The organism is Ancylobacter sp. TW_SC_1, from assembly GCF_056836805.1.
On record NZ_CM166365.1, the window covers coordinates 1173983 to 1229465 of the forward strand.

At 70.0% G+C, this 55483-nt stretch carries 50 protein-coding genes (2 of these 50 cut by a window edge); 23 read left to right on the plus strand and 27 right to left on the minus strand.

All coding sequences use genetic code 11. The features are described 5' to 3' along the window. The 6 genes in view from AC1PZ7_RS05480 to AC1PZ7_RS05505 are tightly spaced (at most 8 nt apart) and all read left to right on the plus strand, a layout consistent with a single transcriptional unit that may run on beyond the window. Positions 1 to 1220: the 3' portion of an isochorismate synthase gene (locus tag AC1PZ7_RS05480; RefSeq protein ID WP_482358497.1), read on the plus strand. Its footprint begins 13 nt before the window's first position; only the last 1220 of its 1233 coding nucleotides appear in the window; its start codon lies off the left edge, out of view; the stop codon is at positions 1218 to 1220. Then, a complete protein-coding gene (locus tag AC1PZ7_RS05485) occupies positions 1217 to 2839 on the plus strand; it encodes a (2,3-dihydroxybenzoyl)adenylate synthase (RefSeq protein WP_482358498.1) in 1623 nt (540 codons plus the stop codon). The genes AC1PZ7_RS05480 and AC1PZ7_RS05485 overlap by 4 nt, the downstream gene beginning before the upstream one ends. A gap of 8 nt (positions 2840 to 2847) precedes the next feature. Continuing rightward, positions 2848 to 3489: an isochorismatase family protein gene (locus AC1PZ7_RS05490; protein WP_482359573.1), complete on the plus strand. Its 642-nt coding sequence runs from the start codon at positions 2848 to 2850 to the stop codon at positions 3487 to 3489. Then, positions 3489 to 3776 (plus strand): phosphopantetheine-binding protein, encoded by a 288-nt coding sequence (locus AC1PZ7_RS05495; RefSeq protein WP_482358499.1) that lies wholly within the window; start codon positions 3489 to 3491, stop codon positions 3774 to 3776. The genes AC1PZ7_RS05490 and AC1PZ7_RS05495 overlap by 1 nt, the downstream gene beginning before the upstream one ends. A gap of 4 nt (positions 3777 to 3780) precedes the next feature. Next, positions 3781 to 7716 (plus strand): amino acid adenylation domain-containing protein, encoded by a 3936-nt coding sequence (locus tag AC1PZ7_RS05500; protein WP_482358500.1) that lies wholly within the window; start codon positions 3781 to 3783, stop codon positions 7714 to 7716. Beyond that, the gene (locus AC1PZ7_RS05505) at positions 7698 to 8474 is read left to right on the plus strand and encodes a 2,3-dihydro-2,3-dihydroxybenzoate dehydrogenase (RefSeq protein WP_482358501.1); all 777 of its coding nucleotides are present in this window, start codon (positions 7698 to 7700) and stop codon (positions 8472 to 8474) included. Before AC1PZ7_RS05500 ends, AC1PZ7_RS05505 begins: the two co-directional genes overlap by 19 nt. 190 nt (positions 8475 to 8664) lie before the next feature. On the opposite strand, the gene AC1PZ7_RS05510 is transcribed toward AC1PZ7_RS05505, so the two are convergent. After that, the gene (locus tag AC1PZ7_RS05510) at positions 8665 to 9447 is read right to left on the minus strand and encodes an ABC transporter ATP-binding protein (protein WP_482358502.1); all 783 of its coding nucleotides are present in this window, start codon (positions 9445 to 9447) and stop codon (positions 8665 to 8667) included. After that, the gene (locus AC1PZ7_RS05515; protein ID WP_482358503.1) at positions 9447 to 10526 is read right to left on the minus strand and encodes a FecCD family ABC transporter permease; all 1080 of its coding nucleotides are present in this window, start codon (positions 10524 to 10526) and stop codon (positions 9447 to 9449) included. Before AC1PZ7_RS05515 ends, AC1PZ7_RS05510 begins: the two co-directional genes overlap by 1 nt. A 176-nt stretch (positions 10527 to 10702) precedes the next feature. Between AC1PZ7_RS05515 and AC1PZ7_RS05520 the strand changes: the two genes are divergently transcribed. Together AC1PZ7_RS05520 and AC1PZ7_RS05525 are read left to right on the plus strand one after the other, a co-directional pair. Continuing rightward, positions 10703 to 11530, plus strand: coding sequence for an alpha/beta hydrolase (locus tag AC1PZ7_RS05520; RefSeq protein ID WP_482358504.1), 828 nt, complete (start codon positions 10703 to 10705; stop codon positions 11528 to 11530). Between the two features lie 134 nt (positions 11531 to 11664). Then, a complete protein-coding gene (locus AC1PZ7_RS05525) occupies positions 11665 to 12201 on the plus strand; it encodes a disulfide bond formation protein B (RefSeq protein ID WP_482358505.1) in 537 nt (178 codons plus the stop codon). A 15-nt stretch (positions 12202 to 12216) separates the two neighbouring features. On the opposite strand, the gene AC1PZ7_RS05530 is transcribed toward AC1PZ7_RS05525, so the two are convergent. The 4 genes from AC1PZ7_RS05530 to AC1PZ7_RS05545 all read right to left on the minus strand — a co-directional run bounded on the left by AC1PZ7_RS05530 (position 12217) and on the right by AC1PZ7_RS05545 (position 17163). Then, complete coding sequence (locus AC1PZ7_RS05530; RefSeq protein ID WP_482358506.1) at positions 12217 to 12774, minus strand: HNH endonuclease; 558 nt, start codon at positions 12772 to 12774, stop codon at positions 12217 to 12219. A gap of 152 nt (positions 12775 to 12926) precedes the next feature. After that, positions 12927 to 13586: an alpha/beta hydrolase gene (locus tag AC1PZ7_RS05535; RefSeq protein WP_482358507.1), complete on the minus strand. Its 660-nt coding sequence runs from the start codon at positions 13584 to 13586 to the stop codon at positions 12927 to 12929. Next, positions 13586 to 15529 (minus strand): peptidoglycan DD-metalloendopeptidase family protein, encoded by a 1944-nt coding sequence (locus AC1PZ7_RS05540; protein WP_482358508.1) that lies wholly within the window; start codon positions 15527 to 15529, stop codon positions 13586 to 13588. The genes AC1PZ7_RS05535 and AC1PZ7_RS05540 overlap by 1 nt, the downstream gene beginning before the upstream one ends. A 290-nt stretch (positions 15530 to 15819) precedes the next feature. Further along, positions 15820 to 17163 carry a CE1 family esterase gene (locus tag AC1PZ7_RS05545; RefSeq protein ID WP_482358509.1) on the minus strand — a complete coding sequence of 448 codons (1344 nt, stop codon included), beginning with the start codon at positions 17161 to 17163 and terminating at the stop codon, positions 15820 to 15822. A 311-nt stretch (positions 17164 to 17474) separates the two neighbouring features. Between AC1PZ7_RS05545 and sdhC the strand changes: the two genes are divergently transcribed. The 6 genes from sdhC to AC1PZ7_RS05575 all read left to right on the plus strand — a co-directional run bounded on the left by sdhC (position 17475) and on the right by AC1PZ7_RS05575 (position 23129). After that, positions 17475 to 17867, plus strand: a complete 393-nt coding sequence (gene sdhC, locus AC1PZ7_RS05550) for a succinate dehydrogenase, cytochrome b556 subunit (RefSeq protein ID WP_482358510.1) — start codon at positions 17475 to 17477, stop codon at positions 17865 to 17867. A 3-nt stretch (positions 17868 to 17870) separates the two neighbouring features. Next, positions 17871 to 18269 carry a succinate dehydrogenase, hydrophobic membrane anchor protein gene (sdhD, locus tag AC1PZ7_RS05555; protein ID WP_482358511.1) on the plus strand — a complete coding sequence of 133 codons (399 nt, stop codon included), beginning with the start codon at positions 17871 to 17873 and terminating at the stop codon, positions 18267 to 18269. Positions 18270 to 18276: 7 nt separating this feature from the next. Next, the gene (gene sdhA, locus AC1PZ7_RS05560; protein ID WP_482358512.1) at positions 18277 to 20106 is read left to right on the plus strand and encodes a succinate dehydrogenase flavoprotein subunit; all 1830 of its coding nucleotides are present in this window, start codon (positions 18277 to 18279) and stop codon (positions 20104 to 20106) included. Between the two features lie 21 nt (positions 20107 to 20127). Continuing rightward, positions 20128 to 20910 (plus strand): succinate dehydrogenase iron-sulfur subunit, encoded by a 783-nt coding sequence (locus AC1PZ7_RS05565; RefSeq protein ID WP_482358513.1) that lies wholly within the window; start codon positions 20128 to 20130, stop codon positions 20908 to 20910. A gap of 19 nt (positions 20911 to 20929) precedes the next feature. Further along, positions 20930 to 21793: a tRNA glutamyl-Q(34) synthetase GluQRS gene (gluQRS, locus tag AC1PZ7_RS05570; RefSeq protein WP_482358514.1), complete on the plus strand. Its 864-nt coding sequence runs from the start codon at positions 20930 to 20932 to the stop codon at positions 21791 to 21793. 91 nt (positions 21794 to 21884) lie between these two features. Continuing rightward, positions 21885 to 23129, plus strand: a complete 1245-nt coding sequence (locus AC1PZ7_RS05575) for a glycerophosphodiester phosphodiesterase family protein (RefSeq protein WP_482358515.1) — start codon at positions 21885 to 21887, stop codon at positions 23127 to 23129. Between the two features lie 120 nt (positions 23130 to 23249). Here AC1PZ7_RS05575 and AC1PZ7_RS05580 read toward each other — a convergent pair whose 3' ends face one another. The 5 genes from AC1PZ7_RS05580 to AC1PZ7_RS05600 all read right to left on the minus strand — a co-directional run bounded on the left by AC1PZ7_RS05580 (position 23250) and on the right by AC1PZ7_RS05600 (position 27781). After that, complete coding sequence (locus AC1PZ7_RS05580; protein ID WP_482358516.1) at positions 23250 to 24194, minus strand: AEC family transporter; 945 nt, start codon at positions 24192 to 24194, stop codon at positions 23250 to 23252. Between the two features lie 3 nt (positions 24195 to 24197). Further along, positions 24198 to 24491 (minus strand): hypothetical protein, encoded by a 294-nt coding sequence (locus tag AC1PZ7_RS05585; protein ID WP_482358517.1) that lies wholly within the window; start codon positions 24489 to 24491, stop codon positions 24198 to 24200. Between the two features lie 212 nt (positions 24492 to 24703). Then, positions 24704 to 25303 carry a disulfide bond formation protein B gene (locus AC1PZ7_RS05590; RefSeq protein ID WP_482358518.1) on the minus strand — a complete coding sequence of 200 codons (600 nt, stop codon included), beginning with the start codon at positions 25301 to 25303 and terminating at the stop codon, positions 24704 to 24706. Between the two features lie 10 nt (positions 25304 to 25313). After that, complete coding sequence (locus tag AC1PZ7_RS05595) at positions 25314 to 25469, minus strand: DUF5993 family protein (protein WP_482358519.1); 156 nt, start codon at positions 25467 to 25469, stop codon at positions 25314 to 25316. Positions 25470 to 25570: 101 nt separating this feature from the next. After that, on the minus strand, positions 25571 to 27781 hold the full coding sequence (locus AC1PZ7_RS05600; RefSeq protein ID WP_482358520.1) for a primosomal protein N': 2211 nt from the start codon (positions 27779 to 27781) through the stop codon (positions 25571 to 25573). A 188-nt stretch (positions 27782 to 27969) separates the two neighbouring features. Here AC1PZ7_RS05600 and AC1PZ7_RS05605 point away from each other — a divergent pair, with 188 nt between their 5' ends. From AC1PZ7_RS05605 to AC1PZ7_RS05615, 3 genes are all read left to right on the plus strand, one after another. Continuing rightward, entirely contained in the window at positions 27970 to 28956 is a 987-nt protein-coding gene (locus tag AC1PZ7_RS05605; protein ID WP_482358521.1) for a tyrosine recombinase XerC, read from the plus strand. A gap of 75 nt (positions 28957 to 29031) precedes the next feature. Further along, positions 29032 to 29448 (plus strand): VOC family protein, encoded by a 417-nt coding sequence (locus tag AC1PZ7_RS05610; protein ID WP_482359574.1) that lies wholly within the window; start codon positions 29032 to 29034, stop codon positions 29446 to 29448. A gap of 114 nt (positions 29449 to 29562) precedes the next feature. Beyond that, the gene (locus tag AC1PZ7_RS05615) at positions 29563 to 29685 is read left to right on the plus strand and encodes a hypothetical protein (RefSeq protein WP_482358522.1); all 123 of its coding nucleotides are present in this window, start codon (positions 29563 to 29565) and stop codon (positions 29683 to 29685) included. 97 nt (positions 29686 to 29782) lie between these two features. Here the strand turns inward: AC1PZ7_RS05615 and lpdA are convergent, their stop codons facing one another. From lpdA to zapE, 7 genes are all read right to left on the minus strand, one after another. Next, positions 29783 to 31183: a dihydrolipoyl dehydrogenase gene (gene lpdA / locus AC1PZ7_RS05620; RefSeq protein ID WP_482358523.1), complete on the minus strand. Its 1401-nt coding sequence runs from the start codon at positions 31181 to 31183 to the stop codon at positions 29783 to 29785. Between the two features lie 31 nt (positions 31184 to 31214). Then, complete coding sequence (locus AC1PZ7_RS05625; protein WP_482358524.1) at positions 31215 to 31856, minus strand: LysE family translocator; 642 nt, start codon at positions 31854 to 31856, stop codon at positions 31215 to 31217. Between the two features lie 29 nt (positions 31857 to 31885). Then, complete coding sequence (gene odhB, locus AC1PZ7_RS05630; RefSeq protein WP_482358525.1) at positions 31886 to 33118, minus strand: 2-oxoglutarate dehydrogenase complex dihydrolipoyllysine-residue succinyltransferase; 1233 nt, start codon at positions 33116 to 33118, stop codon at positions 31886 to 31888. 77 nt (positions 33119 to 33195) lie between these two features. Continuing rightward, positions 33196 to 36174 (minus strand): 2-oxoglutarate dehydrogenase E1 component, encoded by a 2979-nt coding sequence (locus AC1PZ7_RS05635; protein WP_482358526.1) that lies wholly within the window; start codon positions 36172 to 36174, stop codon positions 33196 to 33198. A gap of 340 nt (positions 36175 to 36514) precedes the next feature. After that, the gene (gene mdh, locus AC1PZ7_RS05640) at positions 36515 to 37480 is read right to left on the minus strand and encodes a malate dehydrogenase (RefSeq protein WP_482358527.1); all 966 of its coding nucleotides are present in this window, start codon (positions 37478 to 37480) and stop codon (positions 36515 to 36517) included. Between the two features lie 158 nt (positions 37481 to 37638). Then, positions 37639 to 38358 carry a DUF1003 domain-containing protein gene (locus AC1PZ7_RS05645; RefSeq protein ID WP_482358528.1) on the minus strand — a complete coding sequence of 240 codons (720 nt, stop codon included), beginning with the start codon at positions 38356 to 38358 and terminating at the stop codon, positions 37639 to 37641. Between the two features lie 73 nt (positions 38359 to 38431). After that, on the minus strand, positions 38432 to 39652 hold the full coding sequence (gene zapE, locus AC1PZ7_RS05650) for a cell division protein ZapE (RefSeq protein WP_482358529.1): 1221 nt from the start codon (positions 39650 to 39652) through the stop codon (positions 38432 to 38434). Between the two features lie 300 nt (positions 39653 to 39952). Between zapE and AC1PZ7_RS05655 the strand changes: the two genes are divergently transcribed. The 4 genes from AC1PZ7_RS05655 to AC1PZ7_RS05670 all read left to right on the plus strand — a co-directional run bounded on the left by AC1PZ7_RS05655 (position 39953) and on the right by AC1PZ7_RS05670 (position 45150). Next, positions 39953 to 40834: a trypsin-like serine peptidase gene (locus AC1PZ7_RS05655; RefSeq protein WP_482358530.1), complete on the plus strand. Its 882-nt coding sequence runs from the start codon at positions 39953 to 39955 to the stop codon at positions 40832 to 40834. A gap of 210 nt (positions 40835 to 41044) precedes the next feature. Next, positions 41045 to 41677, plus strand: a complete 633-nt coding sequence (locus tag AC1PZ7_RS05660) for a GNAT family N-acetyltransferase (RefSeq protein WP_482358531.1) — start codon at positions 41045 to 41047, stop codon at positions 41675 to 41677. A 194-nt stretch (positions 41678 to 41871) separates the two neighbouring features. After that, a complete protein-coding gene (locus AC1PZ7_RS05665) occupies positions 41872 to 44400 on the plus strand; it encodes a DUF3772 domain-containing protein (RefSeq protein WP_482358532.1) in 2529 nt (842 codons plus the stop codon). 72 nt (positions 44401 to 44472) lie between these two features. Beyond that, positions 44473 to 45150 carry a CAP domain-containing protein gene (locus AC1PZ7_RS05670; protein WP_482358533.1) on the plus strand — a complete coding sequence of 226 codons (678 nt, stop codon included), beginning with the start codon at positions 44473 to 44475 and terminating at the stop codon, positions 45148 to 45150. An 18-nt stretch (positions 45151 to 45168) separates the two neighbouring features. On the opposite strand, the gene AC1PZ7_RS05675 is transcribed toward AC1PZ7_RS05670, so the two are convergent. Both AC1PZ7_RS05675 and AC1PZ7_RS05680 read right to left on the minus strand, forming a co-directional pair. Continuing rightward, the gene (locus AC1PZ7_RS05675; RefSeq protein WP_482358534.1) at positions 45169 to 46311 is read right to left on the minus strand and encodes a CobW family GTP-binding protein; all 1143 of its coding nucleotides are present in this window, start codon (positions 46309 to 46311) and stop codon (positions 45169 to 45171) included. 67 nt (positions 46312 to 46378) lie between these two features. Continuing rightward, complete coding sequence (locus tag AC1PZ7_RS05680; RefSeq protein WP_482358535.1) at positions 46379 to 47713, minus strand: D-alanyl-D-alanine carboxypeptidase family protein; 1335 nt, start codon at positions 47711 to 47713, stop codon at positions 46379 to 46381. Positions 47714 to 47922: 209 nt separating this feature from the next. On the opposite strand from AC1PZ7_RS05680, the gene hisE reads away from it, so the two are divergent. Then, positions 47923 to 48357 carry a phosphoribosyl-ATP diphosphatase gene (gene hisE / locus AC1PZ7_RS05685; protein WP_482358536.1) on the plus strand — a complete coding sequence of 145 codons (435 nt, stop codon included), beginning with the start codon at positions 47923 to 47925 and terminating at the stop codon, positions 48355 to 48357. 58 nt (positions 48358 to 48415) lie between these two features. Beyond that, entirely contained in the window at positions 48416 to 48997 is a 582-nt protein-coding gene (locus AC1PZ7_RS05690) for a YqaA family protein (RefSeq protein WP_482358537.1), read from the plus strand. A gap of 164 nt (positions 48998 to 49161) precedes the next feature. Here AC1PZ7_RS05690 and cysW read toward each other — a convergent pair whose 3' ends face one another. The 7 genes from cysW to AC1PZ7_RS05725 form a co-directional block, all read right to left on the minus strand. Then, positions 49162 to 50043, minus strand: coding sequence for a sulfate ABC transporter permease subunit CysW (cysW, locus tag AC1PZ7_RS05695; RefSeq protein WP_482358538.1), 882 nt, complete (start codon positions 50041 to 50043; stop codon positions 49162 to 49164). Beyond that, entirely contained in the window at positions 50040 to 50876 is an 837-nt protein-coding gene (gene cysT / locus AC1PZ7_RS05700; RefSeq protein ID WP_482359575.1) for a sulfate ABC transporter permease subunit CysT, read from the minus strand. The genes cysW and cysT overlap by 4 nt, the downstream gene beginning before the upstream one ends. A gap of 152 nt (positions 50877 to 51028) precedes the next feature. Next, a complete protein-coding gene (locus AC1PZ7_RS05705; protein WP_482358539.1) occupies positions 51029 to 52048 on the minus strand; it encodes a sulfate ABC transporter substrate-binding protein in 1020 nt (339 codons plus the stop codon). Between the two features lie 384 nt (positions 52049 to 52432). Continuing rightward, a complete protein-coding gene (locus AC1PZ7_RS05710) occupies positions 52433 to 53179 on the minus strand; it encodes a phosphoadenylyl-sulfate reductase (protein ID WP_482358540.1) in 747 nt (248 codons plus the stop codon). Positions 53180 to 53190: 11 nt separating this feature from the next. Then, the gene (locus AC1PZ7_RS05715; RefSeq protein WP_482358541.1) at positions 53191 to 53688 is read right to left on the minus strand and encodes a DUF934 domain-containing protein; all 498 of its coding nucleotides are present in this window, start codon (positions 53686 to 53688) and stop codon (positions 53191 to 53193) included. Beyond that, positions 53675 to 55330: a nitrite/sulfite reductase gene (locus AC1PZ7_RS05720; RefSeq protein ID WP_482358542.1), complete on the minus strand. Its 1656-nt coding sequence runs from the start codon at positions 55328 to 55330 to the stop codon at positions 53675 to 53677. Before AC1PZ7_RS05720 ends, AC1PZ7_RS05715 begins: the two co-directional genes overlap by 14 nt. 30 nt (positions 55331 to 55360) lie before the next feature. Further along, positions 55361 to 55483, minus strand: the 3' portion of a protein-coding gene (locus tag AC1PZ7_RS05725) for a DUF2849 domain-containing protein (protein ID WP_482358543.1). Its footprint extends 186 nt past the window's final position; the window shows 123 of its 309 coding nt (coding positions 187–309); its start codon lies beyond the right edge, outside the window; its stop codon occupies positions 55361 to 55363.

Consider the following 55483-nt stretch of genomic DNA (forward strand, 5'->3'; position numbering starts at 1 on the left):
ACGGAGCGATGCGCATGCGCGATGGCGCGGAGAAGGCGGCCGCGAACGAGGCGGCCTTCGCTCCCGCCCTGCCGTTCGCGCTGGTGTCTAGCGAAGAGACCGTCGTCGGCCGCGGCTGCCTCGGCCTCGTCGGGGCGGGGCCGGCGCCGCTCGGCGAACGGGTCCGGGCGCTGCTTGCCGAGGAGGCCGCCGGCCCGCGCCTCGTCGTCGGGGCTCTCCCCTTCGACAGCGCCGCGCCGGCGCATCTCTACCGGCCGGCGGAGCTGTCGCGCAGTGCCGGGCGGTCGTGCTTCGCCGCCGCCTTCCCGCCGCCCGCGCTGGTGCGGCCGGAGGCCCCGGCGCCGCGCTGGCGGGTGACGGCGGAGCCGTCGCTCGCCGCCTACCGGGCGGCGGTGGCGCAGGCGCTGGCGCGGATGGAAGGGCATGAGGAAGGGCTGCGCAAGATCGTGCTCTCGCGCAGCTTGCGGCTTGTGGCCGACCGGGCGATCGACGCCAGCGCGTTGCTGCGGGCGCTGTCGGAGGATGAGAGCGTCACCGCCTTCTGCGTGCCGCTGGCGGCGGAGCGGGGCGCGCGGGCGCTGATCGGGGCGACGCCGGAGCTTCTGGTGGCGAAGCGCGGCGCGGCGATCACCTCGCGGCCGCTGGCCGGCTCGGCCCGCCGCTCGCGCGAAGCGGGCGCCGACCGCGCCGCCGCCGAGGGACTGCTCGCCTCGGACAAGGACCGGCGCGAGCATCGGGAAGTGGTCGTGGCGATCCTCGACCAGCTCGCGCCCTACTGCGCGGCGCTCACCGCGCCCGACGCGCCGCAGATCGCGGCGACCGCGAGCATGTGGCACCTCGGCACGCCGATTTCCGGCTGCCTGCGCGACGCGTCGATGTCGTCGCTCGATCTGGCCGGGCTGCTGCATCCCACGCCCGCCGTCTGTGGCACGCCGCGTGCCGCCGCCGCCCGTGGCATCGCGGAGCTGGAAGGCCATGAGCGCGGCTTCTATGCCGGCGCGGTCGGCTGGTGCGACGCTCTGGGCGACGGCGACTGGCACGTCGCCATTCGCTGCGCCGAGATCGTCGGTCGCGAGGCGCGGCTCTACGCCGGCGCCGGCATCGTGCCGGGCTCGGACCCGGCCGCCGAGGGCGAGGAAACCTCGGCCAAGTTCGCCGCCCTGCTGAGTGCCCTCGGCATTGACGAGGACGGCCGCGTCCTGCCGGAGGAACGAGTATGAAGCCGCTGTCGCAAGTCTGGCCGGCGGAGTTCGCCGCCCTCTACCGCGCCAGGGGCTACTGGCGCGGCGAGACGTTTTCGAGTTTCCTGCGCCAGCGCGCGGCCGAGATGCCCGACCACATCGCCGTGGTCGGCGGCGCGCATCGCTGGACGTTCGGCGAGCTGGAAGCGCGCGCCGAGCGTATCGCGCGCGGCCTGCTGGCGCTGGGTCTGGCGCCGGGCGACCGCGTCGTCGTGCAATTGCCCAACATTGCGGAATTCCTTTCCGTGGTGTTCGGCCTGTTCCGCGCCCGGCTGATCCCGGTCTATGCGCTGCCGGCGCATCGCCTCGTCGAGATCGTGCATTTCGCCCGCACCGCCGAGGCGCGCGGCTATATCGTCGCCGACCGGCATGACGGCTTCGACTATTGCGCGCTGGCGGAAGCCGTGCGCGGCGAGGTGCCGGATGTCGCGCATGTCGTGGTGGTGGGCGAGGGCGGGCCGTTCGTCGCCCTCGACGCGCTGCCGCAGAGCGAGGCGCCGCTGCCGGCGGATGCCGACCCCTCCGAGGTCGCCTTCCTGCAGATTTCCGGGGGATCGACGGGGCTCTCCAAGCTCATTCCGCGCACCCATGACGACTACATCTACTCGTTCCGCGCCAGCGCCGAGATCTGCGGCCTGACGCCGGAAAGCGTCTATCTCGCCGCGCTGCCGGTGGCGCATAATTTCCCGATGAGCTCGCCCGGCGTGTTCGGCGCGCTTTATGCCGGCGCGCGCGTGGTGCTCGCCCCCTCGCCGAGCCCGGAGGTGGCCTTCCCGCTGATCGCCCGCGAGGGCGTGACGATCACCGGGCTGGTGCCGCCGCTGGCTTTGCTCTGGCTGCAGGCGGCGGTAGGGAGCGCGCACGACCTCTCCTCGCTCGAGGTGCTGCAGGTCGGCGGCGCCAAGTTTCTCACCGAATCCGCGCGCCGGGTGAAGCCGGAGCTCGGCTGCACGCTGCAGCAGGTGTTCGGCATGGCCGAGGGGCTGGTGAACTATACGCGGCTCGACGACCCCGAGGAGATCATCGTCTCCACGCAGGGTCGCCCGATCAGCCCCGATGACGAGGTGCTGATCCTCGACGATGCGGGCCACCCGGTGCCGGAAGGCGAGGCCGGCAATCTGCTGACGCGCGGGCCCTACACGATCCGCGCCTATCACAATAATGACGGGGCCAATGCCCGCTCCTTCACGCCGGACGGCTTCTACCGCACCGGCGACGTGGTGAAGCGCACGCCGCAAGGCTACCTCGTCGTGCAGGGCCGCGCGGGCGACCACATCAACCGCGCCGGCGAGAAGATCTCGGCCGAGGAGATCGAGGACCATCTGCTCGGCCACCCGAGCGTGTTCGATGCCGCCGTCGTCTCGCTGCCCGACGATTTCCTCGGCGAGCGTTCCTGCGCCTTCGTCATCCCCCAGGGAGAAAGGCCGAAGGCGGCGGCGCTCAAGGCGTGGATGCGCACGCGCGGCCTTGCCGACTTCAAGGTGCCGGACCAGATCGTCTTCGTCGATGCCTTCGAGACCACGGCGGTGGGCAAGGTTTCGCGCAAGCAGCTGCGCGCCAGCCTGCGCCGGCGCTTCCTTGAAAAAGCGGGAGCCTGAGCGTGAGCATGACGGCCAAGGGCCTGCCGACGATTTCCCCCTATGGTCTTCCCCGCGCGGACGAACTGCCCGCGCCGCGCGCGCCGTGGACGCTTGAGCGGAACCGCGCGGCGCTGCTGATCCACGACATGCAGAACTATTTCCTGCGCGTCTTCACGCCCGATGCGTCGCCCCTCGCGCCGGTCATCGTCCATATCGCGGCGCTCGCCGCCGCCGCCCGCAAGGCCGGCGTGCCGGTGTTCTACACCGCGCAGGAGGGCGACCAGGACCGGCGCGACCGGGGGCTGCAGGCCGATCTGTGGGGGCCGGGCATGAGCGGGGCGCCCGAGCACCAGCCCATTGTCGAGGCGCTCACGCCGCAGGATGGCGACTTCATGCTGGTGAAGCACCGCTACAGCGCCTTCCAGCGCTCCAATCTGGAGACGCTGATGCGCGCGCGCGGGCGCGACCAGCTCGTCGTCTGCGGCGTCTATGCCCATATCGGCTGCACGCTGACCGCGGCGGACGCCTTCATGCGCGACATCGAGCCGTTCATGGCCGCCGACGCGGTGGCGGACTTCTCCCGCGCCCGGCACGACCTCGCTCTGTCCTATGTCGCCGATGTCTGCGGCGTGCCGCGCACCACCGCGCAAATCCTGGAGGTGCTGTGATGGCCATCGAGCCCGGCGACATCAAGCGCATCGTCACCCCCGCCGCGCCGGTGACGCGCGAGAGGATGCGCGCCGACATCGCCAGGATGCTGCACGAGGATCCCGAGGAGATCGCCGGCGGCGACAGCCTGATCGATCTCGGCCTCGATTCCATGCGGGCGATGAATCTCGTGCTGTTGTGGAGCGAGGGCGGGCTGGAACTCGAATTCTCCGAATTCGCCGAGAACCCGACGCTCGACGGCTGGTGGGCACTGGTCGACGCCCGGCAGCGCGCGCGGGGCAGCTGACATCATGAGCGACCAGCCCGGCGAGGGGCATCCGCCTGAGGCTTATCCGCTCGCGGCCACTCCGCTCACCGAGGCGCAGTCGGGGCTGTGGTACGCGCAGCGGCTCGACCCGGCCAATCCGCTGTTCAATACCGGCCAGTCTATCGACATGGCCGGCCCGCTCGACCGCGCCGCCTTCGAAGCCGCGCTGGCGCAGGCGGTGGCCGAGGCGGACGCGCTGTCATTGCGGATGGTCGATGCGGCGGGCGGCCCGGTGCAGTGCGTCGATCCGGCCAACCGGCCAGTGCTGGAGGTGATCGACCTCTCGCAGGCGGACGATCCGCTCGCGGCGGCGCGGGCCGACATCGCTCGCGACATGGCGACCCCGATCGACCCTACGCGCGACCCGCTCGCCGCCGAGCGGCTGTTCGTGCTGGGGCCGGAGCGGCATGTCTGGCAGCAGCGCATCCATCATCTCGCCATTGACGGCTATGGGATGATCCTGCTCACCCAGCGTGTGGCCGAGCTTTACAATGCCCGCCGGCGTGGCACCGAGCCCGGCGCGCCGCTGCCCGGCATCGCCGCCGCCTTCGCCGAGGACACGGCCTACCGCGCCTCCGACAGGCGGGAGAAGGACGGCGCTTATTGGCGCGAGCTCTTTGCCGACCGGCCCGACGTGGCGAGCCTCACCGCCGGCAATCCGGCGAGCGCGCCGCGCTTCCACCGCCGCGCGGCGGAGATCGACGCGGACGCCTTCGGCCGGCTGCGGGCCTTGGGCGAGCGCACCGGCATCCCGTGGCCGGATGTCGTGACCGCGCTGGTCGCCGCCTATGTCGGGCGTCACACCGGCACGCCCGAGGTCGTCGTCGGCGTGCCCTTCATGGCGCGGCTCGGCAGCGCGGCGGCGCGCGTGCCGTCCATGCTGATGAATGTGCTGCCGCTGCGGGTCGATGTGGCGGGGGAAGAGGGTCTTGATCACTATCTTGGTGCGGTCGCGAAAAGCCTCACCCGCGCTCGCCGGCATGGGCGCTATCGCTCGGAGCAGCTGCGCCGCGACCTCAAGCTGATTGGTGGCCAGCGCCGGCTGCACGGGCCGCTGATCAACCTGCTGCCCTTCGACGAGACGCCGCGATTCATGGGGCTGTCGAGCCGGCTCGAGGTGCTGTCGACCGGGCCGGTGGAGGACATCACCTTCACCTTCCGCCTGCACGGCGCCGACGGGCTTCGGCTGGAGGTCGACGCCAATCCGGACCTTTACGAGATCGCGGGCGTCGAGGCGCATGCCGCGCGGCTCAGGCATTTCATCGCGGCGGCGAGCGCCGCTGCGCGGCTCGACGACGTGCCGACCGCGACGCCCGAGGAGGCGCGCCGGCACATCGTCGAACTCAACGCCACCGACCACACGCTGCCCGACACGACGCTCGCGGCGCTGATCGAGGCGGCGATGGCGGCGACGCCGCACGCGCCGGCGCTGCGCTTTTCCGGCGAGACGATGGACTATTCGACGCTGGAGGCGCGCAGCCGGGCGCTGGCCGAGCAGCTTGTGGCGGCGGGAGAAGGCGGCCTCGTCGCGGTGGCGCTGCCGCGCTCCTTCGAACTGGTGGTGGCGCTGGTCGCCGTGCTGCGGGCCGGGCTCGCCTATCTGCCGCTCGACCTCTCGCAGCCTGACGGGCGCCTCGCCCGCATCCTTGCCTCGGCCGCGCCGCGCCTCGTGCTGGCGCGGGCGGAGGACGCCCACCGCTTCGCCGGCAAGGCGAAGGTGCTGGCGCCGGTCGACTGGGCGCGCGTGCCGTCGGGCCTCGCCCTGCCCGCGCCGCAGCCCGGTGACGCGGCCTATGTGATCTACACCTCCGGCTCGACGGGCGAGCCCAAGGGGGTGGTGATCGAGCACCGCGCCATCGTCAACCGGCTCGAATGGATGCGGGTGCATTACGGCTTCACGGCCGCCGACCGTATCCTGCAGAAGACGCCGGCGACCTTCGACGTCTCGGTGTGGGAGTTCTTCCTGCCGCTGATGGCGGGAGCCTGCCTCGTCGTCGCGCCGCCGGAGGCGCACCGTGACCCGGTGGCGCTGGCGGCGATCCTCCGCGCGGAGGCGATCAGCACGGCGCATTTCGTGCCCTCCATGCTCGCCGCCTTCCTCGCCGAGCCCGCCGCGAAAGGGCTGGCGCTCGCCCGCGTGTTCTGCTCGGGCGAGGAACTGCCGGCCGATCTGCGCGAGCGCTTCCACCGCACGCTGCGCGCCGAGCTGCACAATCTCTATGGGCCGACCGAGGCGGCGGTGGATGTGAGCTTCTGGCCCGCCGGCGCCGACGACCACACGCGCCCGGTGCCGATCGGCTTTCCCGTTTGGAACACCCGGCTCTATGTGCTGGACGAGCAGGGCCGGCCGCAGCCGCCCGACGTGCCGGGGCACCTTTTTCTCGGCGGCGTGCAGCTGGCGCGCGGCTATCTCGGCCGGCCGGACCTGACGGCCGAGCGCTTCCGGCCCGATCCGTTCCGTCCCGGCGAGCGGATCTATGCGACCGGCGACCTCGCGCTGTGGCGGCCGGACGGGGCGGTGGTGTTTCTCGGCCGTTCCGACCATCAGGTGAAGATACGCGGCCTGCGCATCGAGCTCGGCGAGATCGAGGCGGCGGTGATGTCGTCCGGCGTCGTCCGGCAGGCGGGCATCGTCGCGCGCGAGGACCGCGGCGCGACGCGTATCGTCGCCTATGTCGTGCCCGAGCCGGGCGCGGACCTGGCCGGGCTGAGGTCGCATGTGGCGGCGCATGTGCCGGACTACATGGTGCCGGCCGCCTTCGTCGCACTCGACGCGCTGCCGGTCAACGCCAATGGCAAGCTCGACCGCAAGGGGCTGCCGGCGCCGGACTTCGCCGGCTCGGGAAGCCGTTTGCCGACAACGGCGAGCGAGAGGAGGCTCGCCGCGCTGTTCGCCGAGCAGCTGCGGCTCGACGCGCCGGTGGCGGCGCAGGACGATTTCTTCGCGCTCGGCGGGGATTCGCTCAGCGCCGTCGCGCTGCTGCTGCGGGTGCGCGAGGAATGGGGCCGCGACCCCGGCCTCGGCGCGCTGTTCGCCCAGCCGAGCGTCGAGGGCTTCGCCCGGCTGATCGACGCCGAGGAGCGGCAGGAGGATGCCGGGCTGGGGCCGCTGATCACGCTTGTCGAGGGCGATCCCGCCTTGCCGCCGCTCTTCGTCGTGCATCCGGCCGGCGGCATCGCCTGGTGCTATGGCCGGCTGGCGCGGACGCTTTCGCCGCGACGCACGGTCTACGGCGTGCAGGCGCCGGCGCTCGCCCCCGGCGTCGCGACGCCGGGCAGCCTGCAGGCGCTCGCCGCCGACTATGTGACGCGGATCCGGGCGGTGCGCCCGCACGGCCTCTACCATCTGCTCGGCTGGTCGGTCGGCGGCATCATCGCCCAGGCGATGGCGGTGCGGCTCGCCGATGTCGGCGAAAGGGTGGGCATGCTGGCGATGCTGGATTCCTACCCCGCCGACGTCTGGCGCGGCGAGCCCGACCCCGGCGAGGACGGCGCGCTGAAGGCGCTGATCGCCATCGCCGGCCACGACCCCGACCGGCTGCCGGCGCTGGCGCTGAACCGGGCTTCGGTACTGGCCTTCCTGCGCGCGACCGACAGCCCGCTGGGCCGGCTGCCCGACGCCGCGCTCGACGGCGTGGTGCGGGTGGTGGCCGGCAACAACCGGCTGGTGCGCGGGCATTTCCACCGCCGCCATGAGGGGGCCATCACCCATTTCCGCGCCGCGCTGGACCATCGGGACCGCGACCTCTCGCCCGACCAGTGGCGGCCCTATGCCGGGCGCGTCGAGGTGGTGGAGGTGCCGGCGTTGCACGCCCATCTCACCGGGCCGGAGGCGACGGCGGTCGTCGCTCCGGCGCTGGCGCGCGTGCTCGATGACATCGAAAAGAAGGAAGACACGGCATGCGCGACAGCGGTCTGAGCGGCAAGGTCGCCCTGGTGACGGGAGCCGCGGGCGGCATCGGCGCGGCGGTGGTGCGCCAGCTCCACGCCGAGGGCGTGCGCGTGGTGGCGAGCGATCGGGACGAGGCCGGCGTGAGCGGGCTCGCCGCCAAGCTGGGCGCCGGCGTCGAGGCGGCGCGTCTCGACGTGCGCTCCACCGCGGCGGTGGAAGCCCTTGTCGCGCGTGTCGAGCGCGAGGTGGGTCCGATCGACCTGCTCGCCCATGTGGCGGGCGTGCTCTCCGCCGAACCGGTGGCGAGCCTGTCCGACGCGGAGTGGGAGCGGGTGTTCGACATCAACGCCGCCGGGGTGTTCCGCGTCTCGCGTGCCGTCGCGCGGGGAATGCAGGCGCGCAGGCGCGGCGCCATCGTCACGGTGAGCTCGAACGCGGCGGGCATTCCGCGCCACGCCATGGCGGCCTATGCCGCCTCCAAGGCGGCGGCGACCATGTTCACCCGCTGCCTCGGGCTGGAACTGGCGCCGCACGGCATACGCTGCAACATCGTCGCCCCCGGCTCGACGCTGACGCCGATGCAGACCGGCATGTGGGCGGACGAGAACGGGGCTGCGCGGGTGATCGCCGGCTCGCCGGAGACCTTCAAGGCCGGCATTCCGCTCGCCAAGCTGGCGAGCCCCGACGACGTCGCCGACGCGGTGCTGTTCCTGCTCTCAGACCGTGCCGGCCATGTCACCATGGCCGATCTCTATGTCGATGGCGGCGCGACGCTGCGGGGGTGAGGCGGTAGAGGATTTCGCCGAAGAGTCGTGCGCTGGGTCCCGGATCGGCGCTGCGCTACGCGCCGCTAGTCCGGGAAGCCGTTTTCCTTCGTGTCCCGGACAAGTGACGCCGCAGGCGGAACGCAGATCCGGGACCCAGCGCCCGACTCTTTGGCAACTTCATCTAACCGGGGCCTGCTCCCGGCCAATCTTAAACCGCGCGATCCACGATCACCTGCAGGAAGCCGTGCGAGCAGTGCTCGACGCGCGCCTGCACCTTGTAGACGCGGGCGAGGGTTTCGGGCGTGATCGCCTCGCCCGGCGTGCCGTCGGCGGCGACGGCGCCCTTCTCCAGCACGACGATGCGCCGGGCATAGCGGGCGGCCTGGGCGATGTCGTGCAGCACGATGACGACGATGATGGAGCGCTCGCGCGCCAGCTCCTCCACCAGCTGCATCACCCGCATCTGGTGATGGATGTCGAGCGCGCTGGTCGGCTCGTCGAGCAGCAGCACGGAAGGCTCGCGCACGATCGACTGGGCGAGGCTGGCGAGCTGGCGCTGGCCGCCGGAGAGTTCGTCGAGGCCGCGCATGGCGAGATCGGAAATGCCGAGCCGGGCGAGGGCATCGAGGGCGCGCGCCCGCGCCTCGGCGGCGGAGATGGCGCCGTCGCGCGACGACATGAGCGCCGAGAGCGTCGCCTCGAACACGGTGAGCGCGACACGCTGCGGCAGGGCCTGCGGCATGTAGGTCACAAAGCGGGCATGGCCGGCGACGGAAAGACCGGTCAGATCCACATCGTCGAGGCGGATCGCGCCCCTGGCCGGCACGAGCCCGGCGAGCGCCCGCAGCAGCGTCGTCTTGCCCGCCGCATTGGGGCCGATGAGGGCGGTGACGCCGCCGCCCGCGATCGCCGGCAGGCTGAGATCCTCGATGATGCGGCGCCGGCCATAGCCGACCGAGAGCTGTGCGATCTGAAGCCGCGGCGCCTCCATCACAGCCGCTCCCGCCGCGAGAAGATGAGGGCGACGAAGAAGGGCACGCCGATCAGCGCCGTGACGATGCCGACCGGCAGCAGCGCGCCGGGCACCAGCGTCTTCGAGGCGACCGAGGCGAGCGACATGATAACGGCGCCGGCCAGCAGGGAGGCGGGCAGGAAGAAGCGATGGTCCTCGCCGACCAGCAGGCGGGCGATGTGCGGCGCCGCCAGCCCGATGAAGCCGATGGTGCCGACGAAGGCGACCGAGGTCGCCGCCAGCAGGCTGACCCGCAGCAGCGAGAAGAAGCGCAGCCGCGCCACCGAGATGCCGAAGGAGCGCGCCCGGTCCTCGCCGAGCCGCAGCGCCGTCATCCGCCACGCGGCCTTGAGCGAAAAGGGCACGACGACGAGCGTGACCAGGCCGAGCACGCCGAGCTTGCCCCAGGTCGCGCGCGAGAGGCTGCCCATGCTCCAGAAAACGAGCTGCTGCAGCGCCTCCTGGCTGGCGACATACTGCATCAGCGCCACCAGCGCGTTGAAGGTGAAGACCAGCGCGATGCCGAACAGCACCAGCGTCTCCACCCCGGTGCCGCGCAGATTGGCCATCGCCTGCAGCAGCAGCACGGAACCGAAGGCGAAGAGGAAGGCGAAGGCCGGCAGGTTCCAGTCGCCCGGCAGGAAGGGTAGGCTTGCCCCCAGCACCAGCGCCAGCGCCGCGCCAAAGGAGGCGGCGGAGGAGACGCCAAGGGTGAACGGGCTGGCCAGCGGGTTGTTGAGGATGGTCTGCATCTCCGCCCCGGCCAGCGCCAGCGCCGCGCCGACCAGCACCGCCATCAGCGCATAGGGCAGGCGCACCTCCCAGATGATGACGCGGGCGGGGGCGTCGAGCGCGGCGGGGGCGAGGATGCCGGAGACGACGTCGGCGAGCGGCAGGTTCGAGGGGCCGGTGGCGATGTCGAACAGCAGAGCCAGCAGCATCAGCGCGCCGAGCCCGGCGACGATGGCGACGCGCCGGCGCACCAGCCGCGCATAGGCCGCGAGGTCCGCCGCGTGGGTGTCGGTTCGGGCATCGGTGCGGGCGGGGGGCGTGCTCATCGGGTCTCCGGCGGCCGTTCGGCGGCACTCGGACGGTTCTGCATGAGCGGTGCAGGAGGGTCAAGTTCCTGTTGGGTCAGGGAAATTTCTGGAATGGTTCCATTCTGGGCCGGCGCGCTTGCGTGAACCGCGCCTTGCGCTAGAGCATGGGCCTCCCTTCACCGCGACATCCGCCGATGAACCCCGTCACGCTGCCCGACGCCGAATGGTTCGACCTCGCCCCGCCGGGCGGCGGCCGGCCGTGGCGCATCTTCCTGTCGCGACCGCCGGGCGAGGCGCCGGCGGCGGGCTTTCCTTCCGTCTTCATGCTCGACGCCGATGCCGGCTTCGCCAGCTTCGCCGAGGTGATGCGGCGCGGCGCGGCGCGGCCGCAGGCGACCGGCATCGCGCCGACGCTCATCGTCGGCATCGGTTATGGCGCGGGCGAGGACCACCGGGCGCGGCGGCGCTTCGACTATACCGCCGGACCGGGCGCGGAAGGCGCGGGGCGGAGCGATGAGGCGACCGGCGGGCGCGACGCCTTCCTCGCCTTCATCGAGGGCACGCTCAAGCCGCGCCTTGCCCGCGAGCTGCCGGTCGACGCGCGCCGGCAGGCGCTGTTCGGCCATTCGCTGGCCGGCTGGTTCGTGCTCGACGTGATGGCGCGCGCCAGCGGCGCGTTCCGCTCCTATGTCGCGGTCAGCCCCTCGATCTGGTGGGACGAGGCGCGGCTGCTGGAGGGGCTGGCGCTTCCGCGCGCCGCGGCGCCGCGGCTCGCCATCATGGTCGGCGAATGGGAACAGGCGCTGTCGCCCTGGCAGGCGGCGCGGCCGGAGGCGGGCGAGATGGCGGCGCGCCGGACGCGCCGGGCGATGGTCGACCGCGCGCGGGCCTTCGCCGGGCGCGCGGCGCGCGAGCTGGGGCCTGACGCCGAGGTGCGCTTCGAGCTGATGGCCGGCGAGGACCACGCCTCGATCCTGCCGGCGGCGATGGCGCGGGGGCTGCGTTTCGCGCTGGCGGAGTAGGGCGCGCGATCGGAGGGCGATCCGGGGGCGATCCGCCGCCGATGGCCGACAAGTGAGCCGCTGGCCGACAAGTGACTTGCGCCGCCGCAGCTGGCGGCTAGTTGTAGCGTGAACCTACCAGACCGGGGCTCCAGATGACCGCCACTTCGCCCGCCGCGCGCCGCGCGCCGCCTTCCTCGCCCGCCCTGCGCAACCGGCAGGTCACGGCGGCGCTGATCGTCGCCGTCATCGGCGCCGGGACGCTGGCGGGCGCGTGGTACTTCCAGCTCGTCGTCGGCCTCGCCCCGTGCCCGCTCTGCCTGGAGCAGCGCATTCCCTATTATGTCGGCGTGCCGGTCGCGCTGATCGCCGCGCTCTGCGCCGTCGTCGGCAAGGCGGGACTGGCGCGGGTGGCGCTCGGCCTGTCCGGCATGCTGATGGCGCTCGCCACCTTCCTCGCGGTCTATCATGCGGGCGTGGAATGGGGCTTCTGGGTCGGGCCGGAGACCTGCTCCGGCGCCGGGCCGGCGCTGGGCGGCGGCAATCTTCTCGGCCAGTTGCAGAGCGCGCGGGTGGTGCGCTGCGACGAGGCGCCGTGGCGGCTGCTCGGCCTGTCGCTCGCCGGCTACAACGCCTTCATCGCGGCGTCCCTCCTGGTGGTCGCCATGTGGGGCGCCATGGCGAAGGATTGACGCCCGGCACGACGCTCACGGATCCAGCTCGGTGTCCCAGTAGAGATAGTCGACCCAGCTGTCGTGCAGGTAGTTCGGCGGGAAATGCCGGCCGTTCTGGTGCAGGTCGAACACCGTCGGCTGGAACGGCTTCTGGCGCGGCAGCATGTGGGCGGTTTCCGGCATCAGGCTGCCCTTGCGCAGATTGCAGGGCGAGCAGGCGGCAACCACGTTCTCCCACGTCGTCTGCCCGCCGCGCGAGCGCGGGATGACGTGGTCGAAGGTCAGCTCCTCGCGGGAGTCGCAGTACTGACAGGTGAAGCGGTCGCGCAGGAACACGTTGAAGCGGGTGAAGGCCGGCTGGCGCGACGGGCGGATGAAGGTCTTGAGCGAGACCACGCTCGGCAGGCGCATCTGGAACGTGGCGCTGGAGACCTGCCGTTCGTAATATTCGACGATGTTCACCCGGTCGAGGAACACCGCCTTGATCGCGTCCTGCCACGACCAGACCGACAACGGGTAATAGCTCAACGGCCGGTAATCGGCGTTGAGCACGAGGGCAGGCCAGGCACCCGGAGACAAAGTCGCCGTCAACGCTCGCTCCCTATCAGGAGCGTCAGCACGGTGTCGAGTCGGCGCCGCGTGACGCACGGCGATACTCTATATGTAGCGTGTCAATCTTGTGAAGCGCCTGCATGCATTCAGCCGTGGCGCGGCATGGAGGCCACACCCGGATCGCGGCGCCGTCAGGCGAGCACCTCGGAGAGGAAATTTCCGGCGAGGGCCAGGCCGGTCTGGTCGATGCCGTGGGCGAGGCCGTTGGACAGATGGGCACGCACCTCGACGCCGCGCGCCTGCAGGCTTTCCACCGCGCGCGGCAGCGCTACCGGCGGGATCACCTGGTCGAGGTCGCCATGGATCAGCAGCACCGGCGGGCGGGCGGTGATGGAAGCGTCGAACTCTGCCATGGCGCGCTCGGGCGGCAGCACGTGGAGGCCGGAGAAGCCGACGATGCCGGCGGGCGCCACCTTGCGGCGCAGCCCGGTGTGCAGCGCCATCATCGTGCCCTGGCTGAAGCCGACCAGCGCGAGGCGCGAGCCGGGCAGGCCGAGGCTCTCCAGTTCGGCGTCGAGAAAGGCGTCGAGCGCGCCATGGGCGCTCTGCACGCCGCTCCAGCGTTCGCGGTCGTCGCGCTCGACATAGCCGAACCATTGCCGGCCGACCGGCGCGATGGCCAGCGGCTCGGGCGCATGCGGCGAGACGAAGGCGGTGTCGGGCAGCAGCGGCGCCCAGTAGGTGCCGAGGTCGATGAGGTCGCGCCCGTCCGCGCCATAGCCGTGCAGCAGCACGACCAGCGAGGTCGCTGGCCGGCCGGAGCGCGGTTTCAGGCGCGGCCCGTCGAGCATCAGTTGGTGCCGCCGTCGCGGGCGCCGGCGCCGGAGGCGATCTTGGCCGCCGGGCCGTGGCTGAGCAGTGCGTCGATGTTCTCGCGCTCGTCCTCGTAGCTGGCGAGGATGCGGCCGTCGAGCGCGCGCCCGCGCGGCAGGCGGATGCGCATCGGGTCGACGAAGCGGCCGTTCACCAGCACCTCATAGTGCAGATGCGCGCCGGTGGAGAGGCCGGTCGAGCCGATATAGCCGATGAGCTGGCCCTGGCGCACGCGCATGCCCTCGCGGATGCCCTTGGCGAAGCCGGACTGGTGCGAATAGGTCGTCACATAGCCGTTGGAGTGCTGGATCTCGATGCGGCGGCCATAGCCGGAGGTCCAGGCGGCCTTCTTGATGACGCCGTTGCCGGCGGCATAGATCGGCGTGCCGGTGCGGTCGGCCCAGTCGACGCCGGAGTGCAGGCGGCTGTAGCCGAGGATGGGATGGCGGCGCATGCCGAAGCCGGAGCGCAGCTGGCCACCGGAAATGGGCTTGCGCACGAGGAACTTCTTCGCGCTCTTGCCGGCTTCGTCATAGAAGTCGATCAGGCCGTCATCAGGGGTCTGGTAGCGGTAGTAGCGCCGCTCCTCGCCGCCGACCACGAGGCCGGCGAACAGTACGCCGCCGGCGCCGCCCGCCTCGTCGGGCTCGTAGACCACCTCGAAGGAATCACCCGCGCGCACCCGGCGCTGGAAGTCCACGTCGAAGGAATAGACCCGGATCATGCTCTCGATGACGGGACGCGGCACCTCGTGGCGCAGGGCGGTTTCCCAGATGCTGTCATAGAGCGTGATGCCGCGCCCGCCGCCTTCCTCGTCGCCCTCGTCCGGCGCGATGTCGGCGACCTGCATGTCGGCGGTCTCCTGCACGGGCAGGAACTTGCCGATGTCGGACAGCGCCACCGTTCCCTGATGGCCGCTCTCGCCGAATACCGCGATGCGCAGCGGCGTCACGCCGCCGGCGCCGTTGTCGAGCAGCACCTTGAGGCGCAGCCCCGGTGCCAGCGGCCCCTGCAGCTCGCGCGTGTCGAAGGCGGCGGCAGCGCCGCGCGCGGAGACCTCGGACACGCCCATGTCGGTGAGGATCGAGGCGACGGTGTCGCCGGACTTGGCGACGACGGTGCGCTCGGACCAGTCATTGCCGCCGGAGGCGTCGTCGGCCGACTTGTCGATCGAGCTGACATTCTCCGGCTGCTGAAGCGCGTTCACGGGGTCGGCGGCGCCCGAGGGCGCATAGGCCATCAGGCCGAGGCCGGGGAGGGCGGGCGCGCGGCTGTCGGCGGTCGGCTGGCTGAACTCGGCGGTCTCGCGCACCTTCATCAGCACATCCTCCATCGGCAGCTCGGCCGCGAAGCGCGTGCTCGGCGGCAGGCGGACGATGTCGCGCAGGACGATGGTGAGGTCGCCGGTCGGCTCGGCCTGCACGGAATCGGCGTTTTCCGCATCCGAGGATTCGGCGATCAGCTTGGCCGGGTTGAAGCGCGGCACGTCGACCGAGGCGGAGGTGATGGACTGGGCGAGGTTGGTGGCGACCTTGGTGACGGCGCGCACCTTGATCACCTCGCGGTCGCCGTCCTTCGCCGTCGTGGACAGGCGAAGCGTCTGCTTGGCGCTGAAGCTCTCGGAGAGGATCGACATGCGGTCGCCCTTGCGGGCGACGTTGGAGGGGCGCTCGCCGGCGGCCAGCGCCCCGCGCAGCGCCGAGCGCACGGTTTCCGGCGTCTGGGCGAAACGGTACTCGCCGTCGAGCGCGGCATAGACAGCGCCACCCATCAGGGCGGCGCCGCAGATGCCGGTCAGCAGCGTGGCCATGAGCCAGCGGATCGAGATGCGGCGGCGATTGATCGGCTCCTCGGCGTCGCCGTCGACGCCGAGCGGAGGCTCGTCGCCGAGATCGAACGCCGCGAGGTGGGAGCGCCTCACGCCAGATGGTCCGCGCCTGGTCTCCAACAAGCTTCCCCGCGTCCCCCACGTCCCGCCGCTCGGTCGTCGACCGGCCACGGGCACCTTGTTCGACTTGGCGTCCGCCGGGGCGGGCGCAATGACTCCGGAGGTTCTGAATTACCCTCGAAGCGGTTGGGCCGGGACGATGCCGTCGCCGGCCGCAGCCGTCAACCCGCCGGGCCGACGAATCGGACCGCCGCCGGCAGGTGGGATGATGTAAAGCCGGGGCTCACGGCAAAAGGATGGCGGTGCGGCCCCGATGCACCGGTTTACCGCGCGCTTGCGGCGCGCTGCCGCAGCGGCGAGGGCGGCGGGAGCGGCACGACGGCGGTGGCGGCGGTCATGGACACCGCCAGCGTGTCGGCCGGGACGAAATACGGCGCCAGCGGCATGGTCGCACCGGCGACGATCGGCCGGTGCAGGGCCGGCGTGGCGGGCGGGATCGCCGCCGGAATGGCGGCGGCCTGCGCCTCGTGCGCGGGGACGGTGAGGCTGCCGCTGGCGTTGCTCGCGGCGCCGGGCGCCTGCGGATGGCCCGGCGCGGGCACGATGCCCTGCCAGGCGGTGGCCAGCGAGTCCACCGTGTTCGGGATCGGCGGCCGGGCGGGCGGCAGCGGCACCGCCGCCAAGGCGAGCGCGGTGGTGGGCGCATCGGCCGACACGATCTGCGGTTCCGGCGGGGTCGCGCCGCCGCCGAAGCGTTCGAAGAAGGCCCAGATCTCCTGCGGCGCGTCGAGCCCGCTGCGGCGCGGGCCGAGCAGCACGGAGGCCAGCGCGTCGACGGCGCCGGTCGATTGCGAAGGCGGCTGGTGCCCGCCGGCGATCTCGTAATAGGCGACGGCGCCGCCCGGCGCGCATTTGTTCCAGCGCGTGATGCGGGCATGCGGGGCGCTGGTCTGCTCGGGCGCCGAGCAGCCGTCGAGCCGGGCGAACAGCGCCGCGGTGGCGTTGGCCGACATCAGCCGCGCCCCCGGCGTCGGGCGGCCGAACATCGGCACGATGGGATCGTAGGTGCCGTTCATCAGCAGGATCGGCACGGGCTTGGCCGGCCGGCACGTCTCCGAATAGCCCACCGGCACCGTCATCATCATGGTGGCGAAGGCGGCGAATCGGTCGGCGTAGCGGCAGGCCACGAAGGCGGTGAGGAAGCCGCCATTGGAGAAGCCCATGAGATAGGCGCGCGACGGGTCGGCGATGCCGTCGGCGGCGAGCTTGTCGAGCAGGTCGACGACGAAGCGGCCGTCGTCGCGCTTCTGCAGCAGCGGGATGAAGCCGGCGATGGAGCTGCGCCCGTCGTTCCACAACAGGTTCAGGCCCTTGGGATAGGCGACGACGAAGCCCTCGCGGTCGGCCACGGCGTCGAGATCGAGATAGCGCTGCATCATGCCGGCCGGCTGCAGCGCGCCGTGCAGGGCGATCACCAGCGGCTTGGGACCGGCCGGGGCGCCCCGCGGCATGTGCAGGATGTATTCCCGCTTGATGCCGCCGGAGACGACGGTGCGCAGCGTGTCGGCGGCCTGCGCCGAGGCGGCGGGCGCGACGAGCGTGGTCATCCCCAGCAGGGCCGCCAGGAACAATGCGCCGATCAGGCAGCTGGGTTTCGCGAAATGCATGAGCGACGCAACCTCGAACGCGGCGGGTTTCGCTGAAACCCGTACTGACAGCCGATTTCCGTCAATTAAATGGCGAAGATGGTTAACACCCCGTCATCGCCCGATTCCGCGCCGCTCGCCGGCCCTGCCGGAATACCGGCGACAGGGGGGTACGCGGGGGCCCAGCGTTGCGCTAGGGTGGGGTTGCTGCGACGCAACCGGGAAAATGGGCGCCGCGGGAGGAACGATAGACAACGCCTTTGGAATGATTGCGAACTGCAATCGTTTCCGCTACGCACACTACACATTCCTGAGTGATCTGGGACACCGACATGGCAGGAGCGGCCGAGCGGCCCCTTTCCCCGCATCTACAAATCTACCGTCCGATGCTCACGATGATGATGTCCATCGTGCACCGCATCACCGGCGTGGCGTTGTATTTCGGCACGTTGTTGCTCGTGGTCTGGCTGATCGCCGCCGCGAGTTCCGCCGACGCCTTCGACCGCGTGAACGGTCTCTATGGCAGCTGGATCGGCCTGATCGTGCTGGTCGGCTACAGCTGGGCGCTGATTCACCACGCGATCGGCGGCGTCCGCCACTTCGTCTGGGACACCGGCGCGGGCTTCGGCCCGGAATGGCGCGAACGGCTCGCCAAGGCGACGATCGGCGGTTCGATCGGCCTGACCGTGCTGCTCTGGATCGTCATCTGGCTGGTGAAGGGCTGAACCATGAGCACCTCTCCGGGTTCCTCCATGCGCACCCCGCGCCGGCGCGTCGCCGGCCTCGGCTCGGCGCGCTCCGGCACCGGCCATTTCTGGCTGCAGCGGGTGACCGCGCTTGCCAATCTCATCCTGATCCTCATCGCCCTGCCGATCGTCATCTGCGTGGCGGGCCAGGGGCACGCGGCGACCGTCGCGACGCTCGGCCACCCGCTGGTCGCCGTCGTGCTGCTGCTGCTGCTGTTCTCGGTGACCTTCCACATGCGGATCGGCATGCAGGTGGTGATCGAGGACTACGTTCACAGCGAGGGGATGAAGGTGCTCGCGCTGATCGCCAACACCTTCTTCACCATCGCGGTTGGCGGCGCCGGGGCGTTCGCCATCCTCAAGATCAGTTTCGGAGGCTGAGGAACCGATGGCCGAGACCATCTCCGGCAACGGCGCATCGGTGAACGGCGCCGCCTATCCGATCACCGACCACACCTATGACGTCGTCGTCGTCGGCGCCGGCGGCGCAGGCCTGCGCGCCGTGGTCGGCTGCTCCGAGGCAGGGCTGCGCACCGCCTGCGTGACCAAGGTGTTTCCCACCCGCTCGCACACGGTCGCGGCGCAGGGCGGCATCGCCGCCGCGCTCGGCAACATGAGCAAGGACGACTGGCGCTTCCACATGTACGACACCGTCAAGGGGTCGGACTGGCTGGGCGACCAGGACGCCATCGAATATCTCGTGCGTCATGCGCCGGCCGCCGTCTACGAGCTGGAGCACTGGGGCGTGCCGTTCTCGCGCACCGAGCAAGGCAAGATCTACCAGCGCCCGTTCGGCGGCATGACCACCGACTACGGCAAGGGCACTGCGCAGCGCACCTGCGCCGCCGCCGACCGCACCGGCCACGCCATCCTGCACACGCTCTACGGCGCCGCGCTGAAGCACTCGGCCGAGTTCTTCATCGAGTATTTCGCGCTCGACCTGATCATGGACGATGACGGGCGCTGCCGCGGCCTCATCGCGCTGAAGATGGACGACGGCACGCTGCACCGCTTCCGCGCGCAGACGGTGATCCTCGCCACCGGCGGCTATGGAAGGGCCTATTTCTCCGCCACCTCCGCCCATACCTGCACGGGCGACGGCAACGCCATGGTGCTGCGCGCCGGCCTGCCGCTGCAGGACATGGAGTTCGTGCAGTTCCACCCGACCGGCATCTACGGCTCGGGCTGCCTGATCACCGAGGGCGCGCGCGGCGAGGGCGGCTACCTCACCAATGCCGAGGGCGAGCGCTTCATGGAGCGCTACGCGCCTTCCGCCAAGGACCTCGCCTCGCGCGACGTCGTCTCGCGCTCCATGACCATGGAGATTCGCGAGGGGCGGGGCGTCGGCAAGAACAAGGACCACATCTATCTGCACCTCGACCATCTCGACCCGGCGATCCTGCACGAGCGCCTGCCCGGCATCTCGGAGAGCGCGCGCATCTTCGCCGGCGTCGACCTGACCAAGGAGCCGATCCCGGTGCTGCCGACCGTGCACTACAACATGGGCGGCATCCCGACGAACTTCCACGGCGAGGTGGTGACCAAGAAGGACGGCAACCCCGACCATGTGGTGCCCGGCCTGATGGCGGTGGGCGAATGCGCCTGCGTGTCGATCCACGGCGCCAACCGCCTCGGCTCGAACTCGCTGACCGACCTCGTGGTGTTCGGCCGCGCGGCGGCGCTGCGTTGCGCCGATCTGCTGACCCCGAGCGGCGCGCAGCCGGAGCTGCCGGCGAACTCCGCCGATCTCGCGCTGGCGCGCCTCGACGGCTTCCGCAACGCCGATGGCGGCACGCCGACCGCCGAGCTGCGCCTGTCCATGCAGAAGGTGATGCAGAACAACTGCGCCGTCTACCGCACCGGCGAGGTGCTGGAGGAAGGCCGCAAGCTGATCGCCGACGTGTTCGCCGGCACCAGCGACATCGAGGTGACGGACCGTTCGCTGATCTGGAACTCCGATCTCATCGAGACGCTGGAATATGACAACCTGATCGCGCTGGCGACGGTGACGATGGAGAGCGCGGCGGCCCGCACCGAGAGCCGCGGCGCGCATGCGCGGGAGGATTTTCCCGAGCGCGACGACGCCAATTGGATGAAGCACACGCTGGCTTTCGTGGATTTCGAGACGCAGACCGTGCGCCTCGACGAGCGCCCGGTGCACACCTACACGCTGTCGAACGACATCCAGTACATCGAACCGCGCAAGCGGGTTTATTGAGCCGGGGAACGATCGCGCGCCATGGTCCAGCTCACGCTTCCGAAGAACTCGCAGCTCGTTGAGGGCAAGGTGTGGCCCAAGCCCACCGGCGCCAACCGGCTGACGGAGTACAAGATCTACCGCTGGAACCCGGATGACGGGAGGAATCCGAGCGTCGACACCTATTATGTCGACCGCGACGATTGCGGGCCGATGGTGCTCGACGGGCTGATCTGGATCAAGAACAAGGTCGACCCGACGCTGACCTTCCGCCGTTCCTGCCGCGAGGGCATCTGCGGCTCCTGCGCGATGAACATCGACGGCACCAACACGCTCGCCTGCCTGAAGAGCATGGACGAGGTGGATGCCAAGGCGGTGAAGATCTACCCGCTGCCGCATATGCCTGTCGTCAAGGACCTGGTGCCGGACCTTACCCAGTTCTACGCCCAGCACGCCTCGGTGGAGCCCTGGCTGCATACCGAGACGCCGGCGCCGGAGAAGGAATGGCGGCAGGCGCGCGGCGACCGCGAGAAGCTCGACGGGCTGTATGAGTGCATCCTGTGCGCCTGCTGCTCGACCTCCTGCCCGAGCTACTGGTGGAACGGCGACCGCTATCTCGGCCCGGCGGCGCTGCTGCAGGCCTATCGCTGGCTGATCGACAGCCGCGACGAGGCCACCGGCGACCGGCTCGACGATCTGGAAGACCCGTTCCGGCTCTATCGCTGCCACACCATCATGAACTGCGCCAAGGCCTGCCCGAAGGGGCTCAATCCGGCCAAGGCGATCGCCGAGATCAAGAAGATGATGGTGGCGCGCCAGTTCTGACGCGCTACACCATCGGGCGATGAACGCTTCCGCCCGCCCCGTCTTCCGCTTCGCGCCGAGCCCCAACGGGCTGCTGCATCTCGGCCATGCGCGCTCCGCGCTGCTCAACGACGCGCTGGCGCGCCGCGCCGGCGGGCGCCTGCTGCTGCGCATCGAGGACATCGACGCGACGCGCTGCCTGCCCGCCTATGAGACGGCGATCCATCAGGACCTCGCCTGGCTCGGGCTCCACTGGGAAAGGCCGGTGCGCCGGCAATCCGAGCACATGGCGGACTATGCGGCGGCGCTGGAGCGGCTCGCCGCGATGGACCTCGTCTATGCGAGCTTCGAGAGCCGGGGCGACATACGCCGCGCGGTGGCGGACATCGCCGACTGGCCGCGCGACCCCGACGGGGCGCCGCTGTTTCCCTTTCCGCGCGCGGCGATGGGCGAGGCGGAGCGGGCGGCGCGAATGGCGGCGGGCGAACCTCATGCGCTGCGGCTCGACATGCCGCGCGCCGTGGCGCTGGCGTGGGAGGAGACCGACGCGGCCGGCGGCGCGCCTTGCACCGTCGCGGCCGATCCGCTGGCCTGGGGCGACGTGATCCTCGCCCGCAGGGACGTGCCGACCTCCTATCATCTCGCCGTGGTGGTGGACGACGCGCTGCAGGGCGTCACCCATGTGGTGCGCGGCGCGGACCTGAAGGCGGCGACCTCGGTGCACCGGCTGCTGCAGGCGCTGCTCGGGCTGCCGGCGCCGCTCTACACCCATCACGCCCTGCTCACCGACGCCGAGGGGCGCAAGCTGTCCAAATCCCTCGGCTCGCAGAGCCTGCGCGAGCTGCGCGAGAGCGACGTCACGCCGGAGGAGGCGCGGCGGATGGCGTTGGAAGGTGAATATTAGCCGGCTGTATATTGTGCGCGCCGTAACATGGATGTCACCGGGACAGGGTAGCGAGGGCTATTCTCCATCCGCCCCCCGACGGAGCCCCCCGATGCCCCCATTCTCCCGGCTGCGCGCCGCCGCCCTCCTTTTCCTCTCGCTCGCCGGCGCGGCGACCGCCGCCGCGCAGGCGCCGGACGGCCCGGCCGAACTCGGCCCGCGCCCCTTCTACCTCGTCGACCAGATGAGGGAGGGGCCGCTGAAGGACGAACTCGCCCGCTGCAAGGGGCCGTTCGCCACGAAGAACTTCTCCATCTCGCACCGCGGCGCGCCGCTGCAGTTTCCCGAGCATACGCGCGAGGGCTATCTCGCCGCCGCGCGCATGGGCGCCGGCGTGATCGAGTGCGACATCGCCTTCACCAAGGACCGCGAGCTGGTGTGCCGCCACGCGCAATGCGACCTGCACACCACGACGGACATTCTCGCCCGCCCGGAACTCGCCGCCAAATGCAGCGAGGGCTTCACGCCGGCGGACCCGGCGACCGGGCGCAAGGCCCGCGCCAAATGCTGCACCAGCGACCTCACCCTGGCCGAGTTCAGGTCGCTGAAGCCGAAGATGGACGCCGCCAATCCCAATGCGACGACCGTCGCCGACTACATGAACGCGACGCCGCGCTGGCGTACCGACCTCTATGTCGACCGCGCGACGCTCATGTCGCACAAGGACTATATCGCGCTGGTGAAGTCGCTCGGGCTCAAATTCACCCCCGAGCTCAAGGCACCGGAAGTCGCCATGCCGTTCGACGGTGACTACACGCAGGACGCCTACGCCCAGCAGATGATCGACGAGTACAAGGCGGCCGGTGTCGCGCCGCGCGACGTCTACCCCCAGTCCTTCCAGCTGCGCGACGTGCTGTACTGGCTGAAGGCGGAGCCGGAATTCGGCGCGCAGGCGGTGTTCCTCGACGACCGCGACGAGACCACCAAGGGCTTCGACAACATGAAGCCGGAGACGTGGGCGCCTTCCATGCAGGAACTGGCGGACCAGGGCGTGAAGATCCTCGCCCCGCCGCTGTGGATGCTGGTGACGGCGCGCGACGGCAGGATCGTTCCCTCGCGCTATGCGCAGGAGGCCAAGCGGGCGGGGCTGGGCCTCATCGCCTGGTCGCTGGAGCGTTCCGGCCCGCTGAAGGATGGCGGCGGCTATTACTACCAGTCGATCAAGTCGATCACCGATCGCGACGGCGACACGCTGGCGCTGCTCGACGTGCTGGCGCGCGAGATCGGCGTGATCGGCGTGTTCTCCGACTGGCCGGCGACGACGACCTTCTACGCCAACTGCATGAAGCTGGACTGAGGATAATCAGCGTCATCCCGGCCGAGCGTCAGCGACAGCCGGGATCCCTCTTCCTCTCGCCCAAGATTCTGCCCACGATCCCGGCGCGGTCCTGCGGACCGTCCGGGATGACGGCAAAACCTAGCTGACGCCGAGGATGAGGAACCAGACCGTCACGGTGAACAGGCTGGCGGCGGTCGACAGCGACACGGCGCTGGCCGACGCCGTGACGCCGGCCTTGTAGCGCTGCGCCAGCAGATAGGCGTTGATGCCGCAGGGCATGGCGGCGAACACCACCGCCACGTCGGCCCAGACCGGCGGCATGGGCAGCACCCGGGTCAGCGCGTAGACGATGGCCGGGTGCACCACCAGCTTCAGCGTGGAGATGACGACGGCCGGGCCGATGTCGCCGCGGATCGGATAGCGGTGCAGGGCGAGGCCGAGCGAGACCAGCGCGCACGGCACCGCCGAGGCGGCGAGCATGTCGAGCGTCTGCTTGAGCACGCCGCCCGGCACGTAGCCGGCGAGCTTGGCGATGCCGCCGGCATAGATGCCGAGCAGGATCGGGTTGAAGGCCAGCATCCGGCCGAGCCGGCGCAGCGTGGCGAGCGACAGGCCGGCCCCGGCGCCTTCCGCCAGCACGGTCGCCACCACCATCATGATCGGCAGGTGGATGGCGATGAGCAGGAACAGCGGCACCGCGCCTTCCGGCCCGAAGGCCTGAAGGATCAGCGGCACGCCGACGAACACCGTATTGGCCTGGCCGGAGGTGAAGCCGTGGATCACCGCCTCGGTATGGGCGCGGCCGAACAGGCGGCGCGCCGCCGTCATGCCGAGGGCGAAGACGATGAAGGCGCCGGTGAAATAGGCGATCCAGTAGCCCCAGGGCTGGCCTTCCTGCGGCAGCTGCGCCTCGGCCAGCGTCTTGAAGATGAGCACCGGCACGGCCAGCCCGAACACATATTCGGACAGGCCCTCGGCGGCACGCTCGCGCAGATGGCCGGAAAGCGAGGCGACGAAGCCGAGCCCGATGAGCCCGAAGACCGGCGCCACGACCAGGCCGATGGCGCCGAGCTGGGCAAGCATGGCTCAGGCCGCCGCTTCGTTCGAGGCGCTCGAGACGAGGTGGGAGGTCCGTACCGGCACCATCACGTCGATCCGCGCCCACAGGCGTTCGGCGATCTCGGGCGAGGCAACGAAGGCGATCTCCGCCCGCATGTCGCCGAGATTGGCGGGATCGACCCGGCCATTCGCCGGACCGTCGAGCCGGATGCGCGTCGGCTGGACGTCGTGGATGGCGAAGGGTTCGAGCAGGCGGAGCATGAGGTTGGGATGGGCATCCGCCTCGACGACGAGGCGATGGCGACAAAGATCGACGGTCATGATTGCGTCCGATGACGAGAAGGCTGGGGGAGGTCGCGCGTCAGAAATCCCGGCCGAACATGTCGGCCGGGCGACGAATTCGCCGTCCCGCGCTCAGGCGCCCGCTCTCGATCGAAACGATCATCATGGCCCGGAAGCTAGGCGTCGCGCGCGCCCTCGTCAATGGTGACGGGGGAATTCGGGCGCGCGCGTCGCTCTTGCCGGATCGCCGCTCAGGGCGCGGGCGCGGCGGCGGGGGGCTCGCCGTCGAGCAGCAGGTAGCCCTCCGGGTTATCGGGGCACAGGCCGCCGGCGCATTCGAGCACGGTCGAGACGCCGTTGCCGAGCGCCAGCAGCGCGATCAGCGCGAAGGCGGCGAGCGCCAGCCCGCCGAGCCGGCGGACGGCGGGGGCGGGTTCGAACTGCCGGTCGAACAGCAGCAGCAGCGCGCAGCCGGCGACGATGACGATGAAGAGGAGCAGCGCCCAGCTGTAGAAGTGCAGCCCGAAGATCGCCGCGCCGAAGGTGCCGGTGCCGGGCACGATGTGCAGCAGGACCTGCCGGGCGGAGACCATCCCGCCGGCCATCGCCGAGAGGATGGCGATGGCGTAGTGGCTCGGCCGGGGACCGAACTTGACGTTGAGCGCCAGCCCGACGCCGACGCCGACGAAGCCGGCGCGCTGCAGGATGCAGAGCGGGCAGGGCAGCTCGCCGCCGACGAACTGGTCGTAGAAGGCGACCAGCAGCACCGCGCCGATGGCGAGAAGGCCGAGCACGTTGAGCTGGCGGGAGAGTTCCGGGGTGAGGAGGCCGCGCGGGGTTTCAGCGTTCATGGCGCCCTCCTCACAGCACGATGTCGAGGGCGTCGGTGGCGTGGGCGCGGAACAGCGCCACCAGCACGACGATCGAGACGAGCCAGGCGACGACCGCGAGGCCGCGCTGCCCGACCCCGGCAAAGGCCAGGGCGAGAAACAGGCCGAAAAAGGGAAGGCTCATCATGATGCTGCATGCTCCGCTGCGCCGCCGGCAAATGCTACCGCACATGAACAAAGCAGGAGACGGACGCAATGTCATGACGCATCGCGGCGGCGCTCCTGAGTTTACAGGAAACTCTGCGGGTCGATGTCGATTTCCACCTTGAGGCTGCCGGTGGCGCGCGGCGCCGCCGCCATCCAGGCGCGGACATAGGCGGAGAGGTCGAAGCCGCGCTCCGAGCGCGCCAGCAGACGGTAGCGGTGGCGGCCGCGGATCAGCGCCAGCGGCGCCTCGGCGGGTCCGAGCACGCGTACCTCATTGGTGAAGGGCGAGCAGGCGGCCAGCGCCCTCGCATGGGACTGCGTCGCATGGGGATCGGTGCCGGAGACGACGAGGGCGCAGAAGCGGGCGAAGGGCGGCAGGTGCGCTTCCTCGCGGATGGCGATCTCGCGGTCATAGAAGGCGTCGCGGTCACCGGCCACCAGCGCCTGCATCACCGGATGTTCGGGCATGTAGGTCTGCAGGAAGGCGCGGCCTTCCACCTCATGGCGGCCGGCGCGGCCGGCGACCTGATGCAGCAGCTGGAAGGTGCGCTCGGCGGCGCGCGGGTCGCCGTGCCCCAGCCCGACATCGGCGTCGATCACGCCGACCATCGCGAGGCCGGGGAAGTTGTGGCCCTTGGCGACGAGCTGGGTGCCGATGATGATGTCGACCTCGCCGTCCTCGATGGCCTTCAGCTCGGCGCGCAGCCGCTCGACCCCGCCGGCGAGGTCGCTTGAGAGTACCTGCAGCCGGGCCTCCGGCATCAGCTTCGCCGCCTCTTCGTGCAGCCGCTCGACGCCGGGCCCGCAGGGGATGAGGGAGTTGGGCTCATGGCAGTTCGGGCACTCGCTGGGCACCGGCATGGCATAGCCGCACTGGTGGCATTCGAGCCGGCGGCGGAAGCGGTGCTCGACCAGCCAGGACGAGCAGGAGGGGCATTTTATGCGGTGGCCGCAGGTGCGGCAGAGGGTGAGCGGGGCATAGCCGCGCCGGTTGAGGAACAGCAGCGCCTGCCCGCCGGCCTCGACGGTGCGCTCCATCTCGCGCGCCAGGCGCGGGGCGATCCACTGGCCGCGCGGCGGCCCCTCGCGGCGCAGGTCGATCGGCTCCAGCCGCGGCACCTTGGTGCCGGCGAAACGCTCGGGCAGAGCGAGGCGCGTGTAGCGTCCGCGCCGCGCGTTCACCTCGGTCTCGATGGAGGGGGTGGCTGAGACGAGGGCGATGGTGGCGCCCTCCATCCGCGCGCGCACCACCGCCATGTCGCGGGCGTGGTAGTGGACGCCGTCCTCCTGCTTGTAGGCGCTGTCGTGCTCCTCATCGACGAGGATCAGGCCGAGGTCGCGGAACGGCAGGAACAGCGCCGAGCGCGCGCCCACCACCACGCTGACCTCGCCCGAGGCGACGCCGCGGAAGAGGCGCCCGCGCCGTTTCGTCGACACCGCCGAGTGCCATTCCGCCGGGCGCACGCCGAAGCGGCGGGCGAAGCGATCGAGGAAGGTCTGGGTGAGGGCGATCTCCGGCATCAGGATCAGCGTCTGCCGGCCCTGCCGGATCGCCTGCGCCACCGCCTCGAAATAGGTCTCGGTCTTGCCGGAGCCGGTGACGCCGTCGATGAGGAAGGGCTGGAAGGCGCGTGCCTCCACCGCCTCCACCAGCCGGGCGGCGGCCTCGGCCTGCGCCGGCAGCAGATCGGGGCGGGAATGATCGGAGTCGGGCATCTCGGCGGCAGGCTCGGGCGGCAGCACGAGCGTTTCCAGCACACCGTCATCGACGAGCCCGTCGACCACCGAGGGCGAGACGCCGGCCTCGCGCGCGGCTTCCGTCTTGGAGCGCACGAAGCCGTCCTGCAGCGCGGCGATGACTTTCTGCCGCGCCGCGGTGCGCCGCTCCGGCCGGTGATCGGTGAGGCGCACGCCGGTGCGCTCGCGGGCGATGCCGGCGCTCTCGTCATGGCGCAGCGCGAGGCGCAGCACCATGCCGGGCGGCGTCACCGTGTACTCGGCGATCCAGCGGATGAAGGCGATCATCGCCGCGTTCAGCGGCGCGACGTCGTAGCGGCGCTGGATCGGCTTGAGCCTGGCCGGATCGACCGGCTTGGGGTTTTCCGCCCGCGGCCAGACGCAGCCGAGCATGTTGCGCGTGCCGAGCGGCACCACCACGATATCGCCGACCGCGACCTCCATCCCCTCCGGCACGCGGTAGGAATAGGCCGAGCCGATGGCGACCGGCAGCAGCACGTCGACGACGCTTTCGCGCGGGGGAAAGAGCGGGGTGGAATCGGCGGAGCGGGGCATGGCAGGCCTTCATAGCGCATCCGGGCGGGGCGCGTCGCCGGGGGCGTCGCGACGCCTTCGCGTCGCCGTCCCGCGGACGATCCCGGACATTGCCTGCGGCAATTCCGGGAGGACGACGCGCCCGAAGGCGGCGACGAAACCTAAACCCTTCTCATGCTAGGCTCCCCGGCGATTTGGAGAGCGGGCGCATGGCAAGCAGCGATGCACAGAAGGCGGAACGGGCCGAACGGGGGCTGCTCGCAGGCGCGGCGCCGGATGTCGCGGCGGCGCTGTCGGGCTGGCTCGGGCGCCTCGGCCATGAGCGCCGGCTCTCGCCGAAGACGCGCGAGGCCTATGCGCGCGACGTGGCGACCTTCCTGTCGATCCTCGCCCGCCAGCTCGGCCGGCAGCCAAGCCTGGCGGATATGGCGGAGCTTCAGCCGCGCGACGTGCGCGCGGTGATCGCGACGCGCCGCGCCGAGGGCATCGAGGCGCGCACGCAGATGCGCTTTCTCGCCGCCGCGCGCTCCTTCGGCCGGCATCTGGAACGCGAGGGGCTCGGCAAGGTCGGGGCGCTGACGGCGGTCCGCGCGCCCCGCATCGCCCGCACCCTGCCGCGCCCGCTGGCGCCGGCGGATGCGCGCGCCCTGTCCGATCCGGCCACGCGGGCGGGGGAGGCGCGCGAGAGCTGGGTTCTGGCGCGCGACGCGGCGGTGCTGGCCTTGCTCTACGGCTCCGGGCTGCGCATTTCCGAGGCGCTCGGCCTGATGCGCCGCGACATGCCCGAGCCCGGGCGCGGCGACCAGATCATCGTGCATGGCAAGGGCGGCAAGACCCGCATGGTGCCGGTGCTGCGGCAGGTGCTGGAGGCGATCGACGCTTATGCCCGCGCCTGCCCCTATGAGCTGGAGCCGGCGGCGCCGCTGTTTCGTGGCGTCAAGGGCGGGCCGCTTTCCCCGCGCATCGTCCAGCTCGCGGTGGAGCGCATGCGCGGCGGGCTCGGCCTGCCGGACAGCGCGACGCCGCACGCGCTGCGCCATTCCTTCGCGACGCATCTGCTGGGGCGCGGCGGCGACCTGCGCTCGATCCAGGAACTGCTCGGCCATGCCTCGCTGTCGACCACGCAGATCTATGCGGCGGTGGATTCGGCGGCGCTGATGGCGGCGTGGAAGGCCGCGCATCCGCGCGCGCGGTAGGTTGCGCGGGCGCGATAGATTCCGCGTGCGACAGGCGCCCGGCGGGAGGAGAACGCGATGACCCTGATCCGCCCGATGATCGAGCACATGTCGATCGGCGTGAGCGACTATGCGCGCTCGCTCGCCTTCTATGACGCGGTGCTGGCGCCGCTCGGCTTCGTGCGGGTGTCCTCCCACATCGAGCCGGAGGGCGAATCGGCCTGCTGGGGACCGCCCGGCGAGCTTCCCTCGCCGGAGGGCACGCCCGGCGCGGCGCCGTTCTGGATCCAGCACCGGGCCGATTCGATCACGCCGGCGCCGGGCTTCCATCTCGGCTTCATCGCGCCGGACCGCGCGGTGGTGCGCGCCTTCCATGCCGCCGGGCTGGCGGCGGGCGGGAGCGACGCCGGCGCGCCGGGCCTGCGCCCGCATTATGGCGAGGGGTATTATGCAGCCTTCCTGCTCGATCCCGACGGCTGGAAGATCGAGGCGGTCACCTACACGGATGCGTGAAGTGGCGGAAAATGCGGCGCCGGGCGGCACCGGGGAACCGCCCGCGGGCTTTTCACCCTGCGGAAGCTGGGCGACACTCCGGCCATTGGACCCCACTGCAGAGGAGACCGTTCGATGAAACGTCTCGTGACCGCTCTGTGTGCGCTTGCCTTTACCACGGCCGTCGCCGGAACCGCCTTCGCCGATTGCCCGGCGCATGCGGCGAAGGAGATCAAGACCGAGGTCAAGGGTACCTGACGATCCGCCTGCTCCCCCTCGACAACGGCCCGGAAGGCGACTTCCGGGCCGATTTTCGTGCGGGGGCCGATTTTCGTGCCGGGGACGCCGGCGCGGCTCACATGTGGATGGCGCGCTTCTCCACCGCCATCGCCGCTTCCTTCACCGCCTCGGAGCGGGTCGGGTGGGCGTGGCAGGTACGGGCGAGGTCCTCGGACGAGCCGCCGAACTCCATCAGCACCGCGCATTCATGGATCAGCTCGCCGGCCTCGACGCCGATGATGTGCGCGCCGAGCACGCGATCGGTCGCCGCGTCGGCGAGGATCTTCACGAAGCCGTCGGTCTCGTCATTGGCCTTGGCGCGGCCATTGGCGAGGAAGGGGAACTTGCCGACCTTGTAGGCGATGCCGGCCTGCTGCAGCTCCTCCTCGGTCTTGCCGACCGAGGCGACCTCCGGCGAGGTGTAGACCACCGCCGGGATGACGTCGTAGTTCACATGGCCGGCCTGCCCGGCCAGCAACTCGGCCAGCGCCACGCCCTCGTCCTCGGCCTTGTGGGCGAGCATCGGGCCGACAATGGCATCGCCGATGGCGAAGATGCCGGGCACGTTGGTGCGGTAGTAATGGTCGGTGACGACGCGGCCGCGGGTGTCCTTCTCGACGCCGAGCGCCTCCAGCCCCAGCCCTTCCGTGTAGGGCACGCGGCCGATGGCGACGAGCACGACGTCGGCCTCCAGCACCTCGGCGGTGCCGCCGGCGGCGGGCTCGACCGAGACCTTCAGCGTCTTGCCCTTGGTGTCGACGCCGGTGACCTTGGAGCCGAGCTTGAACGCCACCTCTTGCTTCTGCAGGATGCGCTGGAACGACTTGGCGACGTCGAGGTCCATGCCGGGCAGGATACGGTCGAGATACTCGACCACCGTGACCTGCGCGCCGAGGCGCCGCCACACGCTGCCGAGCTCCAGCCCGATGACGCCGGCGCCGACCACGAGCAGCTTGCCCGGCACCTTCTCCAGCGCGATGGCGCCGGTGGAGGAGACGATGCGGGTCTCGTCGATCTCGATGCCGGGAAGCCTGGCCACGTCCGAGCCGGTGGCGATGACGATGGCCTTGGCTTCCAGCGACTGCGTGGAACCGTCGGCCATGGCGATGTCGACCTTGCCCGGCGCGGGGATGCTCGCCGTGCCGTGATAGGTGTCGATCTTGTTCTTCTTCATCAGGAAGGCGACGCCCTTGGTGTTGCCTTCCACCGCCTGGTCCTTGAAGCCGAGCAGGGCCTTGAGGTCGAGCTTGGGCGTGCCGACGCCGATGCCCATCTTGGCGAAGCTGTGCCCGGCCTCGTCGAACAGGTGCGAGGCGTGCAGCAGCGCCTTGGAGGGAATGCAGCCGATGTTGAGGCAGGTGCCGCCGAAGGTGGCGCGCTTCTCGACCACCGCGACCTTGAGGCCGAGCTGGGCGGCGCGGATGGCGCACACATAGCCGCCGGGGCCGGTGCCGATGACGACAAGATCGTAGGACATAGGACGCAGCTTCCTTGGATTCCTAAGGTGATCAGCCTGCCTTCTGGACAGCCAGGCGAAGGCCGAGCAGCACGAAGGTCGCGCCGGTCACCCGGTTGAACCAGCGGCCGCAGGCCGCGAAGCGGGCACGCACGGCGGGATTGGTGAAGAACAGCGTGACGCCGGCGAACCAGGCGATGAGCGCGGTCGCCATGCCGATGCCATAGAGAAACGACACCGCCGCCGGCGTCTCATGGCTCACGAGGGCGGTGAAGAGCGAGAGGAAGAACAGCACCGGCTTCGGGTTCAGCGCATTGGTGAGGAAGCCCATGCCGAAGCAGGCCGGCAGCGAGAGCGGCCGGCGCGACTCCGCCCCGGCAGCCAGTTCGCCCTCGTCGATCTCCAGCGGCTTGTCGAAGAACGACTTCACCCCGAGATAGAGGAGATAGGCCACGCCCAGCCATTTGATGAGCGCGAACAGCGTCAGCGACTGCGAGACGACGAGGCCGATGCCCAGCAGCGTGTAGCTGATGTGGAACAGTAGCGAGGCGCCGATGCCGAAGCTGGTGACGAGCGCGGCGCGCCGGCCATGCACCACGCTCTGGCGGACGACGAGGGCGAAATCCGCCCCCGGCGCGACGATCACCACCGAAAATACGGCCATCAGCGCCGCGAATTCGCTGAAGTAGGTCATTGTCTTCTCCGCCGAAGATCAGGTTCCGGTCACAGATCCAGCACGAGGCGGGTCGGGTCTTCCAGGGCTTCCTTGACGCGCACCAGGAAGGTCACGGCGCCCTTGCCGTCGACGATGCGGTGATCGTAGCTCAGCGCCAGATACATCATCGGGCGGGCGACGATCTGGCCCTTGACCACGACCGGGCGCTCCTCGATGCGGTGCATGCCGAGAATACCGGACTGCGGCGCGTTGAGGATCGGGGTCGACATCAGCGAGCCGTAAATGCCGCCATTGGTGATGGTGAAGGTGCCGCCCTGCATGTCCTCGATGCCGAGCTTGCCGTCGCGGGCCTTGCGGCCGAGGCCGGCGATGGCCTTCTCGATGCCGGCGATGGACAGTTCGTCGGCATTGCGCACCACCGGCACGACGAGGCCCTTGTTGGTGCCGACGGCGATGCCGACATGGTAGTAGTTCTTGTAGACGAGGTCGGTGCCGTCGATTTCCGCATTGACCTCGGGCACGTCCTTGAGGGCCTGGATCACCGCCTTGGTGAAGAAGCCCATGAAGCCCAGCTTCACGCCGTGCTTCTTCTCGAACACGTCCTTGTACTGCGCGCGCAGGCTCATCACCGCCGACATGTCGACATCGTTGAAGGTGGTGAGCATGGCGGCCGTGCTCTGCGCATCCTTCAGCCGCTTGGCGATGGTCTGGCGCAGCTTGGTCATCTTCACGCGCTCTTCGCGCGCGGCGTCGTCCGCGCTGGAGGGCGCGCGGGCGGCGACCGGGGCAGGAGCGGCGGGGACCGGGGCGGTGGCGATGGCCGCCAGCATGTCGCCCTTGGTCACGCGGCCATCCTTGCCGGAGCCGGCGAGCAGGGCCGGGTTGAGGCCGCTCTCATTGGCGAGCTTGGCGACCGCCGGGCCGTTCGAGGCGGCGGCGGGCATGGCGGGCGCCGGAGCGGCGGCCTTGGGAGCCTCGGGAGCGGGGGCCGCGGGAGCTGCGGGCTTGGCGGGCGCCGCCGGCGCCGAACGGACCGCCGCGCCGCCTTCGCCGATCGAGCCGAGCAGCGCGCCGACGCCGACCGTCTCGCCGTCCTTGGCGATGATCTCGGAGAGCACGCCGGCCGCCGGCGCGGGCACCTCGATCGTGACCTTGTCGGTCTCCAGCTCGACGATGGGCTCATCGGCGGCGACGGCGTCGCCCGCCTTCTTGAACCACTTGCCGATGGTTGCCTCGGTGACCGATTCGCCCAGCGTCGGAACGCGGATCTCGGTGGCCATGCTCGTTCTTCCTCACCGTTTGCCAGCCGTGCGGCCGGCACTCCCTCGGGTCTTGCAGACTCAGGTCTTGCGGATGGTCAGCCCAGGGCGTCCTGCAGGAACGCCTTGAGCTGCGCCAGATGCTTGGACATCAGGCCCGTCGCCGTGGCGGCGGAGGCCGGACGGCCGGTGTAGCGCGGACGCGACGAGGCCGAGCCGGCCTGTTCGAGCACCCATTCCAGATAGGGCTGCACGAAGGCCCAGCCGCCCTGGTTCTTCGGCTCTTCCTGGCACCACACGACTTCCGCCTGCTTGAAGCGGCCGATCTCCTGCGCCAGCGTCTTGAGCGGGAAGGGGAAGAGCTGTTCCACGCGCAGGATGTAGATGTCGTCGATGCCGCGGCGCTCGCGCTCCTCGTAGAGGTCGTAATAGACCTTGCCCGAGCACAGCACGACGCGGCGGATCTCGCCGTCCGGCTTCAGATTGATCGCCTCGGGCAGCTTGTGGCCGGAGGCATTGTCGGCATCGTCCCACAGCACGCGGTGGAACGAGGTGCCCGCCGCCATCTCGTCGAGCCGGGAGACGGCGCGCTTGTGGCGCAGCAGGCTCTTCGGCGTCATCAGGATCAGCGGCTTGCGGAAGTCGCGCTTGAGCTGCCGGCGCAGGATGTGGAACAGGTTCGCCGGGGTGGTGCAGTTGGCGACCTGCATGTTGTCCTCGGCGCACATCTGCAGATAGCGCTCCAGGCGGGCCGAGGAGTGCTCGGGACCCTGGCCCTCATAGCCGTGCGGCAGCAGGCAGACGAGTCCGGACATGCGCAGCCACTTGCGCTCGCCCGACGACAGGAACTGGTCGAAGATCACCTGCGCGCCGTTGGCGAAGTCGCCGAACTGGGCCTCCCACAGGGTCAGCGCGTTCGGCTCGGAGAGCGAATAGCCATATTCGAAGCCGAGCACGGCCTCTTCCGAGAGCATCGAGTTGATGACCTCGTAATGGGCCTGGCCCTCGCGGACATGGTTGAACGGGGTGAAACGCTCCTCGTTCTCCTGGTCGATCAGCACCGAATGGCGCTGCGAGAAGGTGCCACGCTCGCAATCCTGGCCGGACAGGCGGACCGGGTGGCCGTCGAGCTGCAACGTGGTGTAGGCGAGCGCCTCCGCCGTCGACCAGTCGATGCCGGCGCCGTCCTCGAGGATCGCCTTGCGGCGGGCGTCGAGGAAACGCTGGATGGTGCGGTGGAGGTGGAAGCCCTCCGGCACGGTGGTGATCCGGTCGCCGATCTCGCGCAGCACGTCGAGCGCGACGCCGGTGACGCCGCGGCGCGGATCGTCCTCGGCGGCGGCGGCCTTGAGGCCGGCCCAGCGGCCGTCGAGCCAGTCGGCCTTGTTCGGCTTGTAGGCCTGGCCCGCCTCGTACTCGGTGTCGAGGCGGGAGCGCCACTCGGCGCGCATCGCGTCGATCTCGTTCGGCTCGATGACGCCTTCGGCCTCGAGCTTGCGGGCATAGAGCTCGAGCGTGGACGGGTGCTGCTTGATGGCCTTGTACATCAGCGGCTGGGTGAAGGCCGGCTCGTCGCCCTCATTGTGGCCGAAGCGGCGGTAGCAGAACATGTCCACCACCACCGGCTTGCGGAAGCGCTGGCGGAACTCGGTGGCGATCTTGGCCGCGAAGGTCACGGCCTCGGGGTCGTCGCCGTTGACATGGAAGATCGGCGCCTCGATGGTCTTCGCCACGTCCGACGGATAGGGCGAGGAGCGCGAGAAGCGCGGATAGGTGGTGAAGCCGATCTGGTTGTTGATGATGAAGTGGATCGAGCCGCCGGTGCGGTGTCCCTTCAGTCCCGACAGGCCGAGGCATTCGGCCACCACGCCCTGACCGGCGAAGGCGGCGTCGCCGTGCAGCAGCAGCGGCAGCACCTGGGTGCGCTCGCCGTCGCCGAGCAGGTCCTGCTTGGCGCGGCACTTGCCGAGCACCACCGGGTCGACGATTTCGAGATGCGACGGGTTGGCGGTGAGCGACAGGTGGACCTGGTTGCCGTCGAACTCGCGGTCGGACGAGGCGCCGAGGTGATACTTCACGTCGCCGGAGCCCTCGACCTCGTCGGGCGCCCAGGAGCCGCCCTTGAACTCGTGGAACAGCGCGCGGTGCGGCTTGCCCATCACCTGGGTGAGCACGTTCAGGCGGCCGCGATGGGCCATGCCGAACACGATCTCCTTCACGCCGAGATTGCCGCCGCGCTTGATGATCTGCTCGAGCGCCGGGATCAGGCTCTCGCCGCCGTCAAGGCCGAAGCGCTTGGTGCCGGTGTAGCGGACGTCGAGGAACTTCTCGAAGCCCTCGGCCTCCACCAGCTTGTTGAGGATGGCGCGCTTGCCCTCGCGGGTGAAGGTGATCTCCTTGTCCGGCCCCTCGATGCGCTCCTGGATCCACGCCTTCTCCTCGGGGGAGGAGATGTGCATGAACTCGACGCCGAGCGTGTGGCAGTAGGTGCGCTGGAGGATGGCGACCATCTGGCGGACGGTGGCGAACTCCATGCCGAGCACGTGGTCGATGAAGATCGGCCGGTCGAGGTCGGCCTCGCGGAAGCCGTAGGAGGTCGGGTCGAGCTCGGGCGCGGCGCGCACCGGCTCGAGGCCGAGCGGGTCGAGCTTGGCGTGCAGGTGGCCGCGCATGCGGTAGGCGCGGATCATCATCAGCGCCTTGACCGAATCGCGGGTGGCCTGCTGCACGTCGGCCGAGGTCAGCTCGACGCCGGCCTTCTGCGCCTTCTCGGCGGCCTTGGCCTTGACCTTCTCGCCGACCGCCTTCTCCAGCTCGATCCAGTTGCCGTCCATGGCCGAGACCAGCTCGCCATTGGCGTGGATCGGCCAGCCCTGCTTCTTCCAGGAGGCGCCGCGGGCGCTCTTCTCCACGTCGGCCGGGGCATCCTTCAGCCCGGCGAAGAAGGCCTGCCACTCGGCGTCCACCGAATTGGGGTCGGCCTCGAAGCGGGCATAGAGATCCTCGATCCAGGCCGCGTTGGCTCCGTAGAGGAAAGAGGTGTTGAGGAAGGTCTCGTTCACGTCCGCGCGCGACATAGTCGGCTCCTGGGGGACCATCTCGGGTCCAGTGGCAGTGCTTTCTTGCCGAAGATCGCCAGAAGCCGGTGCCCCGGGCTCACTGCGGTGCTCCGGAGAGCGGAGCGAAAGTCGGGTCGTCCTATATAGCTCTCGTATTCACGTCGGGAATGCCGCAGGAATGCGGCACTGGGATGCGAAAACGCATCGCATCACCCACAAGCAATATCGGCACCACCGTAGGGCGCCGCCAGCGGCGGGGCGATCCCCGCCGCCATCATCGGGCCCGAAGGCCGTTCACGTCCTCGCGACATCCGATCCCGAGGCCCGCCGCACGCCGAGGGCGCGCGGCGTTCCGTCCTCACTTGCCGAGGTCGGGCGCGATCTTCTGGCACTCGCCGACCAGCTCCTGGACGGAGGCGATCGACTTGTCGAGCATGGCGCGCTCGGCGCCGTCGAGCTCGATCTCGACGATGCGCTCCACGCCGTTGGCGCCGACGATCACCGGCACGCCGAGATAGAGGTCCTTCACGCCGTACTGGCCGGTGAGATAGGCGGCGCAGGGCAGCAGGCGCTTCTTGTCTCTGAGATAGGAGGTCGCCATCTCGATGGCCGAGGCGGCCGGCGCGTAGAAGGCCGAGCCGGTCTTGAGCAGGTTGACGATCTCGCCGCCGCCCTTGCGGGTGCGGTCGACGATGGCGTCGACCTTCTCCTGCGAGGTCCAGCCCATCTTGACGAGGTCGGGCAGTGGAATGCCGGCGACGCCGGAGTAGCGCACCAGCGGCACCATGTCGTCGCCATGGCCGCCAAGCACGAAGGCGGTGACGTCCTCGACCGAGACGTCGAACGCGTCGGCCAGGAAGAAGCGGAAGCGCGCCGAATCGAGCACGCCGGCCATGCCCACGACCTTGCTGGTCGGCAGGCCGGAGGCCTTCTGCAGCGCCCACACCATGGCGTCGAGCGGGTTGGTGACGCAGATGACGAAGGCGTTGGGCGCGTAGGTCTTGATGCCGGCGCCCACCTGCTCCATCACCTTGAGGTTGATGCCGAGCAGGTCGGAGCGGCTCATGCCGGGCTTGCGCGGCACGCCGGCGGTGACGATCACGACGTCGGCGCCTGCAATGCCCTCATAGCCGTTGGTCCCCACCAATTCGGCGTCGAAGCCGAGCACCGGTGCAGCTTCCGAGATGTCGAGGCTCTTGCCCTGCGGGATCCCTTCCGCCACGTCGAAAAGAACGACGTCGCCGAGTTCCTTGAGACCGGCGAGAAGGGCGAGAGTGCCGCCGATCTGGCCAGCCCCGATCAGTGCAATCTTTGCTCGAGCCATGAGATTTCCTGACTTTCCGAGGGGAGGGTGCGGCGCTCCGCCGCGCGGGGGTTCCGATAGACCTTATCGTCGTTTGGTTCAAGCGATGAAGGCCGTCAGCGTAAATACGGTCGACTACGACTTTCGGTCAGAACATTGGTATACTGAATACGCAGGCTTTAGCGCCGCCGGCTGGCGAGATCTTCCATCAGCTCGATCTGTATCGATTGTATCTCGGCAAGACGCTCCCATTGACGGGTGAGCATGTGGTCCATCTTCTCGTGCAGGTGGCGGATCTCCAGTTCGGCCTTGAGATTGACCCGGTAGTCGTTCTCCGAGCGTCGGCGGTCCTTCGCCTCCTGTCGTTTCTGGCTCATCATGATGACGGGCGCTTGAAGGGCGGCGACGCAGGACAGCACGAGGTTCAGCAGGATGAACGGGAACGGGTCGAAGGCGCCGAGCGCGCCGGCGACGTTCAGCGCCATCCAGAGATTGATGAAGACCACGAAGGAGATGATGAAGGTCCAGCTGCCGCCGAAGGAGGCGATGGCATCGGCGGCGCGTTCGCCGAAGGTCCGGCCGCTCTCGATCTCCTCCTCGACATTCTCGGTGAGGATGTCGTTGGCGGCCAGGCTCTCGATGACGTCGTGGTCGAGCTGGCTGAGGTCGCCGCGCTCGGCCTGCAGCGTGGCGGCGATGTAGGCGGCGCGCTCCTTGGCGAGGGCCGCGCGGGAGATATAGGCGTCTTCCGGCAGGTCGGGATGCATGGACCGGATGTGGTCGGCCATCGCCGGGCGGAGCATGTCGAGCCGCACGCCGTCGCGCGCCGACACGATGTGCCCGGTGAGCGCGCATGTGTGCGGCGGCGTCTCGTGCTTGGAATGGGGACGACTGCTCATGCCGGGAGCGTCCGTGCTGACGTGGCGGGACTAGCAGATTTGGCCGCGCGGTGGCGCGGTTCAATCCTCGGTGTCAGGTCTCGACGAGGCCCGTCGTGTTGCCGCTGGCCTGCGAGTCGCCGCGGCCGTGCGGACGCGCAATATAGTCGTCCGAGCGCATCTCGTGCAGCCGCGAGACGGTGCGCGCCCATTCGAACGCCTCCGCCCCCTCGGTGCCGAGATAGAGCCGCTCCGGCTCGGCGGGAGCCGAGGCGACCACCTTCACGCCCTTCTCGTAGAGCTCGTCGATCAGCGTGATGAAGCGCTTGGCCTCGTTGCGCCGGTCCTGGTCGAGCTGGGGAATGTGGTCGATGACCAGCGTGTGGTAGGCGCGGGCAAGACGCAGATAGTCGGTGGCGCCGAGCGGCGCGCCGCACAGATCCTCGAAGGAGAAGCGGGCCGCGCCGCCGCCCGCGCGCGGCACGGCGATGCTGCGCCCGCCCGAGGAGATCCGCGCCGGGGCGCCGCCGTCGATGCCGGCAACGCGGTGCCAGACCTTGTCCATCTCGCGGTCGACGTCGGCCATGGTCTCGTGCGCGGCCGGCACGTACCAGGTGCGCGCGCCGCCGAGCTTCTCCATGCGGTAGTCGGTGGGCGAATCGATGCGCACCACCTCCATGTGCTGCGCGATCATGGCGATGAAGGGCAGGAACAGCGCGCGGTTGAGGCCGCCCTTGTAGAGGTCTTCCGGCGCGACGTTGGAGGTGGCGACGATGACGACGCCGAGGTCGAACAGCTTCTCGAACAGGCGGCCGAGGATCATCGCGTCGGCGATGTCGGTGACGTGGAACTCGTCGAAGCACAGCAGCCACGCTTCCTCGTAGAGCGCGGCGGCGACGATGGCGATCGGGTCGGCGTCCTTGAGGCGGCCCTGCTTCATGTCGGCGCGCACCTGGAAGATGCGCGCGTGCACGTCGGCCATGAACTCGTGGAAATGCGCGCGGCGCTTGCGCTTGCGGACCGCGACGCTCTCGTAGAACAGGTCGACCAGCATGGTCTTGCCGCGTCCGACCGAGCCGTGGATGTAGAGCCCGCGCACCTTCGGGATGGTGTCCTCGCGCCGGGCGAAGAGCCAGCCGAGGGCGGAGGACTTGCGCGCCAGACGCCGGCTCGCGATGCGCTGCTCGAGCTGGGCGAGGGCGGCGACCACCTTTGCCTGCCCGGGATCGGGCAGGATGTCGCCGGCCGCCATGCGGGCGACATACCGCGCCGCCAGCACCGAACCGCCGGCTTCCGCCGCCACCGTTTCCACCATATCGGGCCACCCCCGCAATGTTGCAGCGCACGCTTAGCCGCAGAGGGCGCGTGCAGCAAGCTCCGCGCTGTCCGCGATCGCGGGATCGTCCCCCCCCCGGCGCGAACCGGACAGGACCTCGCAGGGCACGCGGCGCCGTCCGCAATCCGTGCCGGGTGCCTCGTCCATGCAAGAAATGCATGGCTGAGTTGCGGGAACCGTGCATGTTGCCATCGCGTTGTTCGTCTCTTGCCTTGACGCTGTCATGGTCGTTCCCGCAAAGTCGACCTGTCCATGAGCCAGGGCGGAGCCCGGATGCATTTGCGGTGCGTTAGCAAGGTCGGCAGGGCGGTTCCGGAGATCTGCCTGATCGTTCTCACGGTGTGCGGCCTCGCCTCGCCGCTCGATGCGGCTTCGGCACTGGAGCGCAAGAGCGCGACGGGTCCCAACCTGCCATCCTCCGCCATCGTCATCGATGAGGACAGCCGCCTGACGCGGGACGAATATGCCGTCGCCAACGGCATGAGCGCGGCGACGGTGGCCTCGCGCTTCGGCGCCACCGGGCTGGTGCGCTGCGGTTCGGCGGTGGGCACCGGCCAACTCGTCGGCTCCGGCAACGTGCTGGTGACGGCGGCGCATGTGCTGTTCGCCCCTGGCGGCGAGCCGCGCGGCCGGGGCACGAGTTGCACCTTCGACATCACCGCGGGCGGGCGCCGGCAGGTGGTGCCGATCGACGTCGACAAGGTCGTGTGCGGCGCGCGCGAGCCTTATGCCGAGCCGGCGGTGAAGGACTGGGCGGTGGTGCCGCTCGCTACCGCGGTCAGCGGCGCCAAGCCCTATATGCCGGCCAGGACCATGAGCGTGCCCGGCGAGATCGTGCTCGCGGCGGCGGCGCGGGCGGGCGGGCAGGAGAGCTACTCGCTGCAGAACTGCCGCGCCCGCAAGGTGACGGCGACGACGGCGAGCGGCCTGCGCGAGGTGGCGATCGACTGCGACGCCGAGGGCGGCGTGTCGGGCGCCGCGATCCTGTCGACCGACGGAGCCTTTCTCGGCGTCTATGTCGGCTTCCGCTCGGCCCATCCCGGCAAGGTGGGGCCGTTCTCGATGAGCCACTACAATTTCGGCCTCACCGCCGAGGGCTCGCTGCGCCAGGCGATCACGGAAGTGGTCGGCAAGAGCCGCGCGCTCAGCGCCAGCCGCTGAGGTCGCCGCCGGAGCGCGGCGGCCGGTAATTCCACTGCATTGGCCGCCGTCTGAATGAGGCGTAGAGTGGGCGCCGGCTCGTCGATGTCGCATGCGAGCCATGCAGGCGCAGGAGTTGCATTGTTGTGCGGTGCGCATATTTATGCTGCACCGCAGTAACGACAGGCGGTCCAACCAGGCCAAGCCATGACAGTTTCCGCAAATGCTTCCGTGACGGAGGGCCGTGTCGAGCCCGCTCTCGCCCCGCATGCCCCTGCCGGCGAGCGGCCCGACGGCCATATCCGCAAGCTTCTGCCGGCGGAGCGGCACCTTCTGCTGGAACATCTGCTGCGTCTGGACCCGCTGAGCCGCTTCATGCGCTTTGGCGGCGTGGTCTCCGACAATTCGCTCGCCCGGCACGCCAACCGCGTGGTCTCGGGCGATGCGAGCGCGGTGGGCTATTTCGTCGATGGCGAGCTGCGTGCCGTCGCCGAGCTGCATCCGCTGACCAAGCGCGCCGGCAAGCCGACCTCCGCCGAGGCCGCCTTCAGCGTCGAGCGGCCGTGGCAGGGCAAGGGCATCGGCTCGGCCCTGATGCGCCATCTCGTGCTGCTGGCGCAGAATCGCGGCATCGAGGAACTGCAGGTCGTGTTCCTGCCCAATAACAGCCCGATGAAGCACCTCGCCGTGCACCACGCCGCCGAGCTGAAGCTCGACGACGAGGAGATGGTCGGGCGCATGCGCGCGCCGCGCGCCACGCTGTTCTCGCAGACCCGCGAATTCCTCGGTGACATCTTCGCCATCTTCTCCTCGGCCTTCGATCTCCAGGAACGCATGCTGCCGCCGAACATGCGCGGCAACTGACGTCGGCCCGCGTTCGGCGCGGGCGGACGATGCGTGCGGCGGATCACCGACGCGCCACGCCTTGACTTGGCCTTGATCGGGCATGAGACAGGGTGGCCTTTGCCTCCAATTCGCCCTGGACGATGTTTCTCAGCCCTGCCGCACCCGATCCTGCCATCGGCGACCGTCTCGCTGCGCCCCATGGGCGCCACCTGATGCGTGCGATCGCCCGTTCGCTCGTCCCGCGCGCCTTCGCGCTTGCGGCGGCCGCGCTGGTCGCCCTCGCCTTTCTCATCTGCGCCGGCGCCGGCTGGGCACAGATCCCGGTCGAGCAGCAGCAGGTGCAGGAGAAGCTGGAGGGCCAGCGCGCCATCGTCGATGGCGTCGAAGCGGGGCTGGGGCGCGACGGGCTGCGCTCGATCGACCTCGACGAATTGCGCAACCGGCTCGATCCGGTGCGCACCGATCTCGCCGCCGGCATTGCCGCGCTTGAGCCGCTGCTGGCCAATCTCAACCACCGCGTCAAGGAAATCGGCCCGAAGCCGGCGGCCGATGCCCCGCCGGAAGACGGCTCCATCGTTTCCGAGCGCGACACGCTCACCGCGCGCGCCACCGAGCTCGACGCGGTGCTGAAGCAGGCCAAGCTGCTGAAGGTGCGGGCGGACCAGCTCTCGGACCGCGTCACCAGCCGCCGCCGGGCGCTGTTCACCGACACGCTGCTGGCGCGCTCCCACAGCATCCTCGACCCCTCGCTGTGGCTGGCGGCGGCGGCGGCGGTGCCGGGCGAAGTGCGCGGCATCAACTATCTGCTGAACGACTGGGCCGCCTACGCCAATGCGCGCATGCCGCCGCTCGGCCAGATCGCGGTCGCCTTCGGTGCGCTGGCGATCATCGGGCTGATCTTCCTAGCGCGCAGCGTGCTCGCGCGGCCGTTGCACCGCGCCGAGCTTGGCGTGCAGGGCGAGCCGCTCTCGCGGCTGCGGGCCTGCGGGCTTTCCGCTCTGGTCGCCCTGTTGCGGATGGCGGCGGCACCGGCGGCGGCCGCCGCCGTGATGGCCCTGCTGAACGGCTTCGATCTGCTGCCGGCGCGTGTCAACGAAATCGCCGATGGCCTCCTCCTCGCGGTCCTCATCGTTGCCGTCGGCCGGGGCCTGCTGGATGGCGCGCTGGCGCCCGGCGAGCCCCAGCGCCGCGTCGTCCCGCTCTCGGACGCCATGGTCCGGCTGATCTACGGCCATGCGGCGGTCGGACTGTGGATCCTCGGTGCGGCGGCGCTGCTCGCCGCCGTGCACCGCGCCCTGGTGGCTCCGGTGCCGCTCTCGGTGGCGACCAGCGCCACGATGTCGCTCTGCCTGGTGCTGGTGGCGGCGCGCAGCATGCGTGCGCTCAACGCGCTCTCCGGCGATGGCGACGACGATGCCAATGAGCGCACGCCCCAGGACGGCAAGCTCCAGGACGGCAAGCTCCAGGACGACAAAGCCGACGATGGCAAATCCCAGGATGGCAAGGACGGCCCCTCGGCGGGCCTGCTGAACTGGATCCGGTTTCCGTTCTGGGTACTTAATCTTACCATCCTCGGCGCGCTGGTCGGCGGCTATGTGACCTTCGCCACCTTCCTGGCCTCGCGCGCGCTGGTCGCGGTGGTCATGGCCGGCACGCTCTATCTCGTCGTGGCGCTGATCAATTCGGTGTTCATCGATGCCTTCGCCACCGGCCCGCGGGCGCGCCATGCGGCGAAGACGCTCGGCGTGCGCCCGGCGAGCCTCGAACTGCTCGCCGTGCTGGTGGCGGGGCTGCTGAAGGCGGTGGCGATCATCGGCATCGTGGTCGTGGTGGTGGGCACCTTCGGCACCTCCACCTCGGACCTCGCCGATCTCGCGCGCCGCGCCACCTTCGGCTTCACCATCGGCAGTTCCACGATCTCCATCGGCGACATACTGAGCGCGGTGCTGTTCCTGGTGATCGGCATCGTCATCGCCCGCGCGGTGCAGCGCTGGTTCGCGGTGGCGATCCTGCCGAAGACGGCGTTCGACCAGAGCCTGCAGAACTCGATCGCCACCATCATCGGCTATATCGGCTCGATCACCGTGATCGCCATGGCGATGGGCCAGCTCGGGCTCAACCTCGAGAACATCGCGCTGGTCGCCGGTGCGCTCTCGGTCGGTATCGGTTTCGGCCTGCAATCCATCGTCTCGAACTTCGTCTCGGGGCTGATCCTGCTGGCCGAGCGGCCGATCCGGGTGGGCGACACCATCTCGGTGAAGGGCGAGGAAGGCTATGTGCGGCGCATCAGCGTGCGCGCCACCGAGATCGAGACCTTCGACCGCGCGGCGGTGCTGATCCCCAATTCCGACCTCATCACCGGCATGGTGAAGAACTTCACCCACGCCAACACCACGGGCCGGGTGATCGTGGCGGTCAACGTCGCCTATGATGCGGACGCCGACGAGGTGCGCGACATCCTCATCGGCTGCGCCTGCGATCATCCGCAGGTGCTGCGCAGTCCGCCGCCGCGCGTGTTCCTGATGGCGTTCGGCGACAGCTACCTGAAATTCGAGCTGCGGTGCGTGGTGGCGAATGTCGATTACGCGCTGACCGTGAAGAGCGACCTGCATTTCGCCGTACTCGACCGCCTGAAGACGGGCAAGATCGGCATTCCCTATACGCCCTGGAACGTCTATCGCGGCGGGCGCATCGGCGACCAGGCGAGCGGCGACGAGGCGAGCGGCGACGACGACACCTGACCGACCCACATGCCCGAGGCCCGGCCGGCAAGACCTCCGCTCCGCGCGACTTCCTCCCTTCGAGAGAACCCCATGTCCTCCTTCCTGATGAAGCGCCTCGCCGGAATGCTGCTGGTGCCGCTGCTGCTCGGCGGCTGCGCCGCCGGACCCGCGGTGACGCCGGTCGACGAGACCTTCTACGCCAACATCTCCAAGGGCGGCGCGCTCGACCCGCAGGCGGCGGCCGCGCTGATCAGCGACTACCGGCGCGGCCGCGGATTGCCGGCCGTCACCATCGACCCGGTGCTGATGACGGTGGCCGAGCGGCAGGCCAAGGCGATGGCCTCCGCCGACAAGCTCTCGCACGACATTGGCGGGCGCGGGCTCACCACGCGGCTGAAGGCGGCGGGCTTCAGCGGGCTCAAGGCGGCGGAGAATGTCGGCGCCGGCTACCACACGCTGGCCGAGGCCTTCTCCGGCTGGCGCGACTCGCCCTCGCACAACAAGAACATGCTGATGGCCGGGGCGACGCGGCTCGGCATCGCCGCGGTGCGCGCGCCGCGCAGCAAGTACAGCGTCTACTGGGCGATGGTGATCGCCGTGCCGGATACGCGGGCCGAGGCTGCCGAGGCGGCTGCAACCGCCACTGCAAGCACCGCTGCCGGCGCTGCTGCCACCTCACAGGCTGCAAGCAGCAGGGCGCCGGCTGCCGCCTCGCCCGTCGGCGGCACGCAGGTGCTGCTCAACGGCGCGCCGCTGCCGGGGCAGTAGGCGACCAAGGGCGCGCGCTCAGCGCCGCAGCGTCGCCGGCGCCAGCGGATTGTCGGCGACGACGCGCGGGTCGGGCGTGTCGACCACCGGCAGCCCCATGAAGGCGTCGAACAGCCGGCGGATCACCGCCGGCTCGACGTCGCGCACGATCATCACGAGACGTGTGCGCCGGTCCTCGTCCGGCCAGGCGGGAAGCTGGCTCGGCGGGTGCAGCACATGCTGGACGCCGTGCAGCACGAGCGGATGCTCGGGATCCTCGGCGAGCTTCACGATGCCCTTGAGCCGCAGCAGCTTGGGGCCATGGGTGCCGCGCACCAGCTCCAGGAACATGTCGATGGCGGCGGCCGAGACCGGCGCCTCCGTCGCCACGGTGAAGGCGCGGATGCGGTCGTCATGGCGGTTCTCGTCGTGCCCGCTCCCGTCATGGGCATGGCCGCGCGCGGCCTCTTCCGCCGCCGCCACCGCCTCGTCGGCGAGCCAGCGCGAGACGTCGGGGATCTTGGTCGCGGGATCGTACAGCCCGGCGCCGAACAGCGCCGCCGGCGTCGCCTCGCCGCGCGCGGCGTCGAGCACCGGCGCGCCGGGCGCCAGCCGGACGAGGCGCCGGCGCAACGCGGCGAGGTTCGCCTCGCGCTCGGGCGTGTCGACCAGATCGGTCTTGGTCAGCACGATGCGGTCGGAGATGGCGGCCTGGCGGACGGATTCGGCATGCTCGTCGAGCGTGCCGGCGCCGTTCACCGCATCGACCACGGTCACCACGCCGTCGAGCCGGAAGCGCAGCACCAGATAGGGGTGCATCATCAGCACGTGCAGGATCGGCGCGGGATCGGCGAGGCCGGTGGTCTCGATGACGATCCGGCGGAACGGCGGAATGGCGCCGTTGTCCATGCGCCGCAGCAACTGCTCCAGCCCTTCCACCAGATCGCCGCGAATGGTGCAGCACAGGCAGCCGGAGGCGAGCAGCACGGTGGCGTCGTCGAAATGCTGGACCAGCAGATGGTCGAGGCCGATCTCGCCGAACTCGTTGATCAGCACGGCGGTGTCGGCCAGCTCGGGCCGCTGCAGCAGGGCGTTCAGCAGCGTCGTCTTGCCGGCACCGAGAAAGCCGGTGAGCAGCGTGACCGGAATGGGCTCCGGCGGGAGACGGGTCTCCTCGCTCATGGTCGATATCCTGTGCGGGCGCGGCGCCCGCGCGCCGACGAGGGAAGGCCGCGGCGCCCGGGAGGCACTATTGCGGCGGCGGAGGAACGACCGGATAGGTAGGCGCGGGAGCCGGCTTCGGCAACGGCTTGGGCGAAGGTTTCGGCGCCGCCTGCGCGGTCGAGGGCTTTGGCTTGGGGGCGGGCTTGGGCTTCGGCGCGGCGACGGGATCGTTCGGGTCGATGACCGCCGTCGTGGGCCCCTTCTTGTTCGCCGGCTTCTTCGCGGTGGTGGGCTTCTTCTTCACCGGCGGCGGCGGATAGGCGGCGGCGAGCGCCTCGGCGCTCGGCACCGGGCCGACCCAGACCTCGACCGGCGGCATGGAGGGCGGCAGCTTCTGCAGCAGGCTGGCGCCGGTGACGTTGTCGCCGAGATCGCTCATGCCGGCGGCGACGTAGCCGGTGGGAGCGGGACCGCTGTCGTCGTCGGCCTCGGAGGCGGTGTTCTTGCGCTTGCCGCCGCACACCTGCGCGCGCAGATCGGCCGGCGCGCCGCCCTCGTTGCGCAGCGTTTCGACCGTCGGCGCCATCGAGCCGAAGATGTTCCAGGACTGCTGGAAGCCGCGCTCCAGCAGCAGCGCCGCCTGCTCGGTGCGCGCCTTGCCGGAATCGGTGCCGAGCACGACCACCAGCAGATGGCGGTCGCCGCGCGTGGCGCTGGCGACGAGGTTGAAGCCGGAGGCGCAGATGAAGCCGGTCTTCATGCCGTCGGCGCCGGGATAGCGGTCGATCAGCTTGTTGTAGCTGCGGATGACGGCCGGGCCGAGCTTGATCGCCGGGATGCGGAACAGGTCGGCCTGCTCGGGGAAGTTCAGGAAGATGGCGCGGGCGAGGATGGCGAGGTCGCGCGCGGTGGAGACCTGGTCGGGATCGGGCAGGCCGTTCGGGTTGGCGTAGTGCGTGCCGGTCATGCCGAGCTCGCGCGCGGTGGCGTTCATCTCGGCGACGAAGGCCGGCAGGTTGCCGCCGACGCCTTCCGCCAGCACGACGGCCATGTCGTTGGCCGACTTCACCAGCATCATCTTGAGCGCGTTGTCGACGGTGACCTGGGTGCCGGCCTTGAAGCCCATCTTGGAGGGCTTCTGCGCCGTCGCATTGTCCGTCACGGTGATGAGCGTCTCCGGCGTGAGCCGGCCCGCGCGCAGCGCCTTGAAGGTGACATAGGCGGTCATCAGCTTGGTGATGGAGGCCGGGTACCAGGGCTTGGTCGCGTCTTCCGCCAGCAGCACCTTGCCGGTCTGCACCTCGATGACGAGCGCCGGCGTAGCATGCGCCGCGGCGGGCGCCAGAAGGCCGGCGCCAAGGAGGCCGGCCACCAGCCAGGCGAGGCATTTGCGGGGGCGGAAGAGGGGAAGGTTCGACACGCTTCGAGTATCCGTTTCCAGCGTGGGCCTGCGATGAGCAGGCTCATCGCCTCCTGCATAACCCGATCCATGCGGCGGCGCAAAAGACAAAGCCACGCCGGCGCGTTCACAGGAGCGCCATCCGCCGCGAAGGGGAAGGCGCATGCCGGTGCGGCGCGCGGGCGTTTTCCACTACAAGCGCGTCATGGAAGTGGATTTATGATCGCTGCATGACTGATTCGATTCGCCGCCTGCATGCCGCCGTGGTCGCGACGCGGAAGGGAGACAATCCTTCCCCGCGCACCGAGCGGCTGTTCCGCAAAGGGCGGGCGGTCATGGCCAAGAAGGTCGCCGAGGAGGCGGTCGAGGTGGCGCTCGACGGCGTGATCGGCGACAAGGCGGCGACGGTGCGCGAGAGCGCCGACCTCATCTACAACCTCGTCGTGCTGTGGGCCGAGCTCGGCATCGCGCCGGAGGACGTGTGGGCCGAGATGCGCCGGCGCGAGAAGCTGCTCGGCATGGCCGAGAAGATGCCCAAGCGCCGGGCGTCGGGCGGCAAGGACAGGTATCCGGCCGACTATTCCGGTGCGCCGGCGCCGCTGCTATGGGACGTCGTCGAGGGCGCGGGCGAGCCGGCGCGCCTCGACCGCCGCCGGCGTTCGTAAGGCGCGGGCGTCCTTATCTCCGCCGTTTCCCCACCCTTCCAGCCTTCGGCAGGATGTCATGCTGCGCCGTCTCTACCAATGGGTGATCGACCTCGCCGAGCGGCCTTCCGCGCCCTGGGCGCTGGCCGGCGTCTCCTTCGCCGAAAGCTCGTTCTTCCCGGTGCCGCCGGACGTGATGCTGGTGCCGATGTGCCTCGCCCGGCCCAGCCTCGCCTGGTGGTATGCCGCTATCTGCACGCTCGCCTCGGTGGTGGGCGGGCTGGCCGGCTACGCCATCGGGGCGCTGCTCTATGAATCGGTCGGGCAGTTCCTGATCCAGCTCTATGGCTACGGCGCCAAGGTCGATGCGTTCACGCAGGCCTATCAGCGCTACGGCCACTGGATCATCCTGATCAAGGGCCTGACGCCGATCCCCTACAAGGTGGTGACGATCACCTCGGGCTTCGCCCATTACAGCCTGTTCTGGTTCGTCGTGCTCTCAGCGATCACCCGCGGCCTGCGCTTCTTCATGGTGGCGGGGCTGCTCTACTGGATCGGCCCCTCGGCGCGCGACTTCATCGAGCGGCGGCTCGGCCTGGTGACGGCGGTGTTCGCCGTGGTGCTGGTCGGCGGCTTCATCGCGGCGCTGTATCTGTTCTGACGTTTCCCGGACAAGCTGCACGAGGTGCAGCACCGATCCGGGATCCAGGGGGAACTCGGCGAAGCCACTGAATCTGTTTCCGAAGCGCCTGCGGCGGAGTCTTGCGCTGGATCCCGGCTCGGCGCTCCGCCTGCGGCGTCGCTGGGCCGGGACACGGATGCCCCTCAGTGGCGCCCGCCGCCGCCGTCAAGCCGGGCCTCCAGCAGCGTCTTGGCCAGCAGGGTGACAATGGCGAGCAAAGCGAGCAGCGAGGCGACGGCGAAGGACGCCTGGAACTGGTACTCGTTGTAGAGGATCTCGACCTGCAGCGGGATGGTGTTGGTCTCGCCGCGCACATGGCCCGACACCACCGACACCGCGCCGAACTCGCCCATGGCGCGGGCGTTGCAGAGCAGCACGCCGTAGAGCAGCGCCCATTTGATGTTGGGCAGGGTGATGCGGGAGAAGACGCGCCAGCCGCCGGCGCCCAGCGTGACCGCCGCCTCTTCCTCGGCCGTGCCCTGTTCCTGCATCAGCGGGATCAGTTCGCGGGCGACGAAGGGGAAGGTGACGAAGATGGTGGCGAGCGTGATGCCGGGCCAGGAGAAGATGATCTTCCAGCCATGGTCGATCAGCCACGGGCCGAAAATGCCCTGCGCGCCGAACAGCAGCACGAAGACGAGGCCGGCGACCACCGGCGACACCGAGAAGGGCAGGTCGACGAGGGTGATGAGGAAGCTCTTGCCGCGAAACTCGAACTTGGTGATGGCCCAGGCCATGACGAGGCCCATCGCCGTGTTGGCGCCCACCGACAGCGCCGTGACCAGCAAGGTGAGCCGCACCGCCGCCAGCGCGTCCGGCTCGACGAGGGCGGCGAAATAGGCCTGCCAGCCCTTCACGAAGGCCTGCGCGAAGACGTTGACCAGCGGCACTACGATGAACAGGCCGATGAAGCCGACCGCCAGGGCGACGATGATCCACTTCACGATGGCGGGCTCGTCGCGCACGGGCACGGCGCGCACGGGAGCGGCACGGCCAGGCGCGGCACGCACGGGCGCGGCACTCATGCGAGCCTCCCGGTGCGGCTCTGCGACCAGCGCTGCAGGCCGTTGATCACGAACAGCAGCAGGAAGGCGGCGACCAGCATGGTCGCGGCGATGGTGGTGGCGTCGGCGTAGCGGAACTCCTCCAGCCGGATGACGATCAGCAGCGGGGCGATCTCCGACACGTTCGGCAGGTTGCCGGCGATGAAGATCACCGAGCCGTATTCGCCGACCGCGCGGGCGAAGGCGAGGGCGAAGCCGGTGAGGAAGGCGGGCAGCACGGCGGGCAGCACGATGCGGCGGATCGTCGTCCAGCGCCCGGCCCCTAACGTCGCGGCGGCCTCCTCCAGCTCGTGGTCGAGATCCTCCAGCACCGGCTGCACCGTGCGCACCACGAAGGGCAGGCCGATGAAGATGAGCGCGACGAGGATGCCCAGCGGGGTGAAGGCGACCCTGATGCCGAGGGGAGCCAGCAGGCTGCCGATCCAGCCATTCTCGGCATAGAGCGTGGTGAGCGCGATGCCGGCGACGGCGGTCGGCAGGGCGAAGGGGATGTCGATCAGCGCGTCGAGCACCCGCCGGCCGGGGAATTCGTAGCGCACCAGCGCCCAGACGATGACGGCGCCGACGACCAGATTGACCGCGGCGGCCACCAGCGACAGGCCGAAGGAAATCTTCAGCGCGTTCAGCGTGCGCGACGCCGTGAGAATGGCGACGATGCGCTCGAGCGGCAGCTCGGCGGTCTTGAGGAACAGCGCCGCCAGCGGGATGAGCACGACCAGCGACAGCCAGAGCAGGGTCAGGCCGAGCGTCAGGCCGAAGCCGGGGACGACGCTGCGCGCGCGCCGCGCCGGCATCGGCGGCAGGGCTCCCGCCAGGGTGGTTCGGTCCAGCGTCGTCTCGCTCAAGGCTCGGCTCCCGGCGGCGTCATGTCATGGCGGATGCCGGGCCTGCGGACAGGCCCGGCATCCCGGTCAGGAAGACCGATTGGCGATTGGCAGGCAAGTCGTCAGTTCGCGTAGATCTGGTCGAATACGCCGCCGTCGGAGAAGTGGGTCTTCTGCGCCTTGCGCCAGCCGCCGAAGGCCGGGTCGTCGATGGTCACGAGGTCGACCTTCGGGAAGACCTTCTCATATTCCCGGGCGATCTCGGGATCGCGCGGGCGGTAGAAATTCTCGGCGGCGAGCTTCTGGCCCTGCTTGCTGTAGAGCAGCTTGAGATAGGCCTGCGCCACGTCCCGCGTGCCCTTGCGGTCGACATTCCTGTCGACGACGGCGACCGGCGGCTCGGCGAGGATGGAGAGCGAGGGGACGACGATGTCGAACTTGTCGTCGCCCAGTTCCTTCTTCGACAGGAACGCCTCGTTCTCCCAGGCCAGCAGCACGTCGCCGACGCCGCGCTCGGTGAAGGTCACGGTCGAGCCGCGCGCGCCGGTGTCGAGCACGGGAACGTGCTTGAAGAGCTCGCCGACGAAGGCTTTCGCCTTGTCCTGCGAGCCGTATGTCTTCAGCGCGTAAGCCCAGGCGGCGAGGTAGTTCCAGCGGGCGCCGCCGGAGGTCTTCGGGTTCGGCGTGATGACCTGCACGCCCGGCTTCACGAGGTCGTCCCAGTCCTTGATGGACTTGGGATTGCCCTTGCGCACCAGGAAGACGATGGTCGAGGTGTAAGGCGAGGAATTGTCCGGCAGGCGCGTCTGCCAGTCCTGGGCGAGGAAGCCCTTGTCGGCGATGGCGTCGATGTCATAGGCGAGCGCCAGGGTGACGACGTCGGCGTCGAGGCCGTCGATCACCGAGCGGGCCTGCTTGCCCGAGCCGCCATGCGAGGCCTTCACCTCGACGCTCTTGCCGGTCTCGGCCTTGTAGCTGTCGGCGAAGAGCTTGTTGAACTGCTGGTAGAGCTCGCGCGTCGGGTCGTAGGACACGTTGAGCAGGGTGACGTCGGCGGCGCGGGCGGCCGGCGCGACGGCGAGCGGCGCGGCGAGGGCGGCGACGAGCGCGGCCGCGATCGCAGGCTTGAAAGTGAACGACATGTGGGCTTCTCCGCGGCAGCGCTCCCGGCGCCGATGAAGGACGTGGAGCAGAGAGTTTCACGCCGGAATGACGGGGTCAATATAAAAACTACAGAATTAATAGGAAATAGATCTTGGCCGGCTCGGACGGGCACCTGCGGGGCCGCCCTCATGATGCCCGGCCTGCGCCGGCCCCCGACCCGTCATCCCGGAGCACGATCCGGGATCGTTCGCCGTCGCCGAGCACGGGGCGCGCGCGATCCCGGCTCTCGCATCCGCTCGGCCGGGATGACGGGGGGATGGCGGGGAGTCTCGCGGCGGGGCGGCCCTTATCGGCGTGGGCGCGGCCTCGCCCGGCGGCGCGGGGCTGGGTCCCCGGGGCAGGCCCGGGGATGGGGGGCAGTCTCAGCGCTCGACCGTGTCGAGCAGCGTGTGGATGCCGCACTCGGTCTTGGCCTTGCCGCGCCAGCGGCCGGCACGGGCGTCCTCGTCCGCCGCCGCGCGGCTGGTGCAAGGTATGCAGCCGACGGAGGCGAAGCCCTTCGCCATCAGCGGGTGGTCGGGAAGGCCGAACCGCTTGTGCGCGGCCTCGACCGCGGCGCGGTCGAGATTGGCGAGCGGGTTGAACTTGAGCCGCGCGCCGTCGCGTTCCACCACAGGGATGGCGGCGCGCAGCCCGCCCTGATAGCGCTTGCGCCCGTTCAGCCAGCCGCCGAAGCCGGAAAGCGCGCGGGCGAGCGGCTCGACCTTGCGGATGCGGCAGCAGGCATCGGGGTCGGAGAACCAGAGGTCGCGGTCGCTGTCGAGCGCGGCCAGCCGTTCCGGGTCGGGCGGGATCGAGCGCACGTCGGTGAGGCCGAGCTGCGCGGTGAGCTGGTCGCGATAGGCGAGCGTCTCCTCGAACAGCCAGCCGGTGTCGAGGAAGACGACCGGGAGGGAGCGGTCGACCTCGGCCATGAAGGCGAGCAGCACGGCCGATTCGGTGCCGAAGGAGGAGACCAGGCACAGCCTGCCCGGCCCCACGGCGCGGGCGGCGGCCGCGATGATCTCCTGCGGCCCGGCCTGCGCCAGCGCGCAGGCGAGCCCCCCCACATCGTCCGTGCAGGGCGTGGCGGGAGAGAAATCGGTGTCGGCGCGCTGGGCCATGCTCATTGGCGGGTTTCCTAGATCGTCCGGCCCAGGCGCTGGCGCAGCAGGCTGGGGCGCTCGTCCGTCGCGGGCTGATAGAAGACGGTGTAACGGTGCACCGCCTCGCCGAAGGCGTCGGCGTCGGCCACCTTCACCGCCTCGATCTGGTCGAAGCCGGAGCGTTCCATCAGCAGGAACTGGTCGCGCAGCACGTTGCCGATGGCGCGCAGCGGCCCGTGCCAGCCGAGCCGCTCGCGCAGCAGCCGCGCCTGGCTGTAGGCGCGCCCGTCGCGGAAGCTCGGGAAATTGAGCGCGATCAGCGAGAGCTGGCCGAGATAGGGCTCGATCTCGGCGATCGGACGGTTGTTCGGCCAGATCACGCCGATCGGGGCCTGCCGGCCCTTCAGCGCCTCGGCTTCGCGCAGGAAGCGGTCGATGCCGACGAGCGCCGCCGCGCCTTCGGGCAGCGCCTCGTCGTCGCCGACGCGGACGAAGCGGTCCTCGATGATGCTTCCATTCTCAATGAGCGGCATAGACGCGCTCCTTGAAGGGCTCGACGCCGAGCCGGGCGACGGTGTCGATGAAGAGTTCCTGCGGGCCGGCGCGCAATTCCATATAGGTATCCACGACATCCTCGATCAGGCCGGGGACCTGCTCGTAGGACACGGCTGGTCCGAGCAGGGTGCCGAGCTGGGCATGCTCGTCGGCGCGCCCGCCGAGCGTGATCTGGTAGAATTCCTGGCCGTTCTTCTCGACGCCGAGAATGCCGATATGGCCGACATGGTGGTGGCCGCAGGCATTGATGCAGCCGGAGATGTTGATGTGCAGCCGGCCGATGCCGCGGGCACGGTCGAGGTCGGCGAAGCGCTTGGCGATCTCCTGCGCGACCGGGATGGCGCGGGCATTGGCCAGCGCGCAATAGTCGAGGCCCGGGCAGGCGATGATGTCGTTGACGAGGTTGACGTTGGGCGTCGCCAGCCCGGCCGCGTCGAGCCGGCGCCAGAGTTCCGGCAGGTCCCGCTGGGCGACGGTGGGCAGGCAGAGATTCTGCTCATGACCGACGCGGATCTCGCGGAAGCCGTACGCGTCGGCGAGATCGGCGACCACGTCCATCTGGTCCGCCGTCGCGTCGCCGGGAGGGGCGCCGACCGGCTTCAGCGAGATGGTGACGATGGAATAGCCCGGCATCTTATGCCGGTGCACGGAGTTGCGGTACCAGGTGGCGAAGCGCGGGTTGCCCAGCGCCTCGACGAGTTCGGCCGGCTCGTCCTCCCGCGCCTGATAGGCGGGGTAGATGAAGCGGCCGCGGATCTCCTCGATCATCTCGTCGGTGAGGTGCAGCGCGCCCTCGCGGATCGCCGCCCATTCGGCCTCGACCGCCTTGGAGAATTCCTCGGCGCCGATCTCGTGCACCAGGATCTTGATGCGCGCCTTGTAGATGTTGTCGCGGCGCCCGTACTGATTGTACACGCGCATGATCGCCTCGATGTAGCTCAGCAGCTCGCGCACCGGCAGGAAGGGGCGGATCGACTTGCCGACGAAGGGCGTGCGCCCGAGGCCGCCGCCGACCAGCACCTCGAAGCCGAGCTCCCCACGATCGTTGCGGTGCAGGCGCAGGCCGACATCGTGTACCTTGGTGGCGGCGCGGTCGTGGGCGGCCGCGGTGATGGCGATCTTGAACTTGCGCGGCAGGTAGGTGAATTCAGGGTGCAGGGTCGAGTACTGGCGCAGGATCTCCGCCCAGATGCGCGGGTCGTCGCATTCCTCCGGCGTCGCCCCGGCCCACTGGTCGGTGGTGACGTTGCGGATGCAGTTGCCGGAGGTCTGGATGCCGTGGACGCCGACCTCGGCGAGCGCGGCCATCGCCTCGGGCAGTTCCTCGAGCTTGATCCAGTTGAACTGGATGTTCTGGCGGGTGGTGAAATGACCGTAGCCGCGATCATAGGTGCGCGCGACATGCGCCATGCGCCGCAGCTGATCGGAATTGAGCGTGCCATAGGGGATGGCGACGCGCAGCATATAGGCATGGAGCTGGAGATAGACGCCGTTCATCAGCCGCAGCGGCTTGAACTCGTCCTCGGTCAGCGCGCCCGAGAGGCGGCGCCCGACCTGGTCGCGGAACTCGGCGACACGTTCGGCCAGAAAGGCGCGGTCGAATTCGTCATAGGCATACATGGTCGTGATCGGCCTTGTGCGTCGTCCAATTCAATGGGGCAGTTCGAAGGTCGGGCCGTCGACGCGGATGCGTTCGCGCAGATTGCCCGGCTTCACCGAACCGTCCGTTTCCACCACCACCGGCGCGACATAGGAACCGACGGCGTCGGTGTC

What these genes read in the sequence shown, in the direction of transcription:
- AC1PZ7_RS05485 (WP_482358498.1), top strand. Translation starts at nt 1,217, where the DNA reads ATGAAGCCGCTGTCGCAAGTCTGGCCGGCGGAGTTCGCCGCCCTCTAC.
- AC1PZ7_RS05610 (WP_482359574.1), top strand. Translation starts at nt 29,032, where the DNA reads ATGATCGAGCACATGTCGATCGGCGTGAGCGACTATGCGCGCTCGCTC.
- gluQRS (WP_482358514.1), top strand. Translation starts at nt 20,930, where the DNA reads ATGAACGCTTCCGCCCGCCCCGTCTTCCGCTTCGCGCCGAGCCCCAAC.
- AC1PZ7_RS05505 (WP_482358501.1), top strand. Translation starts at nt 7,698, where the DNA reads ATGCGCGACAGCGGTCTGAGCGGCAAGGTCGCCCTGGTGACGGGAGCC.
- AC1PZ7_RS05580 (WP_482358516.1), bottom strand. Translation starts at nt 24,194, where the DNA reads ATGCTTGCCCAGCTCGGCGCCATCGGCCTGGTCGTGGCGCCGGTCTTC.
- AC1PZ7_RS05625 (WP_482358524.1), bottom strand. Translation starts at nt 31,856, where the DNA reads ATGACCTACTTCAGCGAATTCGCGGCGCTGATGGCCGTATTTTCGGTG.
- AC1PZ7_RS05675 (WP_482358534.1), bottom strand. Translation starts at nt 46,311, where the DNA reads ATGAGCGAGGAGACCCGTCTCCCGCCGGAGCCCATTCCGGTCACGCTG.
- AC1PZ7_RS05605 (WP_482358521.1), top strand. Translation starts at nt 27,970, where the DNA reads ATGGCAAGCAGCGATGCACAGAAGGCGGAACGGGCCGAACGGGGGCTG.
- AC1PZ7_RS05495 (WP_482358499.1), top strand. Translation starts at nt 3,489, where the DNA reads ATGGCCATCGAGCCCGGCGACATCAAGCGCATCGTCACCCCCGCCGCG.
- sdhA (WP_482358512.1), top strand. Translation starts at nt 18,277, where the DNA reads ATGGCCGAGACCATCTCCGGCAACGGCGCATCGGTGAACGGCGCCGCC.
- AC1PZ7_RS05500 (WP_482358500.1), top strand. Translation starts at nt 3,781, where the DNA reads ATGAGCGACCAGCCCGGCGAGGGGCATCCGCCTGAGGCTTATCCGCTC.
- AC1PZ7_RS05720 (WP_482358542.1), bottom strand. Translation starts at nt 55,330, where the DNA reads ATGTATGCCTATGACGAATTCGACCGCGCCTTTCTGGCCGAACGTGTC.
- AC1PZ7_RS05515 (WP_482358503.1), bottom strand. Translation starts at nt 10,526, where the DNA reads ATGAGCACGCCCCCCGCCCGCACCGATGCCCGAACCGACACCCACGCG.
- AC1PZ7_RS05665 (WP_482358532.1), top strand. Translation starts at nt 41,872, where the DNA reads ATGCGTGCGATCGCCCGTTCGCTCGTCCCGCGCGCCTTCGCGCTTGCG.
- AC1PZ7_RS05590 (WP_482358518.1), bottom strand. Translation starts at nt 25,303, where the DNA reads ATGAACGCTGAAACCCCGCGCGGCCTCCTCACCCCGGAACTCTCCCGC.
- AC1PZ7_RS05670 (WP_482358533.1), top strand. Translation starts at nt 44,473, where the DNA reads ATGTCCTCCTTCCTGATGAAGCGCCTCGCCGGAATGCTGCTGGTGCCG.
- AC1PZ7_RS05600 (WP_482358520.1), bottom strand. Translation starts at nt 27,781, where the DNA reads ATGCCCCGCTCCGCCGATTCCACCCCGCTCTTTCCCCCGCGCGAAAGC.
- odhB (WP_482358525.1), bottom strand. Translation starts at nt 33,118, where the DNA reads ATGGCCACCGAGATCCGCGTTCCGACGCTGGGCGAATCGGTCACCGAG.
- AC1PZ7_RS05635 (WP_482358526.1), bottom strand. Translation starts at nt 36,174, where the DNA reads ATGTCGCGCGCGGACGTGAACGAGACCTTCCTCAACACCTCTTTCCTC.
- AC1PZ7_RS05595 (WP_482358519.1), bottom strand. Translation starts at nt 25,469, where the DNA reads ATGATGAGCCTTCCCTTTTTCGGCCTGTTTCTCGCCCTGGCCTTTGCC.
- AC1PZ7_RS05615 (WP_482358522.1), top strand. Translation starts at nt 29,563, where the DNA reads ATGAAACGTCTCGTGACCGCTCTGTGTGCGCTTGCCTTTACCACGGCC.
- AC1PZ7_RS05490 (WP_482359573.1), top strand. Translation starts at nt 2,848, where the DNA reads ATGACGGCCAAGGGCCTGCCGACGATTTCCCCCTATGGTCTTCCCCGC.
- AC1PZ7_RS05565 (WP_482358513.1), top strand. Translation starts at nt 20,128, where the DNA reads ATGGTCCAGCTCACGCTTCCGAAGAACTCGCAGCTCGTTGAGGGCAAG.
- sdhD (WP_482358511.1), top strand. Translation starts at nt 17,871, where the DNA reads ATGAGCACCTCTCCGGGTTCCTCCATGCGCACCCCGCGCCGGCGCGTC.
- AC1PZ7_RS05645 (WP_482358528.1), bottom strand. Translation starts at nt 38,358, where the DNA reads ATGAGCAGTCGTCCCCATTCCAAGCACGAGACGCCGCCGCACACATGC.
- AC1PZ7_RS05575 (WP_482358515.1), top strand. Translation starts at nt 21,885, where the DNA reads ATGCCCCCATTCTCCCGGCTGCGCGCCGCCGCCCTCCTTTTCCTCTCG.
- sdhC (WP_482358510.1), top strand. Translation starts at nt 17,475, where the DNA reads ATGGCAGGAGCGGCCGAGCGGCCCCTTTCCCCGCATCTACAAATCTAC.
- AC1PZ7_RS05690 (WP_482358537.1), top strand. Translation starts at nt 48,416, where the DNA reads ATGCTGCGCCGTCTCTACCAATGGGTGATCGACCTCGCCGAGCGGCCT.
- cysW (WP_482358538.1), bottom strand. Translation starts at nt 50,043, where the DNA reads ATGAGTGCCGCGCCCGTGCGTGCCGCGCCTGGCCGTGCCGCTCCCGTG.
- AC1PZ7_RS05535 (WP_482358507.1), bottom strand. Translation starts at nt 13,586, where the DNA reads ATGCTCGACGGGCCGCGCCTGAAACCGCGCTCCGGCCGGCCAGCGACC.
- AC1PZ7_RS05520 (WP_482358504.1), top strand. Translation starts at nt 10,703, where the DNA reads ATGAACCCCGTCACGCTGCCCGACGCCGAATGGTTCGACCTCGCCCCG.
- AC1PZ7_RS05715 (WP_482358541.1), bottom strand. Translation starts at nt 53,688, where the DNA reads ATGCCGCTCATTGAGAATGGAAGCATCATCGAGGACCGCTTCGTCCGC.
- zapE (WP_482358529.1), bottom strand. Translation starts at nt 39,652, where the DNA reads ATGGTGGAAACGGTGGCGGCGGAAGCCGGCGGTTCGGTGCTGGCGGCG.
- AC1PZ7_RS05525 (WP_482358505.1), top strand. Translation starts at nt 11,665, where the DNA reads ATGACCGCCACTTCGCCCGCCGCGCGCCGCGCGCCGCCTTCCTCGCCC.
- hisE (WP_482358536.1), top strand. Translation starts at nt 47,923, where the DNA reads ATGACTGATTCGATTCGCCGCCTGCATGCCGCCGTGGTCGCGACGCGG.
- lpdA (WP_482358523.1), bottom strand. Translation starts at nt 31,183, where the DNA reads ATGTCCTACGATCTTGTCGTCATCGGCACCGGCCCCGGCGGCTATGTG.
- AC1PZ7_RS05705 (WP_482358539.1), bottom strand. Translation starts at nt 52,048, where the DNA reads ATGTCGTTCACTTTCAAGCCTGCGATCGCGGCCGCGCTCGTCGCCGCC.
- AC1PZ7_RS05510 (WP_482358502.1), bottom strand. Translation starts at nt 9,447, where the DNA reads ATGGAGGCGCCGCGGCTTCAGATCGCACAGCTCTCGGTCGGCTATGGC.
- cysT (WP_482359575.1), bottom strand. Translation starts at nt 50,876, where the DNA reads ATGCCGGCGCGGCGCGCGCGCAGCGTCGTCCCCGGCTTCGGCCTGACG.
- AC1PZ7_RS05585 (WP_482358517.1), bottom strand. Translation starts at nt 24,491, where the DNA reads ATGACCGTCGATCTTTGTCGCCATCGCCTCGTCGTCGAGGCGGATGCC.
- AC1PZ7_RS05545 (WP_482358509.1), bottom strand. Translation starts at nt 17,163, where the DNA reads ATGCATTTCGCGAAACCCAGCTGCCTGATCGGCGCATTGTTCCTGGCG.
- AC1PZ7_RS05710 (WP_482358540.1), bottom strand. Translation starts at nt 53,179, where the DNA reads ATGAGCATGGCCCAGCGCGCCGACACCGATTTCTCTCCCGCCACGCCC.
- mdh (WP_482358527.1), bottom strand. Translation starts at nt 37,480, where the DNA reads ATGGCTCGAGCAAAGATTGCACTGATCGGGGCTGGCCAGATCGGCGGC.